Origin of the sequence: Pseudofrankia sp. EUN1h (genome assembly GCF_001854645.1) — a bacterium.
In the GTDB taxonomy this organism is placed as follows: domain Bacteria; phylum Actinomycetota; class Actinomycetes; order Frankiales; family Frankiaceae; genus Pseudofrankia; species Pseudofrankia saprophytica.
Window position 1 is genome coordinate 1 of sequence record NZ_MBLN01000041.1, and the last position, 57,671, is coordinate 57,671.

Genomic DNA, 57,671 nt, shown 5'->3' on the forward strand with positions numbered 1-57,671 from the left:
ACCGTCGGGGCGCTGCGCGCCGAGGTCGCCGGCCACGACGTGGAGATCCGCCCGTTCGACAAGGGCCGCTTCGAGATCAAGCACGACGGCATCTCCCTCGCCGAGATGGCCTCGAAGGCTACTGCCTGACGCTGTTTCATTCCGGCCGCCGACGGTCGTCCGCCTCGCGCGGACGGCCGTCGGCGGCGGCTTCCTGACCCCTGGAACGGGCTCCGGGTACACGAGGAAACCCGTGGTCGCGGGGCCCCTCGCCTGGGCTGACCTGCGAGAAGAAGGCGGTTGATCGGGTGAGCGGCACGGCGGAAAGCGCGCGGACCGACGGCGTGTACGCGGGCCCGCCCGCACCCGTCTGGGATGCGAGCTCCTTCTGGGAGCTGGTCCAGCGCCGGGCGGCGGCCACGCCCGACACCGAGCTGCTGCTCGACGATCTCGGCCGGAGCCTGACCGCCGCGCAGTTCCGGCGTGCCGTCGAGCGGGTCGCGGCCGCGCTCGCCGCGCGCGGCGTCGGCGTCGGCACCGTGGTGAGCTGGCAGCTGCCGACGACGCTGGAGTCGGCGGTGCTCATGGTCGCGCTCGCCCGCCTCGGCGCCACCCAGAACCCGATCATCCCGACGCTGCGCGAGCGCGAGGTCGCCTACGTCACCGCGAAGGCGGCTACCTCGCTGTTCGTCACGGTGCCGCGCTGGCGCGGCTTCGACCACGAGGCGATGATCTCCGCGATCAGCGCCGCGCGCGTCGACGCCGGTGAACCCGCCATCGACGTACTGCTCGTCGACCATCGCGCGATCGCGCTCGGCGAACCCGGTGCCGCGGCGGCGGGTTCGCCGAACGACCACCTTGCCCTGCCGAGTCTTGCCCTGCCGATGGCCGCCGAGTCCGAGCCGGTCCCACCCCCGGCGCCGCCGGCCGGGCCGCGGGAGGCCCGCTGGATCTACAGCACCTCGGGCACCACCGCGGACCCGAAGGGCGTGCTGCACACCGATGTCTCGGTGTCGGTCGCGGCCCGCGGCAGCGTCTCCGGCGTCGCGTCGACGCCCGCCGACCTCTATCCGATCGCGTTCCCGATCGCCCACATCGGCGGCGCCGTCATGCTCTCCGCGTCGCTGCTGTCCGGGATGCGGCTGCTGCTGCTCGACAGCTTCGACGCCGAGGCGTCCCCGCGGACGATGGCGGCGCTCGGCGCGACCTTCCTCGGCTCGGCCCTGCCGTTCCTGCGGGCGTACATCGCCGCCGCGGCCGCCGACCGGGCGAAGGACCCCGACGCGGTGCTGTTCCCGAAGCTGCGGGCGGCGTTCAGCGGCGGCGCGCCCAAGCCACCCGGCCTGCATGCCGAGGTCGCCGCCGAGCTCGGCGGCCGCGGCGTGCTCTCCAGCTGGGGCATGACCGAGTTCCCGCTGGCGACGCACGCCCGCCTCGACGACTCCGACGACGAGCTCACCGTCACCGAGGGCCGCCCAGCCCCGGGCGTCGAGCTGCGGGTGGTCGCGTTCGACGGCACCCCGTGCGCCCCCGGCGAGGAGGGCGAGCTGCTGGTCCGCGGCGCGCAGCTCTTCGCCGGCTACCTCGGCGTCCCCGCCGCCGAGACCGCCGACCTCTTCGACGCCGACGGCTTCTTCCGCACCGGCGACCTCGGCGTCGTCGGCCCGCGCGGCCATGTCCGCATCACCGGCCGCCGCAAGGACGTCATCATCCGCAACGCGGAGAACATCGCGGCGCCCGAGGTCGAGGGCATCCTCGTCACCCACCCGTCCGTCGCCGAGGTCGCCGTCATCGGCCTCCCCGACGAGCGCACCGGCGAGCGCTGCTGCGCCGTCATCCGCCTGGCCGAAGGCGCCGCGCCCGTCACCCTCGCCGACCTCGCCGCCCACGCCCTGGCCGCCGGCCTGGCGAAGTTCAAGCTCCCCGAGCAGCTCGAGATCGTCGACGACCTCCCCCGCACCGACATGGGCAAGATCGCCAAGAACGCCCTGCGGAAGCGCTACCTGCCCTGATCCGTGCGGTCGGTCGCCGTCGTCGGTGGGCGCCGCGTACGGCTCCCCGGAGGGTCAGTGGTCGAGCGCGCGGCCGCGAGCCTGCGCGGCCTGCGCGACTCGGTCCGCGAGCCTGGACGGCAGTCCGCTGTCCAGGACCTGGACGGACGGGGCGGTCGCGACGGTCGCGAACGCGTCGGGGGCTCGCTCGATGATGCGGCGGGCTCGGGCGATGATCTCGTCGGGGTCCAGACCGTTGGCTGTCGCGAATCGGCGCCAGTGACGACCGTAAATCGCCGCCACGCGGTACTCACCGCCTATCCTCATGGCCAGCCGGAGCTTTGGTAGGTAGACGTCGTCGTAGGCGAGCACGCTGGCGACGTCGTAGAGCGGCGCGAGGCGGGCCTGGGCGCCGGCGAGCAGGACGGAGTAGTTCTTCGCATGCGCGTCCGTTCCCCCGATGACCCAGTTGAACGCCAGCGCGTCGACGAACCGGTCCACGTGCTGGGCGGCCGAGGCCGCCGGCCGGACGTATCTGCGCAGAATATCGATGATCTGCTCGGGGCCGGGCCCGCCCTCGTTTTGGTACTTGATGGTCGGCGATACACCGGCCGCTTGGCACATGTCTTCTTGGTGGACGCGGATGACTCGTCCCGCGGGGTTCTGGACCCGGTCATAGCGGGATACGGCGATAACCCTTTCGGCGCCGAAGGACAGCACCTCCGTGTGTGCGACCGACATACCGAGCAATCTCGCGGCTGACAGGCAAAGGTGCTCGTTGAGGTCGTGGTCGTCCAGTCCGCTGATCGCGGGCTTGAGGATGTGCGTGGTCGGGGTCGCGCCAGCAGGATCGCCCCACCGCCCAGTGAAATCGTCATAGTGCAGCGCCGTCTTCGCCTGCGCGCCAGCGAGGCTGAACTGCCCCGTGCTATGCGCGTGCCACGCGGTCGGGTCCGCACGCAGAATGCGCAGCCGGTCGGCTATCTCGGCTTCGTCGAGCCACCGGACCGAACCCTTGCCGGCGAGTAGCGCGTCGACGCGTTCTGGAATCACGAACTGCGCTCCGCCAGCGCAGTCCTCGCCGACATGCCGCAGCAGCGCGAACGGGTTGCGTGGCGAGACCTGGTACTCCGCCGCCCACCGCTCCAGCACTCTTTCGTTGTCCGGAAGCAGGCCCCAGATAAAGGCCCGCACCGGACCGTCACCATGCTCGGGCTGGCCTACGGGCATGGACAGGGACAGGGGAGTCGCGTTCTGGTCGGCCGACCAGGCCTCGTCATAGGTGAAGCGGAACTTGCCGGTAGCGTCCATTGCCAACTCGCCGACACGCCGTCCCCCCAGCAACACGACGAGAAGGCGATCGTCAGGCATGGGCGTCACCATGAGGGCCGCCTGGATTCTCGTAGCGTCGGAGGACCTCGTCCAGGTCGATGTCGTCGGGGCCCAACACGATGGGCGCGGCCAGCAACATCTGACCCAGCGCGTCCATGACCCGGAAGACGAGCCCGATCTCGGCGGTGGGCTTGCCGGCCTCCATGTCCGAGAGCCACCGACGGCTTACCAGCGCCTCAGCGCACAGCTGGATCTGTGTCATGCCCCGTCGCCGGCGCTCCGCCCGCACGAACAGCCCGAGGCTCTGGGCATCCGTAAGCCGTATTCCGGCCTGGTCGTGTGCGCGCACGTGCACACTCTAGTCGATGTGCGCGTCCGTGCACATCGGCTCCTCTGCGCATGTACGTGCGCATCGACTCCACTGTGCATGGACGCGCACAGTCGCCCGGCCGGTGACCTACCGCCAGGGACCGCGGGGCCGCACTGTCATGTCGCTTTTCCGCGAGACCTGGCGCCGGGCGGCGAGCCCGCTGGACGGGTGGACATGGACGTTGAGCGGTGTATGCGAGCTTTGCGCGAGGGGTTTTGCGACTAGCCTCGCGGAGTCGCATTTCAGCTCTGTGTGGCCAGGTACGGGGCGCGGTCAAAGGATCGCGGCAGCCGTCTGTGACACCCMAGTCGGCCCTTTATCTCCCGAGATGCTGCGCAGTAAACTCCACCAGAATATCTTCGATGTAGTCGGTGCTGACGACCGTCGGGTGCAGAAAGGCGTCTCGGATGTGCCACACAAACCAACTCTCCTCCTGTTCGCTCATCGGTCGGCTACTCCGGAACGACCGGACAAGGGCTTGCGGTTCAGGAGCTATTAGAGAGAGGGGCGGTAGTGGGTTCCGGTTCCCGTACGCGTAGAACGGGTGAAAACCAAAACCTTCGCCAGATCGGGTCTMGGTGGTGTGCTCAAGCAGCATTCCGTGGCTGCTCAATATGATCGTTCGATAGATATCATTTATTGTCGGTAAGTCGGTGCTTACTCCATTCGTGACTGGGTAGAATTCTCTYGTCCCCGTCTTCGAGGTGTCGAGGACCCACCCCGAGAGAATCGCCTCGGTCCGCCGCCGACGTTTCGTCAGTACAATCGGAACGCCTGCATCGCCACCGGCCGTAGCTAGATGCGCCGTTTGTTCTGCGATGTTGCGAACCCTCTGCACCMTAGCTTGAATATATGCGTGAGGGTCCGATAGCTCGGGTGGCAGGCTCGCGATGAACCTGGCTTTCTCTTCCTTTAGTCGAGCGCGCGCCGGCCCCTCGGCGGCTTTCCGCAGGTGCTCGGCCCGAGCCGCCTCATCCTGACGTTCTCTTGCTGCGCGAACGCGCCGGTCAAACTCTTCGTCAAATTTTCCTGACATCGAATCGCCTCGACATTCTGCCCGTCGATTTTGGCGCCCCCTATTCGYGCTGCAGCTATCGTACAGATAGTGTCAACTGGCAGTGTCTGCATCTGGGGTGTAAGGCGCGGCGTGGCGTCTCATGATCGACACCATGGGCTGACGTCGGTCATTTCGGTGCCCGTCCTGTGGGTCTCAGACGTTCGCCCCGAAAGATCCGCGCGGACGTGTTGCCGTCGTCGTGAATCTGCCGAAATCACGACGCTGGCAGCACGTCGGCGGTGATCAAGGGCCGCACGTTGGTGAAGGCGGTACTGACTGGCGGCTGGGCACCCCAGCGCCACCCCACCGTCCTGGCCGCCCAATGCCGCGGACGCGCCCGCATCCGCAGCGAGCGCCAACAACGCGCTGGGACGACCACGATCACACGCCGCCTGACCTACCTCGGTACACGCTCGTGGTCAGCGCACCAGTGTGTTGTCCGCGGCAGTCGGTCCGGTAGTGCTGCCTCGCCACGAGCTTGATCAGCAGATGTGTACTGGAATCCGAGCTGACGGCCCGCCGGAACTCGGATGTGAGTACACACATGGCGATCTTCCCTGGTGAGGGCGGCCGGACGTTGCCGGACAGCGCACCAGGACGGCGTCGGGGGCATGTGCCCCCACGAGATCCTCACGCGGAGTGCCGGATGGCCACGGGTACGACCTGGGGCCATGTGATCACGATTCTTGCCAGCCAGCAGCCAGCAGCCAGCAGCCAGCAGCCAGCAGCCAGGCCGGCTGGGCCGGCTGGGCCGGCTGGTGTCAGATGTGGCCGCACCGTCATGTCGTATTTCCGCGAGACCTGGCGCCGGGTGGCGAGCAGGCTAGACGTGTGTACATGGACGTTGAGCGGTGTGTGCGGGCTGTTCAGGCGCGGGACGAGCGCTTCGACGGCTGGTTCTTCACCGCTGTGCTCACCACCGGGATCTACTGCCGCCCCAGCTGCCCGGCGACGCCGCCGAAGCCGGAGAACATGCGGTTCTTCCCGAGTGCCGCCGCGGCGCAGCAGGCGGGCTTCCGGGCCTGCAAACGCTGCCGGCCGGGCGCCGTGCCGGGCTCGCCACAGTGGAACGAGCGCGCGGACCTCGTCGCCCGCGCGATGCGGCTGATCGCGGACGGGCTCGTCGACCGCGAGGGCGTGCCGGGGCTCGCCCACCGGCTCGGCTACAGCGTCCGCCAGCTCGAACGGCAGCTGATGGCGGAGCTGGGCGCGGGGCCGCTCGCCCTGGCCCGTGCGCAGCGCGCGCAGACCGCGCGCCTGCTGATCGAGACCACGAAGCTGCCGATGGCCGACCTGGCGTACGCGGCTGGCTTCGCCAGCGTGCGCGCCTTCAACGAGACGGTTCAGGAGGTCTTCGCGCTCGCGCCCAGCGAGCTGCGGACGCGGGCGAAGGCCGTCGACGGGCCGGGAGCACCGGGCACCGGAACGGCCGGTACGAGAACGGCCGGCACCATCGTCGTGCGGCTCCCGTTCCGCCGCCCGCTGTGCCCGGACAACCTGTTCGGCCACCTCGCGGCCACGGCGGTGCCGGGGATCGAGGAGTGGCACGACGGCGCCTATCGCCGGACGCTGCGGCTGCCGCACGGACATGCCGTCGTGGCACTGCGCCCGGCGCCGGAGCACATCGAGTGCCGGCTGGCCCTGTCCGACCTGCGCGACCTGACGACGGCGATCAACCGGTGCCGGTGGCTGCTCGACCTGGACGCCGACCCGGTCGCGGTCGACGCCCAGCTCGGCGCCGACGAGGCATTGGCCCCGCTGGTCGCCAAGAGCCCCGGCCGGCGGGTCCCGCGCACCACCGACCCGGCGGAGTTCGCGATCCGCGCGGTGCTGGGCCAGCAGGTGTCGACGGCCGCCGCGCGAACGCTCGCCGCGCGGCTGGTGGCCGCACACGGCGAGCCCGTCGAGGACGCCGACGGCGGGCTGACCCACCTGTTCCCGACCACGTCGGCGCTGGCCGAGCTGGACCCGGAGACGCTGGCGATGCCCCGGTCCCGGCGGGCGGGCGTGGGCGCGCTGGTCACCGCCCTCGCGGCGGGGGACGTGGAGCTGGATGTCGGTGGCGACTGGGAGCGGGCGAGGGCGCAGCTCGCGGCGGTGCCGGGCGTCGGGCCCTGGACGGTCGAGATGGTCGCGATGCGCGCGCTCGGCGACCCGGACGCGTTCGCCGCCACGGATCTCGGTGTGCGGCGCGCGGCGGGCGATCTCGGCCTGCCGTCGACGCCCGCGGCGTTGACGAAGCGCTCGGCGCCCTGGCGGCCGTGGCGCGCCTACGCGGTCCAGTACCTCTGGGCGACCGGCGACCACCCCATCAACCGGCTTCCGGCCGACTGACCCCACTGACCGACCCATCCGACTGACCCGCCCGACTGACCGAAGGAAAGAAGATGCGTGCCCACCAGTCAGCACACGTGACCCACACGGTGGTCGACAGCCCGGTCGGGGACCTCACCCTGGTCGCCGTCGACGGCGTGCTCGCCGGCCTGTACATGGAGCAGCAGCGGCATCGTCCCGGGCCGGAGACGTTCGGGGATCGCGACCCGGCCGCGTTCGGCGACGTCGTCGCCCAGCTGCGGGCCTACTTCGACGGGGAGCTGACGGCCTTCGACCTGCCGCTGGCCCCGCGCGGGACCGAGTTCCAGCGCGCCGTGTGGGCCGGGCTGCGCGAGATCCCCTACGGGCGGACCATCTCGTATGGCGAGCTGGCCGACCGCGTCGGTCGGCCGGGTGCGGCGCGCGCCGTCGGCCTCGCGAACGGCCGCAACCCGATCGGCATCATCGTGCCGTGCCACCGCGTCGTCGGGTCCACCGGCGACCTGACCGGCTACGGCGGCGGCCTCGACCGCAAGCGGCACCTGCTGGCGTTCGAGGCGAGCCGTGTCCCGGCCGCGGCCGGGACGGACGTGCGCCGCACGTTGTGGTGAGCCCAGGGCTCGGGTCCGGGGCGGCCGAAAGGGCCGGCCCCGGACCCGGGTGACGCGAGCGCCGCCTATGGGGCCGGCGGCGGGGTGAGCAGGCCGGTCTCGCGGAGGTAGCTGACGACCTGTTCGGCGCTTGCCTCGGGGGTGACGGCGCCGGAGGCGTCGAGGTGGAGTTCGGGGTGGATGGGCGGTTCGTAGGGGGAGTCGATGCCGGTGAAGTTGGTGAGCTCGCCGCGGCGGGCCTTGGCGTAGAGGCCCTTGCGGTCGCGGGACTCGGCCACCTCGAGCGGTGTGTCGACGAAGACCTCGACGAACTCGCCGTCGTCGAGGAGCCCGCGGGCGAGTTGGCGTTCGGCGCGGAACGGCGAGATGAACGACGTGAGCACGATGAGTCCGGCGTCGGCCATGAGCCGGGCGACCTCGGCGATGCGGCGGATGTTCTCGACGCGGTCGGCCTCGGTGAAGCCGAGGTCCTTGTTCAGGCCGTGGCGGACGTTGTCGCCGTCGAGGAGGTAGGTGTGGTGGCCCTCGTCGTGGAGCTTCTTCTCGACGAGGTTCGCGATGGTGGACTTGCCGGCGCCGGACAGGCCGGTGAACCAGACGACCGCCGGACGCTGGCCCTTGGCCGCGGCCCGCGCCGCCTTGTTCACCTCCACGGCCTGCCAGTGGATGTTGTCGGACCGGCGCAGCGCGAAGTGCAGCAGGCCGGCGGCGACGGTGGCGTTGGTGAACCGGTCGATGAGGACGAAACCGCCCATGTCGCGGTTCACCGTGTAGGGGTCGAACGCGATCCGCCGGTCCAGGTTGAGGTTCGCGACGCCGATCTCGTTGAGCTCCAGCGTGCGGGCCGCGGTGTGTTCCAGCGTGTTGACGTTGATCTTGTATTTGGGCTGGGCGACGGTCGCGCCGACGGTGCGGGTGCCGAGCTTGAGCAGGTAGGACCGGCCTGGCAGCATCGGCTCGTCGCTCATCCACACCAGGTGGCACTCGAACTGGTCGGCGACGGCCGGCGGGTCGCTCGCGGCGGCGAGCACGTCGCCGCGGCTCACGTCCACCTCGTCGGTAAGGGTGATCGTGACCGACTGGCCGGCGATGGCCTCGGCCAGATCGCCGTCGGCGGTGACGATCCGGTCGACGGTGCTCTCGGTGCCCGCCGGGACGATGCGGACCCGGTCGCCCGGGCGGACCGTGCCACCGGTGACCTGGCCGGAGAAGCCGCGGAAGTCCAGGTCCGGCCGGTTGACCCACTGGACCGGCAGCCGGAACGGCCCGCCGGCCTGGCCGCCTGCGACCTCGACGGTCTCCAGGTGCCCGACCAGGGTCGGGCCGGTGTACCACGGGATGTTCGGGCTCGGCTCGGTGATGTTGTCGCCGCGCAGCGCCGACAGKGGTATGCAGGCGATGTCGGTCAGCCCGATCTTCTCCGCGAAGGCGCGGTAGTCGGCCTCGATGGCGTCGAAGACGTCCTTCGAGTAGTCGACGAGGTCGAGCTTGTTGACGGCGAGCACCACGTGGCGAATGCCGAGCAGGGAGACCAGGTAGCTGTGGCGGCGGGTCTGGGTGAGCACGCCCTTGCGGGCGTCGATCAGGATCACCGCGAGGTCGGCCGTGGACGCGCCGGTGACCATGTTGCGGGTGTACTGCTCGTGGCCCGGGGTGTCGGCGACGATGAACTTGCGGTGCTCGGTGGAGAAGAACCGGTAGGCGACGTCGATCGTGATGCCCTGCTCGCGCTCGGCCGCCAGGCCGTCGACGAGCAGCGCGAAGTCCAGTTCACCGCCCTGCGTGCCGACCTTCTTCGAGTCGGACTCCAGCGCCGCCAGGTGGTCGGAGAACACCAGCTTCGAGTCGTAGAGCAACCGGCCGATCAGCGTGCTCTTACCGTCGTCGACGCTGCCGCAGGTGATGAACCGCAGCATCGACTTGTTCTCGTGCTGGCGTAGGTACTCCTCGATGTCGGTGGCGACGAGGTCGCCCGCCGCGTGCGCCACTACCGCTCACCCGCCATCAGAAGTACCCCTCTTGCTTCTTCTTCTCCATGGACCCCGACGAGTCGTGGTCGATGACCCGGCCCTGGCGTTCCGAACTGGTCGTGAGCAGCATTTCCTGGATGATCTCGGTCAGCGTCGTCGCGGAGCTTTCCACCGCCCCGGTCAGCGGGTAGCAGCCCAGCGTGCGGAACCGGACTTCGCGCTGCTCGGGCACCTCGCCCGGCGCCAGCCGCATCCGCTCGTCATCGACCATGATCAACGTGCCGTCGCGCTCGACGACCGGCCGCGGCGCGGCGAAGTACAGCGGGACGATCGGGATGTTCTCGTGGTGGATGTAGAGCCAGATATCCAGCTCGGTCCAGTTCGACAGCGGGAACACCCGCACCGACTGGCCCGGCCCCTTGCGCGCGTTGTACAACCGCCACAACTCGGGGCGCTGTTGCTTGGGATCCCACCGATGCGCCGCGGAGCGGATCGAGAAAACCCGCTCCTTGGCCCGGGACTTCTCCTCATCCCGACGCGCCCCACCGAACGCGAGGTCGAAGCCGTATTTGTCCAGCGCCTGCTTGAGGCCCTCGGTCTTCCAGATGTCGGTGTGCGCCGCGGAGCCGTGGTCGAACGGGTTGATGCCCCGCGCCAGTGCCTCCGGGTTCTGGTGGACCAACAGGTCCAGGCCCAGGTCCGTGACCAGCGTGTCGCGGAACTCGTACATCGCCTTGAACTTCCACGTCGTGTCGACGTGCAACAACGGGAACGGCGGCTTCGACGGGTAGAACGCCTTMCTCGCCAGGTGCAGCATCACCGCGCTGTCCTTGCCCACCGAATACAGCATCACCGGCCGCTCGCTCTCCGAGACGGYCTCCCGGAAGATCTGGATGCTCTCCGCCTCGAGGCGCTGCAGGTGGCTTAGGCGAGTGGTGCTCGGGAGYGGGCCCCGGATACCACCGTCGGTCGGCGCGCTCATGCCCACYGGATCTGGTCGCGCACAGTAGACCGTTCGAGCATGCCGTAGGTCTCCTCTCCGTCCCACGAGTACCTGCACTCGCCCTGAAACAGCACCGGGAAGTTCGGCAGCTCCGGCCGGTGGACCGTGTCGTGGGTGGTGTTCACGGTCACACCCTCGATACGGGTGATCCCCAACTCCGACTCGAACACCACCGGGACCGGGTCGCCCGACGGTACCAGCCGCCGCAGCCACGGAGCCTCGACCACACGCGCCGGAATGAGCTTCCCCTCACCMAGATACAGGAACCCCTCGTTGAACACCTCGCGGCCATCCGGGTGCGGAGGGTAGGTGATGTACCCGAACCCCCGCCCGCTCGGGAACACCGCCGACTGCCACGTGTGGCCCCGGAACTCCTCCAGGTGGCGAACCCCCTGCCGCTTGATCCGCAACCCGGATCCGGTGAAGGTCTTCTCCTCACCCGGCACCTCGACGACACCCGTCGCGGTGAACAACTGCTCGATACGGGGCCCGTGGCCCATCATGTCGCCGTCGCTGGTGTTCTTCAGCTGCTCGGCCGCGTCGGCGCGCAGCGAGCCCTGCTCCCAGGGCGGCACGGCCATCGTGGTCTCGACCTCGACCCGCAGGTCGACCGTCGGGCCGTCCTGCCTGCCCTCCACCAACGCCTGTGACGTCGTCTCGATCGCCGGGCCGTCGTAGGTCATCCGCCACCGCCGGTATGGCTCGATCACCTCGAACGCCAGCCCGCCGGCCCCCAGGATCGCGGGCTGCCCGGCGGCGTTGAACGGCGAACGCGCCGCACCGGGGCTGCGCAGCCGATACACCCGGCCGTCGGCGAACACCACGTTGAGCGTGACGACGTGCGTGTCCCAGCTGGACGCGACGGCCTCGATCCCGAACCGGGGCAGCCCGATCTCGCCCTTGTCGTCCGTCACCCAGAAGCTCGCCGAGTCCCGCATCTCGGGATTCTCCGGCCGGGAGGGAAAGAAGAACTCCCGCTCGACGGGCAGGCCACCGCTGAGGTCTATCGCCATGGAGATCGTGTCCTTCCTAGCTCGTGCCGGCGTCGGTGGGCTGACCGTGGCTGGTCCAACGCCCCGCACGGGCGGTGTACTCCGCGAACAGCGGCCGGATGGTGTCGAGGTCGAGTCCGTAGTCGGCGGGGTCGGAGTGCTTGACGCGCACGCGGTCCTCGGAGTTCTCCTTCCACCAGCGGCGCATGTTCTCCTCGAACGCCGGTGTGACCGGCTGGCCGAGCCAGTCGTAGAGGCCGCGGATCTCGCCGATCGGGTCGCGCTGCATGGCCCTGAAGTCGATGTCGTGGAACCGGTGGGAGTTGCCGTCGTCGCGGAACGCCAGCGTCCGGTCCATTCCAGTCGCCAGGACCGTGGTGTTCAGCGTGCCGATGTAGTGCCTGTCGACGGTGTCGTTGAACCGCAGCGCGACGTTGGCGTAGACGTCGCAGACCGAGACCAGGACCTCGGTCGGGTCGCGGTGGGTCATCACGAACCTGGCCTCGGGGAAGGCTCTGTCGATGTCGACCAGGTGGGCGAGGTGGTTGGGGTTCTTCAGCCGCCACGGCTTCGCGGGCTGGCCCCACTGCAGGTACTTCAGTGCCCGACGCATGTACCGGAACGTCTCGGTGAGATCCGCGTCCAGCAGCCAGGCGGCGTAGGAGGGGACGTGGGCGAAGCACTCGAAGTAGTGCACCTTGAAGTCCAGGAGCATCAGCTCGTGGCATTCCTGCGGGCCGTCGGGGAAGGACGGGACGAGAGCCTTGTCGAGCTCGGTGCGCCGGGACTGGACCTCGATCTGGCGCAGCAGCCGCGGGTCGGGGGACTCCCGCACCGACGCCGGCGGCGGGACGAGCTCGGTGGCCTCCCAGCGGCGCAGGTACCGGATGTCCGGGTCCTCGGCGAGCAGGCCCGCCAGCGCGGTCGAGCCGGTCCGGGGAAGGCCGAGGGCGATGAGCGGCCCGATGATCGGCGCATCGTCGGTCTCGGGATGGTCCTTGTACCACTGCTCGATGTGCAGCCGGGTCCGGAGCGCCCCGAGCATCATGCCGCGCAGYGCGGCCTGGCCGGTCGCGTTGAGCTGGGCCTCGGTCTCCAGGGCCTGGGTGACCCGCTCCAGGCCCTCTCGGAAGGAGTCACCGCCGAAGTCGTCGAGACCGGTCGAGGTGCGTGCCTCGTCGATGAGGCCGTCGGCTAATCGCACGTGAGCGCTCCCTTCTCGCGGCCACTCCCACGCCCTACGGATACGTGGGCACGGTCGGCGCCCGCCTGGTGGGTGGCCGGTGCCGCGCGGGGGAGTGGGGACCGTGTATGGGTGAGAACGGTCGGCCGGCTGGCCCGGCCTATTTCGTGACAGTAGGGTGCCATGAATACCAGCGTCCCGGCAACACCCAATGAGGAGGCGGGCGGGCAGGTGGGTGACGACCGGCTCGACGGGCGACCGGAGACGACGCCCGACCCGGAGCCCCGCGACGTCGGCGACGTCGGCGACGACGCGGCGGCGGGCCGCGGCCGCCGCCGCTACGACAGCCCGCTGCGGCGCGAGCGCGCGGCGCGGACGCGAGATCGCATTCTCGCCGCCGGGTCCGAGCTGGTGCACGAGTTCACCACGTGGGACTGGAAGGGACTGACCTTCCGCGCCGTCGCCGAGCGCGCCGGCGTGGGGGAGCGCACCGTCTACCGGTACTTCGCCACCGAGCGGGAGCTGCACGACGCCGTCATGCGCCGCCTCGGCGAGGAGTCGGGGATCAGCTACGAGGGGCTCAGCCTCGACGGGATGGGCCCGATCAGCGCGCGGCTGTTCGCGACGCTGCCGTCGTACGCGGTCACGCGGTGGAGCGACGAGACGCCGTCTCAGCCGACACTGGTGGAGGCGGACGCGGTCCGCCGGGAGGCCGTCATCGGCGCGGTCGCGGGGCCGGCCGCGGACTGGGGCGACGAGGAACGGCGGATGGCCGCGGCCATGCTCGACGTGCTGTGGAGCGTGCCGTCCTACCAGCGGCTGCTGACGGCCTGGCAGTTCGACGGCGAGCAGGCCACCAGGGCGATCACCTGGGCGATCGGGGAGCTCGCCGACGCGATCCGTGAGGGTCGCCGCCCGCCGCCGCGTGAGCCACCCGCCACCGCCTGAGCGGACCGGACGGTCCTGCGACGCGCGGCGCGGTCGTGCGACGCGCGGCGCGGCCCTGCCCCGCCGCGCGTACGGCGGCGCGGCCCTGCAGCGTGCGGAACGGGCCTACAGTGTGCGGAACAGTCCGCCGTCGGCGAGGATCTGGGCGCCGTTGATGTAGCCGGACGCGTCGCTCGCCAGGAAGACGCAGACGCCGACCAGGTCCTCCGGGACGCCGATGCGTCCCATCGGGTTCATCTCGGCGGCGCGGCGCTGCGCCTCCTCACCCCATGCCTTGGAGATGTCGGTGTCGAACGCGCCCGGCAGCACCAGGTTCGCGCGCACCTTCGGGGCCCACTCGCCGGCCAGCCCCAGCGTGAGCGCGTTCAGCCCCGCCTTCGCCATGGCGTAGGGAATGTCGTGCGGGCCGGGCCGCAGCGAGCCGGCGGTGGTGACGTTGATGATCGATCCGCCGTCGCCGACCGCCATCCGCTCGCCGACGAGCGCGGACAACCGGAACGGCCCGCTGGCGTTGACGGCGTGTACCTTGTCGTAGAGCTCCCGGGTGACCGTGGAGAGCTTGTCGTACAGCGGCGACATGCCGGCGTTGTTGACCAGCACGTCGACCTTGCCGAACTCGGCGTAGACGGTCTCGACGAGCCGGTCGCAGTCGTCCCAACTACCGACGTGACAGGCGACGGGAAGCGCGCGCCGGCCGGTGGCCACCTCGATCTCCTTGGCCGCCTTCTCGCACGCCTCGAGCTTGCGGCTGGCGATGACGATGTCCGCGCCGGCGGTCGCCAGGCCCTCGGCCACCGCCCGGCCGATGCCACGGCTGCCGCCGGTGACGATCGCGACCCGGCCAGTCAGGTCGAACAGCTCCGCAGGAGTCCTCATCGGGCGCCCTCCGTCCGAATCGTTGTCGACGTCGAAGTCAATTCTTGTCTCGAGGATCGTGCGGACGCCATGCCAGGAGGCGGTGACGTGACGTGCCCTGGGCCACCCTCGGCTCCGGCTACGAAAATATAGTTGACTTGGTCCGCTGTCCACGGCGCGCCGGTCCAGTCCGGTATACCGATGGCGTGTGCGGCCAGGTTAGGCGAGGCTGGAGATAGGGCTGCCGGCCAGGGGCGGCGACCCGGCGAAGCCGGGCTGGGGCGAGCCGGTCTCCCTATACAGTTGACCCGGTCGCGGTGCGGCGCCCGGGCCGTCGACATCTCAGGAGGACGAGTGGCGGACGAGCTTGGCGCGGGCGGTCTGCGGTTCGAGCGGGACGGCGCCCTCGGGTGGCTGTACATCGACCGGCCGCACGCGCGCAACGCCTTCACCCCGGCCATGTACTTCGGCATCAAGAAGGCCGTGCACCTGGTCAACTCCGACCCGGACCTGGCCGCCCTCATCATCACGGGCACCGGTGACGTCTTCGCCCCCGGCGGTGACCTGGCCGGCCGCAGTGACCCGGGTGACGAGCAGCCCCCGAACATCGGCGCCCACATGCTGCCGTTCCTGACCATCCGCGACAGCACCGCGCCGGTGATCGCGGCCGTCAACGGCATCTGCCAGGCCGGCGGCCTGCTGATCGCGATGATGTCCGACATCTGCGTCGCCAGCGACCGTTCGACCTTCCGGGTGCCCGAGCTGCTGCGCGGGATCCCGGACGCGACCTACGCCGCCACCCTGCCGGCGCACGTCGGCATCGCCGTCGCCCGCGACCTGCTCCTGTCGGCCCGTAAGTTCGACGCGGCCGAGGCGCAGCGGATCGGCCTGATCTCCCGGGTCGTCCCGCACGAGCGGCTGCGCGAGGAGGCGGTCAACGCTGCCAGGCAGGTGCTGATGACGCCGCCGATGGCCCGCACGCAGGTCAAGCGGATGCTCAACGAGCGCTACGGCTTCATCGACTACCAGACGATGTTCTTCGCGCTGGAGAACTCGCCGGAGCCGCGCGAGGGCATGCGCGCCTTCATGGAGAAGCGCTCGCCGGAATGGGTCCCGAAGCAGTTCGCCCAGGACGGGCCGCTGTGAGCGAACCTGCCGCCGTTACCCAACCCGTCGCGGTTACCCAACCCGTAGCCGTGACCAAGCCTTTCGCCGTGAGCCAGCCCGTGGGCCCGCGCGACGCGCTCGCGAAGGCTTGGCCGGCGCGATGACACCGTCGGCGGCGGCGGTCACGGGACGTGTCCCCGCCGCCGGGACGTTGCGGCCGCCAGTCCGGCGTAGCCCGCAGAAGATCGCGCATGTGCTGGCGGCCGATCTGCGCCGCCAGATCCTGCGCGGCACGCTGGCCGCCGACGCGCGGCTGCCGCCCGAGGCCGAGCTCATGGCGGCCTTCGACGTCTCCCGCGACACGCTGCGCGAGGCGCTGCGGATCCTCGAGGCCCAGTCGCTGCTCGACGTCCGCCGAGGCCGCGGCGGCGGGGCCGTCGTGCGCCGCCCCGGCCTGACCTCCGCGGGAAGCTACGTCGCCCTCCTCCTGCAACTGCGCGGTACCACGCTGGAACAGCTGGAGGAGGCCCGCTCGGTGCTCGAGCCGCCCGCGGCGGGGCAGCTCGCCCTGCGCCCCGGCGACGACGCGCTCGACCACCTCGCCACGCTGCACGACAACGAGCGCGCCGCGGGCGACCTGCTCGCGTTCGTCACCGCGGTCTCGACCTTCGACCAGGCCGTCACCGACCTCTCCGGGAACCGCTCGATCGCGGTGATCGCCGGCATCCTGCGGGTGATTCACGCCGGTCAGGTGTACACCGCGCTGGACGCCGCGGACCCGCGGTCCGCCGAGCGGATCGGCCGGCGGATCGTCGCCGCGCACGGCGCGTTCCTCGCGGCCGCTCGCCAGCGGGAGGCGGCCGCGGCGAGCCAGGCCTGGAGCGGCTACCTGCTGTCCACCGGCCGGCTGTTGGTTCCCCGTGGCCGCGGCCGGGTGCCGATCGACGTCGTGCCGCTGTGGCGCGCCCACTCCGACGGCGCGTCCACTGGCGGCGCGTCCGCGGGAACGTCCACGGGCGGGACCTCCACCGGCGGGGCGTCCGCTGGCGGGACGTTCGCGGGTGCCGCGGCGCCGCCACAGCGGATGGCCGCCGTCGTCGCCAATGAGATCCGGGCCCGCATCGCCGAGGGCCGCCTCGCCGACGGCGACCGCCTGCCGTCGCTGGCGGGCCTCGCCGCCGAGTTCGGCGTCTCCCGGCCGACGCTGCGCGAGGCGCTGCGGATCCTGGAGATGGAGTCGCTACTGACACTGAGGGCCGGCGATCGCGCCGGCGCCCAGGTTCACCACCCGTCCACGCTGGTCGCCGCCCAGCTCGCGGGCACGGTGCTCGAAGCCCGCCAGGTCACCCTCGGCGACTACTTCCACGCCGTCCGCCTCATCGAGCCCGCGATGATGGAGCTCGCGGCCACCCGGATCGACGACGGGTCGCTCGCGGCGCTGCGGTCGCTCGTGGCGGAGATGGCGACCGCGGCCGATGACATCCCCCGCTTCTCCGACGCGTGGCGGCGCGCCACCGCCGTCGCCTTCGGCACGACGGGCAACCCCGCCCTCACCGTGGTCGCCGAGATCCTCCAGTGGGTGCGCCTGGGCACGAGGCCGGCGGTCAACGTACCGCCCGACGACTCGTGGGCCGCCGTCACCAGCCGCCTCGTCCCGCTGTTCGCCGAGCTGGTCGACGCCCTGGTCGCCCGCGACCCCGGCCGGGCCCGCGGGTGCTGGGCGGCCCTCCTCGACGTCAACGTCCCCTTCGCCGAGTCCCACGACTACGCCAACCGCCTCATGGTCGACGTCATTGATGAGCCCGTCGGCGTCGTCCGGCCGGTGACCCCTACGGAACCGTCTTCTCGCCCGCGCCCGCCGCGGCGGACTCGAGCTGGGTCAGGTGCCGCTCGATGAGCGCGAGGGTCTCCTCGTGGCCGGTGGTGACGCCGAGAATGTCCTCCGAGATGAGGATCCGGGCTATGCCGACGACGACGAGGGTGACCACCGCCGGCGGTACCGCCTCGACGTCGACGCCGGCGTCCGCGAGAAGGCCGGTGAGGGCCTTTATCTGGAGCGCGCGGAAGCGTTCCGCGTAGTCGGCGATCTCGGTGCGGATGGCCTTGCGGTGGTTCGCCAGCGCCTGGAACTCCGACAGCAGGACGGTGCCCACCGGCTCGCTGGAGAGCTCCCAGAGCGCTCGCAGCGGCTTTTCCGAGGCAAGCGCCTGCTCGTAGCGCCTCAGATTTAGTTCGGCGCCTTTCTGGAAGAGCGCGAGGAAAAGGTCGTCCATCGTGCGGAAGTAGTAATGCACGAGCGCGGGCTTGACGCCGGCCTTCGCCGCGACCCGCCGCGAGGTCGCCGCGGCGTAGCCTTCCTCGATCATGATCTGGGCGGTGACGTCGAGCAGCGCGGCTCTGGTCTTCGAGTCCGACGCGCCCATCCGGCGGGGGGTGGTCATGACGCGGCGTTCCGTGCCGCCGGCCGGGACCCTTCGGGCACCCGTGCCCCTACCAGCCCGGACGCCGCACCCCTTGACGTATGGGGCGACGGGAAGGTAGGCATGCGCCCAGCATAACGATTGGGCGAGCGCTCAGCACGAGACTCGCCCGAGGGCCCCGCGCCCGCCGCCACAGCACCGCTAGCACCAGGCACCGCTAGCACCCAGCACCACCAGCCCCGGCACCACCAGCATGCCGCGACGCGACGCGAGGAGCCAGATCGATGACCGACACGGCCACGGCCCCGTCACCGTCGACCCGCTACACGGGCAGCCGGGTGGCACGGGTCGAGGACAGCCGGCTGCTCACCGGGCATGGAACCTTCGTCGACGACATCCAACGGCCGGGAATGCTGCACGCCTGCTTTGTGCGCAGCCCGTTCGCCCGTGCCCTGATCAACGAGATCGACGTGTCCGCCGCGCTCGCGCTTCCCGGAGTACGCGCCGTTTTCACGGCCGCCGACCTGAACTCTGAGGTGCACGAGCAGTGGTACTCCTCCTACGGCCCGAATGTGCCGGACACCCCGCGTCCGCCGCTCGCCGTCGATGAGGTCCGGTTCGTCGGTGACCCGGTCGCGCTGGTCGTCGCGGAAAACCGCTACATAGCCGAGGACGCCGTCGAGCTGGTCGAGGTCGACTACGAGCCCTTGACCGCCGTGGCCGACTATCGCGTCGCCCAGAGCTCGGACAACCTCGTTCACCCGAAGTTCCCGAACAACGTCGCGGGTGGCCTGGCTGGCCCGCCGCCGTCGGTCGTCGAGGCCGCCTTCGCCTCGGCCGCGCATGTCGCCGACGAGACCTTCTACCAGCAGGCCTACGCCCCCGTCCCCATGGAGACCCGGGGCATGGTCGTCGAATGGGCCGCCGACGGCGGGGAGCTGACAGTCTGGGCGGCGACCCAGACTCCGCATGAGGTGCGCGCCTTCGGCGCCCGCTTACTGGGGCTCGAACCCGAGCGCGTCCGCGTCCTCATGCGCGACACCGGTGGCGGTTTCGGCCAGAAGGTCGTGCCGATGCGCGAGGACATGTGCATCCTGCTCGCCTCCCGCAAGGTCCCGGCCGCCCTCAAGTGGATCGAGGACCGGCGGGAGAACCTGATGGCCGCCGGCCAGGCCCGCCACGAGCACGGCCACGCCAGGATCGCCTTCGCCGCCGACGGCACGATCCTCGCCGCCGGCATCGAGCACACCCAGGACGTCGGCGCGTACCCGACGCCGTGGCCGGTCGGCGCGGCCGCCGCCGTGGGGCTGCTCTTCCCCGGCCCGTACAAGGTGCCGCTCGCGACCTGGTCGACGACGTCGGTCTTCTCGAACACCGCCGGGCGCCACGCCTACCGCGGGCCCTGGCAGTTCGAGTCGGTCGCCCGCGAGCTGCTGCTCGACATCGCCGCCCGCGACCTCGGCCTCGACCCGGTGGAGCTGCGCCGCCGCAACATGCTCAGCCGTGACGAGCTGCCCTACCCGAACCCGGCCGGCATGCCGCCGTACGACCACTCGTCGCCGCTGGAGACGTTCGAGCTCGCGCTGAAGATGCTCGACTACGACGCGTTCCGCGCCGAGCAGGCGGCTGCCCGCGCGGCCGGGCGCTACCTGGGGGTCGGCACCTGCACCTACATCGAGCCGACCGCCACCGGCCAGCCGTACTACGCCTGCGAGGGCGCGGTCATCCGCATCGACCCGTCGGGCCAGGTCACCGTCATCGTCAACGGCGRCTCGGCGGGCAACAGCCTGGAGACCACCGTCATCCAGCTGACCGCCGACGCCCTCGGCGTCAGCCTCCACAACGTCGACACCATCCAGGGCGACACGTCGGTGACGCCGTTCGGTTCCGGCACCGCCGGCAGCCGCAGCGGCTCGGCGACGGCCGGCGCGGTGGCCGAGACGGCGTCGGTCCTGCGGGCGAAGCTCGCCGAGCTCGCCTCCGCGCATCTCGGTGTCGCTCCGGAGGACATCGAGATCGGCGACGGTCAGGCGAGCGTTACCGGGACGTCGCTGTCGATGACCTACGCGCAGATCGCGGAGCTCGCCGGGCCGGGCGGGGTCGAGGCCAGCGCCGAGTACACCGCCAAGGCTCCGATGCTGTGGTCCAACGCGACCCACGTCTGCACCTGCGAGGTCGACGTCGTCACGGGCAAGGTGACCCTGCTGCGCTACATCGTCGGCGAGGACGTCGGGCCTATGATCAATCCGAACATCGTCGAGGGGCAGATCGCCGGCGGCACGGTCCAGGGCATCGGCGGCGCGCTGCTGGAGCACATGGTCTATGACGACGACGGCAACCCGCTGGCCAGCACGTTCGTCGACTACCTGCTGCCGACGACGACCGAGGTGCCGGACATCGAGTACGGCCACATGGAAACGCCGGCGCCCGGCCCGGGTGGCCACAAGGGCGCCGGCGAGGGCGGGGCGATCGGCGCTCCGCCGGCCGTCATCAACGCCGTCGCCGACGCGCTGTCGCCGTTCGGCGTGAAGATCACAGACCTGCCGGCGAGTCCGGCCGCGATTGTTGCGCTACTCACCGAGGCGGGGCACTGATGGAGCTGGTGAACGAATTCCGGGTCGCACTGCCAGTCGAGGCTGCCTGGGAGCTACTGACCGACCCGGAGCGGATCGCACCCTGTATGCCGGGCGCTCAACTGCTCTCGGTCGACGGCGAGGACTTCCACGGCGCCGTCAAGGTCAAGGTCGGCCCGATCGTCGCCCAGTACAAGGGAAAGGCCACCTTCCGGGAGAAGGACGCCGAGACCCACCGCGCCGTCATCAAGGCCGACGGCAAGGAGTCTCGCGGCCAGGGCAACGCGAGTGCCGTCGTCACCATGGGGCTCACCCCCGACGGCGACGGCACCGCCGTCCACCTCGTCACCGACCTGACCATCTCCGGCAAGGCCGCGCAGTTCGGCCGCGGCGTGCTGGCCGACGTCAGCGGGAAGCTGGTCACCCAGTTCGTCCGCAACCTGGAGGCCGACGTGGTCGCGGCCGGCACCGCCGGACCGGCCGACGTCAGTCCCGGTGAGCCAGCCAGCCCCACAGGCCCCGCCGCCTCGGCCGGCCCCGCGATCTCGGCCGGCCCCGCCGAAGCGTCGGGGCCGGCTGGGGCGGACGGCTCCACCGGCTCCGCTGGTCGGGCCACCCACTCCTTCCACTCCTTCGCCTCGCCGGCCGCCAGCGAGGCGACGCCCTCGGCCCAGCCCGTCGCGTCGGCATCCGCACCGGCACCCGCGGGGCTCGCCGCCACCCCGCCGCCGCCGCCGCCGTCGGCGGCGGCGGCGGCCGGTGCGGTCGCGACGGTGCCGGCACCCACGCCACCGCCCGCCGTACCCGCATCGACGCCACGGCCCGCCGCACCCGCGCCGGCGCGGACCGCCGAGGCCGAGCCGGTGAGCCTGCTCGGCGTCGTCGCCGGGCCGCTGGCCAAGCGGGCGCTGCCGGTGCTCGTCGGCGCGGCCGTCGTCGGGCTGGTCATCTGGCTGATCGTGCGCAACACCTGACCGTGCCGAAGGCCTGACCGTGCTCAAGGCCTGACCGAGCCCAAGGTCTGACMGTGCCGAACAGCCAACCGTGCCCAACCTCTGACGCTGTCGTCAGAGAAGCCCCGCCGAACCGTCCTGGACCACCCGTCCGCATTCCCCTTCTCGCGCCGGGCTCGGCATTTCCGAGCGCGCGGCCCTCCGGAGGACGACGACCGTGAGCACCGACACCGCCACCGCCACCGCCACCGACATCGCCTGGGACCCGTACAACCGCGCCTACGCCGACGACCCTTACCCGATCTTCCAGCGGCTGCGGGAGGACGTCCCGCTCTACTACAACGAGCAGTACGACTTCTACGCCGTCAGCAGCTTCGCCGACTGTGAGCGCGGCCTGCCCGACTGGAAGACGTTCTCGTCCGCCAAGGGCGGCATCCTGGAAATCATCAAGTCCGGGATCGAGCTACCGCCGGGCACCCTCATCTTCGAGGATCCGCCGGCCCACGACCTGCACCGCAAGCTGCTGTCCCGCGTCTTCACCCCCAAGCGGATCGGCGGGCTCGAGCCGAAGGTCCGCGACTTCTGCGTCCGCACCCTCGACCCGCTGGTCGGCGCGGGCCGGTTCGACATGGTCGAGGCCTTCGCCAAGGAGTTCCCGATGCGGGTCATCGGGATGCTGCTCGGCATTCCCGAGGCCGACCAGGCCGGCATCCGCGACGCCGGCAACGACGCGCTGCGCACCGAGGCCGGCGGCCAGATGGACCTCTCCGACGGCCCGCTCCTGTCCGGCGAGATCTTCGGCCCCTACATCGACTGGCGCCGCGAGAACCCGTCCGACGACCTGATGACCGAGCTGCTGACCAACGAGTTCACCGACGAGAACGGCGTCACCCGCACCCTGACCCGCGACGAGATCCTGACCTACGTCACCGTCGTCGCCGGCGCCGGCAACGAGACCACCGGCCGGCTGATCGGCTGGGCCACCTCGACGCYCGCGAAGTTCCCCGAGGCCCGCGCCGAGCTGGTGGCCGACCCGTCGCTGATCCCGGGCGCGATCGAGGAGCTGCTGCGGTTCGAGCCACCCGGCCACGCCATCGGCCGCTACGTCACCAGGGACGTCGAGTTCCACGGCCAGACGGTCCCCGCGGGCTCGGCGATGATGTTCATCATCGCGAGCGCGAACCGCGACCCGGCCCGTTACCCCGACCCGAACGCCTTCGACGTCCGCCGCCGCATCGGCCAGCAGCTGACCTTCGGTCTCGGCGGTCACTACTGCCTCGGCGCCGCGCTCGCCCGCCTGGAGGGCCGGGTCGCGCTGGAGGAGATCCTGAAGCGTTTCCCCAGCTGGGACGTCGACTGGGAGGCGGCGAAGATCGCGTCGACCTCGACCGTGCGCGGCTGGGAGTCCCTGCCGGTCGTGGTCGGCTGATGAAGCCCGCGCGGTTCGAATACCACCGTCCCAGCAGCGTCGACGAGGCGGCCGCGCTGCTCGCCGAGCTGGGCGACGAGGCCAAGATCCTCGCCGGCGGCCAGAGCCTGGTGCCGATGCTGTCGCTGCGCCTGGCCTACTTCGACCACCTGATCGACGTGTCCCGGCTGGCCGAGCTGCGCGGCATCRCGGTCGACGGCCCGAGCCTGTACGTGGGCGCCGGCACGACCGAGGCCGCCGTCGGGGCTGATCCGGGCGTTGCCCGCGCGGTGCCGCTGCTCGCCCGGGCGACGCCCCTGATCGGGCACTTCCAGATCCGCAACCGCGGCACCCTCGGCGGCTCGATCGCGCACGCAGACCCGGCGGCCGAGTACCCAGCCGTCGCGCTCGCGCTCGACGCCGAGCTGGAGGCCTTCTCGGCCTCCGCCGGCCGGCGGGTCATCCCCGCGGCCGAGTTCTTCACCGGCCTGTGGAGCACGGCGCTGGAGCCGGACGAGCTGCTCGTCGGAGTGCGCTTCCCGGTGTGGACGGGCCGGTGCGGCTTCGCGGTCGAGGAGTTCGCCCGCCGGGCCGGCGACTTCGCGATCGCCGGCGTGGTCGTCGGCCTCGAGCTGGACGGCGACGACCGGGTCGCGCGCGCCGCGATCGGGATGCTGGGCCTTGGCTCGACGCCGCTGCGCGCGCCGGTGGCGGAGGCGGCCGCCGTCGGCCAGCGGGTCGGCGAGCTGGACGCGGCCGAGCTCGGCCGGCTGGCCATGAGCGGCCTGGAGGACATCCCCGCCGACCTGCAGGGCTCGGCGGACTACCGCGTCCGGGTCGGCGCCGAGCTGGTCGCGCGGGCCTGGGCGACGGCGAGGGCGGAAGCGGCTGGCTCCGACCGGGCTGGCGTCACGGCGGCGAGTACGGGAGCGATCGATGGCTGAGTTGCCGGTCCGACTGACGGTGAACGGCGAGACGATCGAGAGGACCGCCGAGCCGCGGATGACGTTGGCTGACTTCCTGCGGGAACGCTGCGGCCTTACGGGCACGCATCTCGGCTGCGAACACGGCGCCTGCGGTGCCTGCACTCTGCTGGTCGAGGGCGCGGCCGTCCGCTCCTGCCTGATGTTCGCCGTCCAGGCCGACGGTCTCGACGTCACGACCGTCGAGGGCATCGCCGCTCCCGATGGCACCCTGTCCTCGGTCCAGGCAGCGATGCGCGACTGCCACGGCCTGCAGTGCGGCTTCTGCACCCCCGGCTTCGTCATGTCGATCACGGCGCTCCTGCGCGACAACCCGAAGCCGACCGACGAGGAGATCCGCGAGGGCCTGTCCGGCAACTTCTGCCGCTGCACCGGCTACCAGGGCATCCTCKCGGCGGTCCACCAGGCCGCCGAGAGGGCCTGACGGCGCTCGGCGGCCCCACCGAGGGGCACCGCCGCGCCGGGACCGCCATCCATGTCCAGATCGTGGTGGATGGGCGGGTCCATAGGCAGGCTGAGCTGACACAGTTCGCACCCGATGGTTCGGAGTGCGTCAGTTCAGCGTGCCTATAGACCTGCCCATCCGACACAGTCGGAGCGGCGCGGCGCCAGCCACCCGCGAGGACCGCGACGCGCGGCCAACCTGGGCGTGGATCCGGTCCATCGCGGGCCGCTATGGCCCGCTCAGCCGTGCGGGGACTGGCGCTCTCCGTGACCGGCGCCGTGACACGCCGGCCAGTGGCGCGGTCGCAGGCGCGGTGGCGTGCTGACCCGTTGACGTGGCCGGCCAGCGGCGTGGCCGGCCAGCGGCGTGGCCGGCCAGCGGCGTGGCCGGCCAGCGGCGTAGCCGCCGGTACATGGTGGCCATGGCCAGGAAGCGTCGGAATGCTCGTCGCCGCGCCGCCGGCGGCGTGAGGGCATTGGCGCATCCCGCGGGGGTCTACACTCACCGGATGAGAACGTCCTTCTCAACACCAGAGAGGACTGCTACCATGGCCTCCAGTCCGGGGTACGGAAAGGAACCGCGCGAACATGGCTCACTTCCCGAAGCCAGCTGAGGGCAGCTGGACCCAGCACTATCCCGACCTGAGCACGGCGGATGCCTCGTACGAGGACTCGATCTCGCCCGAGCACTATGAGCTCGAGCGCAAGGCGATCTTCGGCAAGACGTGGCTCAACGTCGGCCGGGTCGAGCAGCTTCCGAAGGTAGGCAGCTACTTCACCAAAGAGATCGACGCCGCTCGCTCSTCSGTGATCATTGTGCGGAACGCGGAAGGCATCCAGGCGTTTCACAACGTCTGTCGCCACCGCGGCAACAAGCTGGTCTGGCAGGACTTTCCGCGTGAGGAGACGTCCGGCACGGCGCGGCAGTTCATCTGCAAGTACCACGCCTGGCGGTACGACCTCGGCGGCGCCTGCACCTTCGTGCAGCAGGAGTCCGAGTTCTTCGACCTCGACAAGGCGAAGTACAGCCTCGCGGATGTGCGCTGCGAGGTCTGGCAGGGCTTCATCTTCATCAACTTCGACAAGGACGGCACCCAGTCCCTCGTCGAGTACCTCGGCCCGCTCGCGGCCGGCCTCGAGGGCTACCCCTGGGGCGAGATGACGTCGGTCTACAAGTACAAGTCCGACATCGGCGCCAACTGGAAGCTGTTCATCGACGCGTTCGCGGAGTTCTACCACGCGCCGGTGCTGCACAACCGCCAGGCGACCGCGGAGGAGTCCCGCAAGCTGCAGCAGTACGGCTACGAGGCCCTGTCCTACCAGATCGAGGGCCCGCACTCGATGGTCTCCAGCTGGGGCGGCATGTCCCCGCCGAAGGACCCGAAGATGGTCAAGCCGATCGAGCGGGAGCTGCGCACCGGCCTGTTCGGCCCGTGGGACAAGCCGTTCGACATCGAGCTGCCGCCGGCGCTCAACCCCGCCCGGCACAAGGCCTGGGGCGTCGACTCGTTCGTGTTCTTCCCGAACTTCATGATCCTCGTCTGGGAGCCGGGCTGGTACCTCACGTACCACTACTGGCCGACCGCGGTGAACCGTCACACCTTCGAGGCGGCGCTGTACTTCGCCCCGCCGAAGAACGCGACGGACCGGCTGCGCCAGGAGCTGGCGGCGGCGACGTTCAAGGAGTACGGCCTGCAGGACGCCAACACCCTCGAGGCGACGCAGAGCATGCTCGAGTCCCGGGCGGTCAGCGAGTTCCCGCTGAACGACCAGGAGGTCCTCCTGCGTCACCTGCACCAGACCGCCCGCGCTTTCTGCGCCGAGTACGTCAAGACCACCCCTGGCGCCAAGCCGTCCCCGGCGCTGGTCTGATCGCCCGGCTGACCGAGGCTGACTGAGAAGGAGCCACCCGTGGCCAAGCTGCCCGCGGACTTCGCGGATCTGGAGCCGTTCACCGACTGGTGCCTCGCCGCCGAGGACGACCGGTTCGCCAAGCGGTACGGCTCGAACATGGACGAGATGCAGACGTTCTACGACGYGGYCTTYCCKCGYATSCAGGAYGCGCTKRSCTACCTCGACAAGTTCGACCTGGACGACCTCCCCGAGGACGCCTACAACCTGCTTCTCCTGTACTACTCGCTGTGCACGATCTCGTTCCCGGTCGAGGCGTGGCGCCAGCCGCGCGTGCCGGACGCGGGCGCCGCGCACATCTCGAACGTCCTCGCCCCCGCGGTCTGACCGGTCCCCGGCGGATCAGAAGATCCCTTGGGCGGACGGATCCGGGCTCGCTGCCACCGGCTCCTCGTGGGCCGGCGCGGCCCTGGCCGGTGCCGGCGAAGCCATGTTGACCAGCCCCGTTGACATGGTGACGCCGGCACCGGCCGGTTCTGTTCCACCTCCTCCTGCCCCCCGATGACCATGGCTCCTATCAGCTCGGCTTCGGTCGACGCGGCGACCCGCTTCGCGAAAGACTGGGAACGTCGCCCACACCGGCAGGCGATCTTGATATAGGGGACTCACCTGACATGGCTCGAATCGATCCGCTCCCGCTGAAGCAGTGGCCCAAGGAGATGCGGCAGGTGCTGGCCGCGCTCGAGCCACCGGGCGCGCCCGCGAAGCTGTCCCCCGAGGGCCGTTCCAAGGCCCTGAACACGCTCGGGGTCTACGCGTACCACACGACGCTGGCGCAGGCGTTCTTCACCTTCAACGGCCACATCCTGTCGACGAGCACCCTGACGCCGCGCCAGCGCGAGCTGCTGGTGCTGCGGGTCGCCGCAGACCGCGGGGCGGGCTACGAGTGGCTGCAGCACACCTTCCTCGGGCGGGACGCTGGGCTGTCGGACGAGGAGATCCAGCGGATCGCGCTCGGCCCGGACGCCCCGCTGTGGGACCCGCTGGACGCGGCGCTGCTGCGCGCCGTCGACGAGCTGGTCGGCGTCGGCAAGATCGGCGACGGGACCTGGGCCGTCCTCGCGGACAAGCTCGAGGTCAAGCAGATCCTGGACGTGATCTTCACGGTCGGCGCGTACGAGTCGCTCGCCTACCTGCTGCGTTCCTTCGAGATCGACATCGACGACGACATGCTGGCGGCCGTCGCCCGCCGCCAGTCGACCGAGTCGACCACCGCATAGCCGGGTGCGGGCGCGTGCCCGCGCCGTGACCGGACGGGAGAGACCATGTCCGTCAGCGTCAGCCCGATCAGCCCCCAGGTAGGCGTCGAGATCACGGGCCGTACCGGGCCGGAGCTCGCCACTCCCGAGGTCGCCGCCGAACTGCGCAGGTACCTCGACGAGCACGGCGTCGTCGTCTACCGCGAGGCGCACATCGACGACGCCGACCTGGTGACGCTCTCCCGGATGYTCGGCGAGGTGGTCGTGGCCCCGATGGGTGGCGAGAAGGACCACCCGGAGGTCTCGGCGATCACCCTCGACCCGGCGCAGAGCACGCTCGCGGCCTACCGGGCGGGCACGTTCTTCTGGCACATCGACGGCGCGAACGACCTGGTCCCGCAGAAGGCCACGCTGCTGACCGCGCTCGAGGTCGCCACCGAGGGCGGCGACACCGAGTTCGCCAACCTCTATGCCGCCTACGAGGCGCTGTCGGACGAGGACAAGGCCCGGTTCGCCGAGCTACGGGTGGTGCACAGCTTCGCGGCGACGCAGCGGCTGGCCAACCCGGACGCGTCGCCGAAGGCGCGTGCCGCCTGGGACAAGGTGCGCTCCGGGGAACACCCGCTGGTGTGGACCCGGCGAAGCGGCCGCAAGTCGCTGCTGGTCGGCGCCACCGCCGACCACGTCGTCGGCCTGGCCGAGGACGAAAGCCGCGCCCTGCTCGACCGGCTGCTCGACTGGGCGACCCAGCCCGACTTCTCGCTGCGCCACCACTGGCACCGCGGCGACCTGGTGATCTGGGACAACACGGGAATCCTGCACCGTGCCCAGCCCTACACGGCCGCCTCCCGCCGCCTGATGCACCGCACCACCCTCGTCGGCGAGGAAGCCGTGGCCTAGGCGCTGGGCGCTTGCCTGGAGCCCGGCGCGGCAGCCACCGACGCAGCCGCCATCGACTGATCGACTGAAGGGAAACCACGCGCAGATGACCGCGGCACCGAGCGACAGCCTGGGCGGCAAGGTCGCCATCGTCACCGGCGGCGGATCGGGCATCGGGCGCGGCTGCGCGCTGCGCCTAGCCGCCGACGGCGCGAAGGTCGGCGTCTTCGACCTGGACCCGGGCAACGCCAAGGCGGTTGCCGACGAGATCGCCGCCGCGGGCGGTGAGGCGCACCCGGTCACCGTCGACGTCACCAGCCGCGAGCAGATCGACGCCGGCGTCGCGGAGATCAAGTCGCTGTACGGCCCCGCCACGATCCTGGTGACGTCGGCCGGCCGCGAGGGCTTCCGCCGGTTCCTCGACATCACCGCCGAGCAGTGGCAGGCCCTGATCGACGTCAACCTGACCGGGACGTTCCATTCCTGCCAGGCCGTCGTCCCCGACATGATCGCGGCGCACTGGGGCCGGATCGTGACGATCTCGTCATCGAGCGCCCAGGGCGGCCAGCAGCTCATGACGCACTACTCGGCGTCCAAGGGCGGCGTCATCACCTTCACCAAGTCGCTGGCCCTGGAACTCGGCGAGTTCGGCATCACCGTGAACACGATCCCGCCCGGCTTCATCATCACCCCGATGACCGAGCGCAACGCCGCCAAGGGCCGCCTCGGTCCGGAAGGCCTAGACGGGGTCATCGCCCGCACCCCGGTGCGCCGCGGCGGCCAGTCCGAGGACATCGCCGCCGCCTGCGCCTTCCTCTGCCGCGACGAGGCCAGCTACGTCACCGGCCAGATCATCGGCGTCAACGGCGGCCGCAACACCACCTCCGCCGTCTTCTAACGCCCCGCCAGCGGATGTTCGCCGTCGCTGTTACCAGTCGCTGATCCCAGTCGCTGGCTCCAGCGGAATCAAGATCAGTCAGACGGTGCACGTCGCCGACGACGTGCACCGTCTGACCGACTCTTCGAAAGATCGTTCCGAACGGTGAACATCGTCGGACATGGCACTGGTCCGGCGCGCCGCCCGGCGCGCCGCCCGGGGCACCGTCAGCCTGGCTCGACGGCGGGAGCGTCCAGGCGGGTCGGCGGAGTGCGGCTGGCAAGCATCGCGAGAGCGGAGGCTATGACCACCAGGACCGTGTAGCCGAAGGTGATGTGCACGAGGCTCACGTGACCGGCAAGCCGGCTGGTGATCAGGCCGGGAACGGCCGCTCCGCAGTACGAGATCAGAAAGATGGTCGCCAGGACACCCGCACGGTCGTCCGCATCGGTCCTGGCCAGCACGCCGCGCATACCGCCCGCGGAGGCGATGCCCTGCCCGATGCCCGCGGCGAAGCTCGCCACCAGGAAGGGCACGATCGTCCCGCTGCGCACGGCGAGCGCGACGACGAGGGCACAGGTCGCGAACAGCCCGAGCCCGAGGCAGACCGAAGGTGCCGGCCGCAGCCGGCCCGTCAACACCCCGCCGATCGGGGAGAGCACCGACAGCGACGCGAAGACCAATGCCACGACCAAGGTGTTCTCGGTGCCGAGCCGGTCCGCGGTCAGGCTGGGCGCGAACGCCTGGAAGAAGCCTCCCAGCGACCAGGTCGCGACCGCGACCGTGCCGGCGACGAACAGCGGCCTTCCGGCACCGGCTGGCACGCGGACCTGTGGCCGCAGCGTTCGCAGCGCCACCGAGGGGTCGCGTCGTTCGACGCTCTCCGGACAGGCCAGCAGCAGCGCGACGCCCACGGCGAGGGCGCAGACCACGATGCTGTAGGTCAGCACCCGGGGCGCCGGCCCGTATTCGACGATCGCGCCCGACAGCAGGGCCCCGAGGGGGACCGCCAACGGCGGAACGATGCTGGTGATCAGCGCCGCCAGCCAGCGAGGCGCCTCGGGCGCGGTGTCGATGACGTAGGAGCCAAGCGCGCTCGACGCGACCCCACAGGCGATCCCCTGCAGCGCCCGGCCGACGACCAGCACCGGCAGCGCCGCGGCGTGCATGAGCACCAGTCCGCCGGCGATCGAGCTCAGCAGGGCGGCAACGCCGACCGGGAGACGGCCGAGATGGTTGGACAGCCGACCGAGCAGCAGGAGCGAGAGCGCCGTCATCGTGAAGTAGACGACGGTCGTGAGCGCCAAGCCCGAGTTCGTGATGCCGTCCTCGAGCCGATAGGTGCTGTACAGCGGGATCGGCGTACCCGACGCGAGGAACGTCAGGATCAACGTCGCCGAGCCCACGACGAACGCGACCCTGCGAGAAAGGCGACGTCGTCCATACAAGGGTTCGGCAGGCATGGAACCCATCTGAACAGCCCAAACACCCCACAGGCCCCGCCCACCGCCCGACCTAACACCCGTAGGGAATGCCGACGGCCGCGTACTACCGGGCCAGACCGGCTTCCCGGGCGCGGACGATCGCCTGTGCCCGGTCGGCGACCTGCAGCTTGCTGAACACGTTGGACACGTTGTTGCGCACCGTCTTCGGCGACAGGAACAGCCGCTCGGCGATCTGCCCGTTGGACAGCCCGGCCGCGACCAGTCGCAGTACTTCCCGCTCCCGGGCTGTCAGCTGCCCGAAAGGCTCCGATGCTGCCTGGGCCGCGGTGGCCAGCGTGGTGAAGTAGGCGGTGACCCGGGCCGCCAGCGCCGGCCCGAAGATGACCTCCCCGCTCGCGACCGCGGCGATGGCACGGAGGATCTCGTGCTGGTTGGCGCCCTTGAGAAGGTATCCACGGGCGCCGGCCAACATCGCCGCGAAGACGCTCTCGTCGCCGTCGTGCATCGTCAGGGCGAGCACGCCGGTTCCCGGCAGCGCGGTGAGAATCTGGCGGGTGGCCTCGATGCCGTCCAGCTCGGGCATCTGCAGGTCCATGACGACCACGTCGGGTCGCAGTTCGTGGGCGAGCGCGACCGCCTCCTTGCCGTCGGCCGCCACGGCGACCACGTCGACCTTGCCTGTGGAGTCGAGCAGCATGCGCAGGCCGTCGCGGTAGACGGGGTGATCGTCGGCGAGAAGCACTCGCACCGCGGCGCCTCCGCCCCCATCCTCGCCCCCGGCCCCGGCCCCGGCCCCGGGCTCGGGCTTCGGCTGGGTACTCATGCCGCCATCACATCATCGGCGGCGCAGGGCAGTACCGCGCGGACCAGCGTCCCGCCGTCAACGCCGTCGGCGACCGTGCAGCTGCCGCCCAGCTCCTCGGCGCGTTCGCGCATCGCGACGAGCCCGACGCCGACCAGACCATCGGCCCCGACGCCCCGGCCGTCGTCAGTGATCTCTACGGTCAGGCCTGGCCGCAGCGCCGACAGGTGGATCGCGCATCGGTGGGCCCGCGCGTGCCGGGCCACGTTGGCGAGGGCCTCGCCCACGATCCGGTAGGCCGAGACCTCGACGGCGGCGGGTAGTTCCGACAGGTCGCCGTCCACCGTGACGGTGACGGCGAACGCGCCGGCGAACCGGGCGGCCTGCTGGCGCACCGCGCCTTCGAGGCCCAGCTGGTCGAGCGCCGGCGGCCGTAGGCCGTGCACGAGCCGGCGCACGTCGGCGAGCACCGCGTCGAGCTCGTCGCTGACCTGGCCGAGGATGGCGTCGGCCCTGGCGGGGTCGTGGGTGCCGATGTCGTGGGTGCCGATGTTGCGGGCGGCCTGGATCTTCAGCGACGCGCCGGCCAGCGCCGGGCCGAGCCCGTCATGCAGGTCGCGGCGCAGCCTGCGGCGCTCTTCGGCCACCCCGGTGACGAGGTGTTCCCGGCTGCGCTGCAGCTCCTCGGTGAGCGCCGTCGCCCGCGCGGCGGCCGCCGCCTGCCGCACCATGTCGGCGAGCAGCCGCTGATCGTTTTCTGACAGCCTGGTCGCGCGCCGGACGACCAGCGCGAGCCGGCCGATCGACGCCCCGCGGTACGTGAAGGGCAGCACGATGACGTCGGAACGCGCGTCGCCGTGCTCGGCGACGACGGTGTGCCCGTCGGCGCGGTCCAGCTCGACTCGCACGTACGGGGAGCGGAACGCCATCGACACCGCCCGCGCCACGGCGAGCAGCTGCTCGTCGGGGCCGCTGGTCTCCTCGAGGCGCCGCGCGAGCGCCGACACCACGTCGTACGGGTCACCACGCCCGCGCAGTAGCCGGGTGACGAGGCGCTGGATCCRCAGGCGCATCGGGCCGTAGAGAACCGCGACCACGCCGGCCGCGGCGGCCGATGCCACCGGCTGGTCGACGAACGCGCGAGCGCCTACGAAGACCGCGACGTCCAGCGCGATGACCGTCGCCGCGACCGCGCCGTACAGCAGGGTCCAGCCGAGTACGGCGTCGACGTCGTACAGGCGGGAGCGGGTGATCGCGACGGTGACGGCCGCCGCGACGACCATCACCGACAACGCGAAGACGCCGTCGTTGACCCAGCCCTCGGTCACGAGCGCGACGAGCAGCAGGAGGAGACTGAGCCCGCCGCCGAGCAGCAGCCAGCGCAGTTGCGCACGCCGCTGCGGATCGCAGTGGCGGAACCGCCAGCCGAACGCCGCGAGCGGGACCAGCAGGCTGAGCCCGAGGCACCCGCCGACCACCGGCTGGGCGAAATCCCAGTAGCGCGCAGGCAGCGCGGGTGTGGTCGGGTCGAGGTCGATGCCGGCGAGGCCCGGAGCACGCGGCTCGCCGCCAGACATGACCTCCCATGGCACGGTGAGGAGCACCAGCACGGTGAGGCAGGTGCTGACCATGGACAGCGCGGCTGGCAGGCGCCATCGCTTCGACGGTAGCCGGCCGTCGGGGAAGAACAGCAGGATCAGCGGCACGACCAGGTTCGTCATCGGCCCGAACCGGGCGCCGACGTACACCGCGGGCGCGGTGAACGGCAGTCCGCCGGAGTGCCGCAGGACGGAGAGCCCCGCGTACGCGGCGGTGAACCCGTCGACGCAGGCGACCAGCCCGCCGACGGCGAGGATCCAGGTCATCGGGTGGCGGGGCAGTCGCGCGGCGAGTAACGCGGCGGCGATGGCGAGCGCGAGCCCCGGCAGCGTCGCGCCCCACGCGGCGAACGCGAGCGGACCGGGGCGGTGCGCGTCGGGTTCCAGCGCCTCACACCAGAAGCCGCCGACGGTCGCGAGCGCGCACACGGCGGACAGGGCGAACACCGCGGCGGCCAGCCGGCGGTCGTGAGTGTGTGGCACCCGCACAGCGTGCCAACCGCGCCGTCCCGCTGTCCCGGGACCGGTGTCCCGCACCCGGCCGGGACAGCGGGCGGGACCGATCTGGACGGTGCTCCCTGGCATCCCGGGACGGCGGGCCGCGACCGTCGACCCCATGAGCATTCACCTCGAACCAAGCCACCTCCAGCCGGCGCCGGCGCCGGCGCCGTCCGCGCCGTCCGCGCCGTCCTCGCCCCTCCCGCCGCCCACCGGGCGCACCAGACCCGCCGGGATCGCGCTGGCCGCCGGGGCCGTCGCGTGGGCGGTGGGCACCGTGATCGCCGGTGACCAGATGGACAAGACCATCAACACCTGGGAGAACCTCGGCGGCCTGATGTTCCAGCTCGGCCTGGTGAGCCTGATGCTGGTGCTGCTGTCGACCGGCGCGACCGGCACCCGCCGGGGCCGCGCGTTCCCGGTCGTCGAGCTGGTGCTGCTCGTGCCCGCGATCGTGTGGACCCTGGGAGCGTTCACATACCGCCACCCGGCCAACGAGCCGACCTGGCTCCAGGTCGTGGACGTGTGCTGGCCACTGTCGATGCTCGGCATGATCTTCGTTGGCGCCGCGGTCGCGAAGGCGGACCGGTGGACCGGCTCCCTGCGTTGGCATCTGCTCGTCGCGAGCCTCTGGCTGATCGTCATGATCCCGATCAAGAACATCGCCGGCATCGTTCCGTACACGTTTGCCAGCGCTGGTTGGCTGGTCGCGACGTACGGCACCCTGGGCCTCCGCCTGGCCCGGCGCCCCCACGCCTGAGCTGGACTCGCATCGACGGTCGCTGTCTGTGCCGCGGGGCCAGGCGGGCAGGAGGGTGAAGCGGACGGGTTCGGACAGGACCGTGGTGGCGGCGGGGAGGTCCGACATGCGGCTGGCAAGGGTGGCTTCGGCCAGACGGGGCGGGAGGGCGGTGCTGAACTTCAGGCCAGCCAGCGCCTCCTCGGTGACGAGGGGGAGGCAGAGACGGGCGGCAGCGTCGGTGGTGGCCGCTCGCCACATGTCGGGGGTGAGGTCCGTGCGTAGCCGCAGGTAGGCGGCGGTGGGGGCCTGGTTGGGGTCCGCGAGGTCGCTGAGGGTGGCGGCGGGGTGCGGTTGGCGCGTTCGCCGGCCCAGGTCCACCAGCGGACGTCGGTAAGGTCCTCAGTGCGGACGATCATTGTTCCGGCGGGGTGGACGACGTCGAGATGGGTCTCACGGACTGCCGCGAGGTGCTCGGTCGCGCGACGGGTCAGTGAGACCGGGGGGTCAGCGCCGAGTAGTACCTCGCGCATCGCCCTGGTCAGCGGAAACGAGCAGGCGCCGACGGTGGACGTGAGCCAGCGGGCGCGGCCGCCGCTGTCGGCGGGTTCGACGAAGCAGCGGCGGCGTTTCCAGTCGATGTGGGTGACGCGCCAGCTGCGGCCGGCGAGCAGCAGCAGGCGCGGGCCCTCGACCGGGTCGGTGAGCAGGACCGGGTCGGCGGTCAGCTCGGAGAAGTGCCGATGGCCGAACTTCCGCTCGGCTTCCGGGCCGACGAAGAGCATGCCGCCGTCGGAGTCGAGGTAGCCCATCCGGACGAGGTGGCGCACGATCGGCTCGGCGGATCGGTCGAACGGGGCGAGGCCGTTCCATTCCTCGGCCCAGAGCCGGTCGCCGACGCGGTTCTCCTGCAGGCAGTAGGCGAGCACCTGCTGGGCGACGATGTGGCGCGGCTCCGGCGGGGGGGGGGGGGGGGGGGGGGGGGGGGGGGGGGGGGGGGGGGGGGGGGGGGGGGGGGGGGGGGGGGGGGAACCGGCTCGACCCAGCCGCGGCCCCAGAGCAGCAGCAGGCCGGCGGCCTGCATGAGCGCGGGCTCGGACAGCGCGAGGAACAGGCAGTTGCGGACGGTGTCGGCGCGCCGCCCGGTGCGGCCGGGACGCTGCAGGAACGAGGCGACGGTCGCCGGGGCGTTGATCTGGACGACACGGTCGAGGTCGCCGACGTCGATGCCGAGTTCCAGCGTGCTCGTCGAGACGATGACGCAGTCGCGCGCCTGGGCGAAGGCATCCTCGGACCGGCGCCGCTCGTCGACCGACAACGACGCATGCGAGAGGAACGTCGTCACGCCGAGGGAGCGCAGCGCCTGGCCGAGCTCCTCGACGGTCTTCTTCGAATCGCAGAAGACCAGCCGCTTCTCGCCCTGGTGCAGCAAGGCGAGCACCTTCGCCGCGTTCGCGACCGACCCGACGTAGTCCAGCTCGATCTCGCCCGGCGGCGACGCGGGTGGCGGAGCCAGCGAATAGATCATGGGGTGGGCGCTGTCGACCACGGCCGCCCCCGCGTCCTGCGCGGACAGACCGGCGGTGACGCCCTTGACCGCGGGCCCAGTCGGCTGCCTAAACTATTGTCTGCGGCATCCGGAAGTCCAGCGATGGGTCGCTGACGTCGTGACGGGTAAGGTGATCGACATTCTCGCTGTCGACGCTATGAAGACGCTTCCTGTTGTTATTCCACCACTGCGAACCCAACGTGAGATCGTTGCCGCTTTCGCCGCTTTCGACGAATAGATCGCTACACACCGGGAAATTGTTCGAGTCACCACTGCTCTGCGCGACACCGTGGCTCCTGCCCTACTCAACGGAACATTCCCGGCGATGATGTCCACCTGGCCGACAAAATTCCCAACTAGGCTGACGCCGACGAGCGCAGCGGGTAAAGGGCCATGCGGTGAGCTTGTGYTGGCACTTCGTCAGCACCGTGGCTTATGCCCGGCAGTCTTCGGACATAGCGTGGTCAAGGGCTCTGCGGGATTGTGGCGCAGGTGCGCCTCGACCACGAGCGGTCAACGGACCGTTTTGTTCCCCAGACCGGGTGGGTCGCCCGCAGCTTGCCCGCGAGCTAGTCGAGAAGGGTAGCCTCGGCGTCCGGGTACTCGGAAACCCGCGGCGTCCAAGGACCAGTCGTCGAGCTTCCGAAGTTTCTGACCGTACCTCCGGGCGCGTAGAGCAGGTGTATCAGCCGCGGACCCGGTGTTCGATATCGCCACGGTTAGGGGCATGTCCAGTGCGCCAAACGGCGTGAGCGGCGTGCAGCTTAGCGGTGAGTTTGTCCAGCAGGGCGGCCTCGGCGGCGGGTGTCTCCGAGCCGGCGGCGATGAGTTTGGTGTAGCGGACGGTGTCGACGATGGCGGACTTCACGCGTTCGTGGGCGAGGTAGGTGGCGAGGTCTCGGGTCCACTCGACGGCTGCCTCCGGGGGGAGGGCGTTTCGCCAGGCCGCTCTGGCGAGCTCTTCCTCGTCAGGCTGGTAGGCCATCTTGTGGAGGTGGACGGCCAGGTCGTAGACCGGGTCGCCCCAGAGAGCCAGCTCCCAGTCGAGGAAGTACGTCGCCCCACCCTTCACGATCAGGTTCTTGCGGTGGATGTCGGTATGGAGCAGGCGGAACGGCCTGGGGGAGAGGGTTTTCCAGCGGTCGAGGATGGGTTCGAGGGGGTCGGCCGGGAAGCGGAGAGCTTTGAAGAGGTCGCCGAACTCGTCGGAGAAGGCGGCGTGCACGTTTGCGGTGATGGTGGAGAGGCGCTGGGCGAACGCGGTGGTGTCGCCGTCGGTGGGCCAGCCGGCGGGGAGCGGTGGGAGCTGGTCGAGCGGGACCTGGCCGAGCTGGGCGAACAGGGCGCCGACGTCGGGGATGACATGTTCGGGCACGCGCTTGCCACGGGGTGCGATCACGTCGAGGACGTCGCCATCGACCCATTCGACGATCTGGTAGGCGGGGTCGATGCTGGCGTGGAGAAGTCGTGGCGCCCGAGGGATGGCCGGGTGGAGGGCGCTCACGACCGCGGCCTCTGGCCAGATCGTGAGGTCCATGGTGTCGGCCCCCGGGATCGGGATGCGCACCACGACGCGCCCGGTCGGTGTCTCGATGCGGACGTTGTGGTTGTAGAAGCCGGCGCTCCGGTCGGTGCAGGCCAACGCCAGCCGATACAGCTCGTCCGGCTCGTTCGTGGCCGCGCGTGGCGCGACCGGCATCGTCTCGTCGACGGCTGCGGCAGTCGCTGGGACATTCTCGGCCGTGGAACCAGTCGAGCTCGATGTCGGCGGATCGGAACTCGTCATCAGGCGGCCCCGCCGAAGCCGAGCAGGTCGCGGGTGAGCACGTCGATGCGACCTTTCATGGCGTCGAGAGAGTCGAATGGCTGGATGGCGCTTTCGGCGCGCTGGCAGGCGTCCGTCACGTACTCGTCCTCGATTCCAAGCTCTCGCAGCGCGGCTCCGGCGCACAACACCAGCGTCGGATACACCTCCGCGGCCTCCAGCTCGCTCACCGCCCAGCGCGCCGACTCCCGGGCGAGGCCGACCTCGCCGCGTCGTGCCTCCAACGCCCCTCGGTACAACCTTGCCCGAGCAAGCCCCGATCGATAGCTTGCCCGGGTCAACGCCTCGACCGCCGCGTCGAACGCCGCCTCGGCCCGATCGAGGTTGCCAAGCCGCAGCTCGGCAACGGCGATCGCCGTGTGGCACTTACCCAACTCGTGCTGCGCGCCGATCTCGGTCTGGACCTCGATGGCCGCCCGTGCCTCGGGGATCGCGGCCGGCGCGTCGACGAACGCGAGCAACTCGGCCCGGTTGGTCCTGATGTTCGCGTTCCCGAGGTAGGACCGGGCCGCCTGGTAGTAGGCCGCCGCCTCGTCGAGAAGACGGTCCGATGCCGGGAAGTCGAAGGCGAACCGATACGCCAGGTGACGCAGCCGGGCCACGTCACCGCGACACTCCGGATGCCGTCGCTCGGCGATCGCATCCAGYGCGGTCGCGAACCGTTCCGCCTCGACGAACCGCCCCTGGCACATGTGCAGGTCAGCAGCCCACAGGCCGGCGCCCATCCGAGCGGTGTCGTCCTGGCCGGCCCACACTCGGTTGTAGATCGTCAGAGCGGCCGTCGTCTGGCCCGCGATGCGGCGTGCCTGGCCGGCGGCGACGGCGAGCCGTGCCCCGACAGACTGGCTGACATCCCAGTTCTCGTCCGGGGTCAGCTCCAGTGCCTGGGTGGCCTCGCCGCGGCGAAGCAGCGTCTCGACGTCCATCACCCGCGCGGTCTCGGTCAGATCCGACGTTGCTCGGACTGGGTTCTCCCGCAGAAACTCGCGCAGGTCGGTCAGCACGCCACCAGCGGCGCCGTCAGCCCCGCCGCGCACCGCCACCTCGACCAGGTCGAGCAGCTCGACTCCGGTGATCTCCCCGACGTGCAGCGCATGGAAAACCAGTTCCCGGAACGCGACCGGGTCCGCCAGCATTCGCCCGCCCAGGCTCCGGGACCTCTCCTGATCGGTGATGCCACCTTCTGCGGGGTCCTCGAAGGCACGCTGCTCCCAGGCATCGCGCAGCAGCCGGTGGAGTTCCAGGCGAGCCGGCGCGGACAGTCGGTCGCGCAGGGCGCCCGCCATGAGCTGGTGGAACCGGAGCTGGTCGCCGGCCGGGTAGACGAACGAGTAGGACGAGATCGACTCCCAGGCCGTCACATGTCCGGGAAGCCGCAGCGCCGCCGTCAACGTCTGGAAAATCTCCTGATCGAAGATCCTTGCGACGCCGAGGACCTCCAGCGTCCGCACCTCGTCGGCCGCTACATGCTGCAGGAAGCGTTGCAGGATCTCCCGTTGCGTCRCCGTCCGGGCCCGCATCGGACCCGTACCCTCGGCGTTTGTGCTGCCGTCGCCCGTGTCGATAGCGAGGTGCAGGTAGAACGGCAGCCCCGCACTCGCTCTCGCGAGCCGCCTCCGTTCACCCTCCTCGGCCACCCCAGAGGCGCCGAGCAACGTCAGTCGCGCCTCCATCGGCAGCTCGTCGACCGGGCAGGCTCGGACCAGTCCATGCCAGTCGGCGTCGTAGGCATCCCAGCGCAGCGGCTCTCGGCCGGCGATGACGACCAGGCCGCAGTCGAGCTGGGCGACCAGATCGCGTAGCCAGACATCTGCGAGCTGCGTCCGTCCCGAGCGAGTCGGAGCGGGCACCAGCGCCTCGTAGGTGTCGATCGTCAGCACATAGGGGCGGCTGGCAGACGCGTCGCGCAGGTCCTCGGCGAACAGGAAGGTGACGGCGTCGGCGACCTCGGCGTTCGGCAGGTCGTCGAGCGACGACAAGGTCTCGTCGTGACTGATCCGATGGCGACGACGCGCATCCGAGGTCACCCGCTCCGCGGCCTTCAAGAGTCCGAGCGCGGTGCCGAACACGGGTATACCGGCGACCGAATCGATGATCTCGGTGAGCACGCCGCTCTCCTCGACGAACGGCAGCGTCTCCCGGCTGATCCGCAGGTGCGGGTGAATGCGCTGCCACAGCACCGCGTAGGCGATGTCGAACCGATCGAACCGCACCCCCTGTTTGCCGAACTCGGCGCGCAGAACGGCGAGGGCGTCCTCCTGCTGCCGCATCGCCGGCACCTGGAGATCGAACGCCGCGGTCCGCCAGCCCTCCGGGGCCTGGACCCGCAGCTCCCGAAGCAACCGCGACTTCCCGATCCCGCCGACGCCGGTCATGTTCAGCACCCGGGGCGTGGACTCGCCAGCGGCCATCGCCGCCCGGACCCGTTCGATCTCGTTCGTGAACGCGTCCAGCAACGGTTCCCGGTCCACAAACTCCCGTTGCAACGCCGCCACCCGGCGAAACCGCGGCGCGATCGCCATCCACGACCTCCGGTGAAGCAGCCATCAATGTGTAGCTACCAATCGTCACCGTAACTCGACGATCGCCCTGCGCATCCAACCACGCCCATCCCGCCTCGGCTGACTGAACCACGCAATCCGACACCTTCCCGTCGACAAGCTGACGGACCCGTCAGTGGTGTAGCCATCAGGTATCTGGCGTGGAACTGATGAGCACGCCCTGTCGGCGCGTGCCGGCCCCGGCTGGTTGTTGACTCCTTCGACGCCTTTCGGCCGGAGCCACCGAGGGTTTGCTGAGGCCTGCGCGTAGCCCCCGCCGCACCTGTTGCAGCTGACGGCCCTGAACCGACGGACGCCTCATCGGCAGCGTTCCGCCAACGGGTCGTGACAAGACTCATCGGATGACGTTCGAGCTGAGCGTTGCTCCTACGTGCAGGTATCGCATTGGCCGCTCAGCGGGAGCTGCGTGTGGCAGGTGGGGCAGAGCGCAGGCGCCGGGGCTTGCTGGCGGATCTGTCGTTCGCGCCGGGCTGCGAGCTGCGGCGTGAGGGCGGGTCGGCCGCCATCCGGTGGCAGCGCGGCGCCAAAATGCAGGTGGCAGGCGAGGCGTTCCTCGGCGGCATGCTCGTCGAGGTCGTCGGGTCGGTAGCCGCGGTTGGTCTCGACCGCGCCGCCGTAGCCGTCGCCCACCGTGCCGTCCTGATGGACGCACAGCGCGGACAGCAGGGGTTCATGTCTGGACTGGCACTCGTCGGCAACGCGGCCGAGCACGCCTCCGATCCAGTGCATCATCAGCATCCTGGTCCGGATGCCCGACGACCGTTGGACCTCTTCGGCCAGTTCCGCGTAGGTGATCACGGCGTGATATCGGCGAGCCACCGAGATGAGCACCTCCCGCCCGGCGTCCGCCCATGCCGCGCGCGCGGCGTCGAAATCGACGCTCGCCCCGTCGCCCTCGCGGTAGGTACCGCTCACCATGCGCCCTGCACTTTCTCGTCCACCGTTGGTCGGTTCCGGCCCAGGTGACGGCCCGTCGTCTGTCTTGTCGTCGTGTAGCGGCCGGGAGGCACGGCGCTCTCGCAGGCGTTCGCGCAGAGGTGTCGCCGGCCGGCCATCCAGGTTGAGCGGCGGGTCGAGCACGGCCAGAACGGTGGCTTCCAACTGGCCGAGTTCGTCGACGTCGGCGACGGGAACGGTGATGACGCGTAGGTGCTGTTCGATCCAGGTGTCGAGCTGGGGGTCGTCATCGTCGGTCAGGTTGAGCGCGCCGCCCAGGGCCGCGGCCAGAGAGCGCCGGAAGGTGGAGAACCGGGCTCGTCCACCCAGGTGCATTCCGGAGATCCTGGTCCACAGTGTGCTGGTGGACCTGCGCCCACTGGGCCAGCGCCGAGCACCTGCCTGGCCGGCGTAGATCAGACCGGCGGCGACGCGCTCACCGAGGCCGGCAGTCAGATCGCGCGCGCCCGGACCGTCGACCCACCAGGTGTAGAGCCCTGGCTTGTCCAGCGCCTGCCGGTCACTGGCGAGGAACTCGGTGGGGGTGCGTGACCTCCGCTGCTCTGTGAGCTCGGCCGTCAGCGCGGCGACCTCGGTGCGTGGCAGCCGGTCATCGGCGGCTTCGAGATGTTCGTCGGGTGGCGGGGTGATTCCATACCAGGCCAGTTGTTCGCCAAGGCGAAGGTGACCCAGCGGGGCCGAGAGCCGTGCGCCCAGTTCCTCGAGCGGGCTACGGAGCGGATCGAGATAGACGGCGCCCGCATGGACCTCGATCATCAGGCCGCGCAGGTCTCCCAGCAGGGAGGCGAGCTGCATGCCGACAAACTGGCCCCAGGCTCGACGATAGCCAGCCGGTTGGTCCGGTAGGTAGACATCGTAGGGGCCGATCACGTCGTCAGGCGCGAGCAGGCCATACTTCGCGCTGAGCACGTACCAGGGCAGCCCGCTGCCCTCCGCATAGGCACGCCTACCGGCGAACAGCGGGCTCACGAACAGATCCGCCGCCCGGTCCGCCCGGGCTTGCTTGGTCTTCACACAGCCAATCAGCACCAGATCGGCGGCTATCCTGCCGGACGGCGACGGCGACGGCGACGGCGGCTCGGCAGAGTCAGGTGACAGTTCTGGCACCAGATCGCCCGTGGCCTTCGCATAGAGGCCATGGTCCGTCCGGCGCAACAGCGGCGCGCGACGGCTGAACTGACTCGTCGCACGGTTCGGCGCGTTCTCGACGGCGCCCTGGATGTGCACTCCGAGCGTGCGCTCGTTCACCTCGGGATGGTGCTCGCGGAACCAACGGACGATGTCACCGCGCCTGATCGGTTCATCAAGGTCACGAATGCAGGTCTCCAGCAGTGACCACACCGTCATGCGTGGATTCTCCACCTCGGGCCATATCTGGTTCTCCGTGGCCCGTTGGAAGTCGTGTCCAACCGCTGGCGGCCGCCGCCGACCGCGCGTCACGCCACGCCACCGTCCTGGGCAGGGACCATACGACGGTTACGGGCGCTGCCCGGCGCGCGATCCGCGTGCGCTGGAGGTGAGCGAAGACAGGGTCATTTCAGGATGCCACGGGCGACGAAGGGTGGCGATCAAGTGCCGACAGAGTGGCATCCAACGCCGCCCGCGCCGCGTCGACGGGCGGTCCGGGATGCCGGTAACCGATCACCTCCGGCGTGAGCGGGCCGTCGTAACCGACTGACCTCAGGGCCCCGAAGAAAGCCTGAAAATCGATCACCCCGCGGCCCGGCAGAAGCCGTTGGTCATCACGGACGTCCGCCGGACGAAGGCTCGCGGCGTCCGCGACCTCGACGCACAGTATGTCGCCGCCGGCCGCCAGTATTTCCGCCGTTCCGGCGCCGGCGTGATACCAGTGCCAGGAGTCGAGCAGCAGCCCGACGTTCTCGCCACAGGAACGAGCGAAGGACAGCGTGTCCTCCATTCTCCACAGAAACTCGTGAGGACGGGCACGCCGCAGGTGCAGAGGGCTGTGGAACTCGAGCGCCAACCTGATACCCGCCTCCTCCAGCACGCGGGCGCAGAGGACGAGCCGCCCGCGGATGATGGGCAGCGCCAGATGCATGGGCAGATCGGAGGACGGCGGGACCGATCGGCACATGACACGGACACCGATCCGCGCGGCGAACCCCGCCAGCGCGGGAAGCGCGGCGAGATCTTCGGCGAAGGTCCGGTCGTCGGCCCTGAACTCGACGGGGAAACGGGCGCCACCCGCCGCCATTCCCGCTTCCGCGAGCAGGTCGCGGGTTCTGGGCGCGCCGTCGCGGTAGGCATCCCGCAACGGGACCTCGACCGCCGTGAATCCTGCCTCCCCGGCCAGGTTGACCATCTCCGGCCAGGCGACCGGCTGACCTCCGGAAAGAGACGGGTGAAAAGAAATCAACACATCGTTTCCTGTTGTCCTGGCTGTTCGCGGATCATACCCGTAGAGGCTCGACGCCTGTCGATGATGTCCTCACGTGAAGACAGGTCCGAAGAACCTCACGGAGGCTGTGTACCTCTGGAAGCAGTCCGCGGTCGCTGGGGGCTTCTACTGGCTGGACGGGCCGAACAGCACCGGGACCGCTGTCAGCCGCCACACCGAACCGTCGCGGGCGGAACGCTCGGCGAAGACGACCCAGCCTCGTTCGGAGGGCCTCGGGCTGAAGGAGACGCTACCCTCAAAGGGCCGCGAGACGTCGCCGCCACCCGTCACGAACCCCTCGCCGAGGCGTTTGACCGCCGCCTCGGGACCGCCCAGGACCTGCACGGCCACCGTGCCCTCGAAGGCCAGCGCGCGGCCACGGACCCGCAGCGGCGAGACGACCGTCGCGGCTCGAGCCGGCTCGTCGACCACGATCGTCGCCGTGGCCGCGCCCGTCACCGACCACGAGGCGGTGCCTCGGCGCAGCGACACCGTCGTCACCGCGGCCTTCACCGGAGCGCCGTTCTCACTCCGTGGGTAAACGTCCACCTCGGCGTTGTCCGCGCCCACCACGCGGAACGCAGTGCCGGCCGGGTCGGTCATGCCCGCGACATCGGCCAGGAACTGGCGGGCGGCGTAAACGCCCGCGACCGCGTTCGTGCCCTCGACCCGCGGCGTCACCAACTGCAGCCACGAGTAGAAAGCCACAGCGTCGTTGTCGAACGAGTAGATGGTCGAGCGGACAGTCGAGAACTGGCGGAGCGTGGCATTCAGTTCGGCCAGCAGAGCGGCCGAACCGTAGCTGGAACTCGCATTGGGAATGATCTGGCGGAGGTCGGCGAAGTCCGCGTAGGCGACCCCGTTCTCGACGGTCAGCCGGTGCAGCGTCCCGGCCGTCCGCGCGGAGAAGAACGAGGTGTACCCGGCGGCGCGTTCCGCCTCGGTCGGCCCGGCCAGCAGCTGGCCGAGGGCCGCCGTCGCCGGCATGGCGGTGCGGGGGACGGTCCTGGTCACTGCCTCGACTTGGTCGGCGTCGGCCGAACCGCGGTGGAAATAGACCCGGACGGTCGTCGTCGTCGCGGTGGTGGAGGTCGGCGTCGGTTCGCCGCCGAGTGTGCTCGACGGCCCCGGCGTGACGCTGGTGGTGGCATGGTCGGTCGGCGACGAGGTTCCGCCGCCGTCCCTGACCGCGAACAGCCAGACGGCCCCGGTCACCAGCGCGGCGGCCAGCACGACCGCGAGGGAAACCACGGCCCAGCGTCTTCTCGTGAGAACGAACATCGCCGCCTCCAGGTGGAACCGCTGCCGGCATCACCCTCATGTCACCGTTCTTATGTCACCGCTTTCCGGAATCCGCGACAACGGGCAAGAAGGGGCTCGTTCACCGGAAACTCGGCACACCCTGTCGCGACCTTCGACCCGGAGTGGATCCGGCCGTCTCCGCACCAGCGCTCCCGAAGCGTTCGACGTGTCCGAGGCGGAACTCGCCCGCGAGGTCGTCGCAGCCGAGCGCGAACGACCGTTCGCCGAGCCGGTCTCCGAATCGGCGGCTGACGAGGCCGCAAGGGCCGCAAGCTGAACCGACCGGATTGGCCGCGGGGCGCCGTCGATATCTCCGTCCCGAAGGCCGCTATCGGCGGACGGTGAGTGTTTCGATGCTGAACCGAAGAAGTGCGGATTCGAACTCGGTTGGGTTGTCGATGCCGGGCTGGTAGGGGGCCATGCGGTCGTGGATGCCGTCGAACCAGGAACGTAGGAGGACGGCGCCGTCCTGGTCGAGGCGGCCGATGCTGATCGCGTGGTTGAGGAGGACTTCGAGCTCGGCGCGGAGGAGATCGGGTTTGGGACGGTCGTGGGATTGAGCGGGACCGCGATCCCTCAGGCGGCGGCACGGGACAAAGCGCGCTATTGCTGGGTGATGGTGATGGTGAGGATCTGAGGCTTGCTGGCGGGCGCGCCGTCGGCGGCGCCGCCTTCGACACCGGGCTGGGTGATCCTGTCGAGGACGTCCAGGCCCTGGGTTATCTGGCCGAAGACGGTGTAGCCGCCGGCCAGGGCCTGGGCGCCTGCCTGGGATGGGTCGGCGTAGTTGATGAAGAACTGGCTGCCATTGGTGCCCGCTCCGGCGTTGGCCATGGCGATCACGCCGCGGCCGTAGGTGACGCCAGTGGTGTTCTCGTTCTTGTACGTGAACCCGGGCGAACCGGTGCCCGTGGCGGTCGGGTCACCGCACTGAAGGACGTAGATCCCGGCGTCGGGGCCGTGGGTCTCGCGGTGGCAGGTGGTGTCGTCGAAGTACTTCTGCTGAGCCAGGAAGAGGAGCGCATGCACGGTGCACGGTGCCTTTTCCGGGTCCAGCGCGAAGACCATCACGCCATAGTTGGTGCTGATCGTCATGGTCGCCGGCTTGGTGCTGACCGTCGCGGCGGACGGCGGCAGCGCCCCACCACGGCTGATCTGGGAACCGGAGGCAGAGGTCTCTCTGGTGTAGACGCAGTCGCCAACAGAGCTGGTTGACGCGTTGTCGGTCGAACCCGTGGGAGCCGAACCCGTGGGAACGGTGCCGGCGGGAGCGCCTGCAGAGGGGCTCTGGCTCTGCTCGGCGGTTTCGACCGCGTTGTGTACCTCCCGAGTCACCTGGGTGACGACTATGACCATGACCGTGATCACGGAGGCCAGGACGACCACCGCCGCGCCCACGATCGCGGCGATGACGCCACGCCGGCGCCGGCGTCGGCCCGGGCCACCGGCCGGGGGCCACGGCGGCGCCCCAGGCGGTCCGACTCCCGGCCGCGGCGGGCCGTACCCCGGCGGCGGATAACCCGGCTGGGCGTAGCCCGGAGGCGGATAGCCGGGCTGGGTATGGTCCGGCGGTGAATATCCCGGCGGTGAATATCCCGGCGGTGGATATCCCGGCGGTGGGTAACCCGCCTGGGATTGGCCGTCAGGAATGGGGCCGGGCGTGGGTGCCGGCTGCCCGGGTGCCGGCTGCCCGGGTCCTGGCTGCCCGGGTCCTGGCTGTGCGGGTCCCGGCTCGGAACTTGTGGGCTCTCCCGACCAGTGCGCCATGGAATCCCGCCCCCGCACGTCCGTTGCCCCAGAACCCGCCGGTCATGCTACCGCCGGTCCGCGTGGCGTCCGTCGCTCCCAGGCTGGATCTGACGCTGACTGATCGCGATTCGAGCGAGCGGCGACGAATGCTGCGAGGCTGGTCGCGATCTCTGCGACTGCCCTCGGCTGTACGTACCAACCGCGGCCGTGGGCCTGACTCACGACGGGAACGGCCCCGCGTGAGCCGAGCCGTCGCGGTCCGCCGAAGGAGGGCGCGATGACCGACACGAACGCGCATGTCCCGGTCCCATTGACCCCGGCCCCATCGACCCCGTCGCTGGCGGATCCGGATCCGGACACGATTCGGCTGGGCTATGCCCAGCACGGCTCGGATAAGGCGGCCCGCGCCGCCGACCTGGCGCGTCGCTACCCGGTCCATGCGGCCGCGACCCGGTTATATGGAGAGGCGTTCCACCGGGACCCTCATGCCGTCTACCGGCAGCTGCGAGCCAAGCACGGCCCGGTCGCCCCGGTGCTGCTGGATGACGACGTCCCGGCCTGGCTGGTGATCGGTTACCGGGAACTGCACTACGTCGCGGGCCAGTCTGACCTTTTCGGCAAGGACTCCCGGACCTGGAATGCCTGGGACCTGGCGCCGCCGCACTGGCCGCTGCGCCCCCCGTCGCCTGGACCGACACAGTGCTCTCGACGGACGGTGCCGAGCACGAGCGGCATTCCGCCGCGGTCGACGAGGCGCTGGGTGCTGTCGACCTGTTCGAGCTGACGCGGCGTTGTGAGCGGATCGCCGACGGCTTGATCGACGCCTTTGCGGGTGACGGTAAGGCCGAGCTGATAGGCCAGTACGCCGCGCGGATCCCGATGGCGGTGGGGGCGGCCCTGCTGGCGCTTTCGCCGGCGGATACAGCGGCATTCCTGGCCGACGTGACCGCCATGCTCATGCAGCCAGGCGAGGCGCGCGCGGCGGAGACGCGGCTGCGCGCCATGGTGCGCCCGTACACGACCGCGCGCCGGGCGAACCCGGGAGTGGACACGCTGTCCGGGCTCGCGGCCCATCCGACCGCGCTCACCGACGACGAGGTGTTCGAGGATCTGATCATGCTGCTCCTGATGAGCCAGGCCAAGACGACCGCCTGGATCGGGAACACGTTGCGGCTGATGCTCACCGATCCTCGGCTCGCGGTGCCGGTCGCCGGTGGGCGGCGCTCCGTCGCGCACGCCCTGGCCGAGGTGCTCTGGGAGGACCCGCCGTTCTCCAACGCGTTCGGCCGCTGGGCGACCCGTCCCGTCCACCTGGGCGGACAGCACATCCGGCGCGGCGATCTGCTGGTGCTGTCCGTCGCGGCGGCGAACGCCGATCCGCAGGTCCGCCCGGACCAGACGGTCAGACCCGGTGACAGTCAGGCGCACCTTGCGTTCGGCAGCGGGCCGCACCGCTGCCCCTACCCGTCCCAGGACGTGGCCGAGACCGTCGCGCGTACCGCGGTCACGGTGCTGCTCGACCGGATCCCCGACCTCACCCTCGCCGTGYCGGCCGACGCACTGGTCTGGCAGCCCACCGTGGTCGTACGCAGCCTGACAGCCCTACCCGTCGCCTTCACGCCTGCCTGACGGCTTGACGGCTGCCTGACGGCTTGACGGCTGCCTGACGGACGTGGCCCTGGAACCTGACGGACATGGCTCTGGAAGTCAGGCGCCGGGCCGCCGGGGCGTCGTATCGTCGCAACCTGATCTAGCAACAGCCGGTGGGAGTAGGTGGACCGTGAAGATCGAGGCCGGGCAGGTCGCGGTGGTGACCGGGGGCGCGAGCGGGATCGGGTACGCGCTCGCGGAGGCGTTCGCCACCCGTGGGCTTTCCGTCGTGCTCGCCGACGTGCGTCCCGAACCGCTGGACCGCGCCGCCGCGACCCTGGCCGACACCCACGCGAAGGCGCTCGCCGCGGCCGGTGCCGGCGTCGCCACGGTCGTCACCGACGTACGCGACCCCGACGCCGTCGAGGCGCTCGCCGCCGCCACCCTCGAACGGTTCGGCCGGGTCGACGTCGTCTGCAACAACGCCGGCGTGGTCGGCAAGCAGGCGCCGATGTGGGAGCAGGCGCCGCAGACGTGGCGATGGCTCATCGACGTCCTGCTGCTCGGCGTCGCCAACGGGGTGCGGTCCTTCGCCCCGACCCTGATCGCCCAGGGCCGCGGCCACTTCCTCAACACCGCGTCCGCCGCCGGGCTGATGCGGGTGCCCAGCCTCGGCCCGTACAGCGCGGTCAAGCACTCCGTCGTCGGCCTCACCGAGACCCTCGACGCGGAGCTGCGCGCGGCGGCGCCCGAGGTCGGCGCGAGCGCCCTCTGCCCCGGCCTCGTGGACACCCCGCTCGTCGCGACGTCGGCGGCGATCCGTCCCGACGGAGCCGAGACCTCCGAACCGGTCACCCCGGTCACCCCGAGCGCCACGGGCTCCCGGCAGCCCATCCCGGGCGAGGTGCTCACCGCCGCGCAGGTCGCCGAGATCGCGATCGCCGGCATCGAGGCCAATCGGGTGCGGATCCTCACCCACGCCGACAGCTTCCGGCCGGCACGTGCCCGGCTCGCCGCTGTGCTCGCCGACGTGGACCAGGCGGCCGCCTCCCATGCCGCCGGTTGAGACGCCGGCAGGCGCGGCAAAGCCGAGACTGGAGATCGAGTACTGCACGCGGTGCCGGTGGCTGCCGCGGGCGGCCTGGCTCGCGCAGGAGCTGCTCTCGACGTTCGAGACCGACCTTGGCGCCGTGGCGCTCGTTCCCGGCACCGGCGGAGTGTTCGTCGTCCGGGTTGACGGCACCGTGGTCTGGGACCGGCGTGAGCAGGGTTTCCCCGAGCCGACCGCCGTGAAGCGCGCCGTTCGAGACCTTGTCGCGCCAGGACGCAGCTTGGGCCACTCAGACGCCTAAGGCCTTCTGCCTGGGCTAATGCCGACGGTAACGGCTGTTTGATCTTTGTTCCGTCAGCGGGTACTGTCCCATCCGACAGTGCTGGACCCATCAGTCCTTAGCGGGCAGAGGGAGGCGGAAATGACCCACGCCTTGTCGGTGGCCGAGTCGGTCGTGGACGATTCGGAGGTGGGCGCGGATCTGTACCCGCGCAGAGTCGGAGTTGTGCCGAGGGGGCAGCGCATGGCTGACGCCATCATCGGCGTCCCGGTCGAGGTGCGGGACGTGCTCGCTCGGGCCGCGGAGGCCGAGGGCATGTCGCTGCGCACCTATCTCACCAGGCTCGCCAACTCTCTCCTTACGCCGGACGAGCGCGCCGCCCGGTCGAGCGAGGCCCGCGCCATCCTCAAGGCGTGGAACGGTTATGACCCGACCGACGAGGAACTGACCGAGCACCAGGCGGACCTCGACCGGCGCATCGCGCAGGCGCAGGCGAGCCGGTGATGGAGCAGCACCATGTCGTCTTTGACGACTCGGCGATGCTTGCTGCTGGGCGCGGCAACATCGTCGCGTCCACGTTGATTCATAACGCGCACAACCTCCCGGGCTGGCACCTCTACGCTCCGACCTGCGCGCTGGTGGAGGCGGACAGGGTCCGGCGCGGCGTTGCAGAGCACATCGCGTCTCTACGCGACATCGTCGTCCTCGATCTGACCCTGTCGGCCGCGCTCGCCGTCGCGCGCGACACCAGCTGGGCAACGGCGCACACCCGCCACGCCGCCGGGCCGAGCCCCGAGCGACCCGTGGGGGCAAAGATCGCCACAGCTGATCCGGCCCGGTGGAAGGATCAGCCGTTCGAGGTCATCGACCTGACGGCAGCCTGACGCCGTCCTGGTGAGAAAACCGCGCAACCCACCGACCGCTGGTGACGGCGCCTCAGCGCTGGGGCCAACGCGACCACATTGCCGATCTTGATCCAGCCCGACCACCGCCATAGGCCAGGGTCCGGAACTACGTGGGGAGCAGGGTTCCTGCCGGATCGGCGAAGCCGATCTGGGAGGTTGGGCTCAGTGCCCGACAGGCGCTGCCCGGTTGCGGGCGCGGAGCGTCCGGCAACGGGAGCGCCTCAGGCGTCGTCGTCGGCGACCCAGTTGACGAAGCGGTGAAGGGGGTACATGCCGTCGTGCGGGTTGCCCATGGTGCCGGTCATCGCGCTGCCGAGCCGGACTACCCGCTGGACGCCGGCGGTGGCGAGTAGGTCGCGGATCTCGGCCTTGCGCTCGGGTGGGTAGACGCCGACGGTCTGCGTCGCGACGTTCGCGAAGTGGGTCGCCTCCGTGAGTGAGGCGACCGGGATGACGTTGACGGTCTTGTTCGTCGGGTGGAAGTCGACGGGTTCGGGGGAGCGGACGACGAGGCCGGAGCCGTCGTAGTCGCCCCAGACGCGGTAGTCGGGTTCGAGGTAGCGCATGCCCTCGGCGGCTTCGCGGATGTCGCTGGGGGTGGCGGGGCCGACGGCGCTGGCGAATTCGCGGTCGACGTTCAGCCGGTCGCGTAGCACCGCGCAGAACCGGTCGAGGCGTTCCAGCTCCTCGTCGTCGTCGGCGTCGCATTCGACGGCGATGTGCCGGGCGGCGAGGCAGGCGTCCTGGTTGAACACCGTCGCGTCGGTGGCGGCGAGTTCGGCGACCTCCCGCATGGTCTCGTCGGAGGCGAGTGCTTCGCGGCCGAGGATCGCCATGGAGACCTTTGGGTCGAAGGCGACGAGGTGGAAGCCCGGACCGGTGTACTTGATGATGTTGTTGATCGCGGCGCCGCCGCCCCAGCCGATGATTTTGTCGAAGTACTGGGCGCGGTAGAGGATGTTTTCGATCTTGGCGTCGCCGCCGCGCCAGTAGACGGCTGACATCGAGCGCAGGACCGGGTGCTCCGGGTCTATGTCGGCCATGGTGCGTAGTACTGCGACGGCGGTGAACGGGTCGGCCGAGGGCAGTTTGAACACGTTGATGGCCTTGACCAGTGCCGCGTCGGCGATCGACGTCATCGCGCCGGACGGGGAGTTGCCGGCGAGCATGTGCACGAGCCGCGGCGGGAACGCGCGGATCCGCGTCGTCCGGCCGTTGAAGTCGGTGTGCTCCACCCAACCGTCAAGGACCCGCGGGTCGCGGAACGTCTTCTCGAGCCGGAATTCCATCGACTGGCGGGTGAGGAACTGGCCGGGCCGGCGGAAGGTGCTCTCGATCATCCGCCGGGGCATCTGGCTGACCTGCGCCGTGAGCTCCAGCGACTCCTGCAGATAGGGGTTGCGCTCCAGGTCCAGATGCTGGGCGACCTCGACGAGGTAGTCGATGATGTCGGTCACCGGCACGTCGAACGCCGGCCCCTGCTGGGTGCGCGGTGTGATCAGCTCGTTGAAGTTGATCCGTGGCGTCACGAACGGCACGCCGAAGTCGCGCGACAGGTATTCGACGTCCTCGCCCCAGACGACCTTGCCGCGGATGACGTGCGGAACCTTCAGCTTCTTCGGCCTCACCGACTCGGACGGCGCGAGACCGGGCGAGGCGGTCGGGGCAGCCGGGGCGGCCGGGGCGGCCGAGGAGGCCGAGGGGGAGACGGCGGCGGCACCGGCGGTGGATTCGGTGATGGTCATGTGCCGCTCCCTCAGTTGTCGATGAAGCCGCGGACGTAGGCGTCCATGGTGCCGGCGCAGGTGATCTTGTCGCCGTCCGGAAGGTCCTTGTAGCGGGTGATGTCCTCGGCCACGGTCGGCCCTTCGCGGCCGCAGGAGCAGACGCCGAAGTCGGCGATGATCTGGTCTCCGCTGATCGTGGCGCCCCAGCGGCCGTCGACGGAGAAGTCGAAGAAGGCGGCCCGGCCCTCGACCTGGCCGTCGGACAGCGGCGCGAGCGTCTCGCCGAACTTGTCGAGCACGAACAGGACCAGCCCCGGCGGCACGTGGTAACGGCCGGACAGGCACTTCACGCTGCGCAGGTTGACCTCCTGCATCGCGTAGTAGTGCAGGAAGCGGCTCGGCTGGATGTTGAGCAGCTCGAAGATGCGTTCGCGATAGTCCGGCGGCAGGGTCATGCCCTTCAGCCCGCCGGCGACCTGAAGGCCGTTGGCGCCGGTGATGTCACCAGGCGCCACGCCCTTCTCGCGCAGTATCTCGCTGAGCCGGTAGAGCATCGGGAACATCGAGTTGAAGAAGATGTTCTCGTCCCTGTGCGCGATCACCTGCTCGGCCAGGAACTGGAGCCGGTCCTCGACGTCGGCCTGCCTGGCCGCGCCTTCGGCCTCGAACGCGGCGACCTCGTCCGGTGAGGCGGTGCCATCCGCGATCGCCCGCCGCATCGCGCCGAGACGGGCCATGTACTTGTGATGGTCGGTGACCGGCTTCGACTCCGGCAGCGGCAGCGCGTCGTGGCGGCGGTAGTTGCTCAGGAAGACGTCGCGGATGTACATCGCCGAGCTGATGCCCGTGTCCGGCCCGACCGGTACGACGTGCCACTCCCTTGCCGGCGGCATGCCGAGCCAGCTCAGGCTGTCGAGCAGGTTCTGACCGGAGGCCTCCCGGTCGGCCATCGTCTTGTTGAGGAACGACGCCTTGCCCGACGTGCCGGACGAACTCGACACCAGATGGCCGTGCTCCTCCAACCGCGCGATCCAGCCATCCAGATCCTCGACACCCGCCACGTCCACATCCGCCACCCGGTAGGTCGACACCGAGTCCAACCAGCGGTTCAGCTGCTTCCACCGTCCCCTGGAGACGATCGTCTCCGGGTAGCTCTTGTAGGTCGTGTGCGGGAACARCAGCCCGACCATGTCCTGCGCGGACCGGATCTCCTCGACGCCCTCGGCCTTGGCGCGCCGCGCGAGCACTGGGACCTGCGCTCGGCGCTCCTGGAAACGGGCATCCAGCGCCGCCACGGTGGCCTCGCCGAGCGCGGCCGCCTGGCTGGTAGCCGGTTTGCTGGTCGTCCTGGTCGTCCTGGTCGTCACGGACATGACGCCCCTCTTCTGAGGTCGGTGCGGCTCCTGGCGGGGTTACTACACCGAGAAGTCTAGTTTTAACCAGACTCGCGAGTCTAGTTATTGCCGGGATCCGCGCCCAGGTCTGCCAGACTGGAGGTCATGACGTCCCCACCGGACGCGCGCCCGACGGCCACGCCGCGCCGTGGCGGCCGGCCGACCCGCGAACAGGCGGCGCGGCTCGACCGGGACGTCCGCGAGCACGCGCTGCGGCTGTTCCTGGAGAACGGCTACGAGGGCACCTCGATGGACGCCATCGCCCAGGCCGCCGGCACCACGAAGGCCTCGCTCTACGCCCGGTTCCCCAGCAAGGACACCGTGTTCACCTCGGTCTTCCACTGGGCCATGGGCCGACCCGACTGGCCGCTCCCAGAACCCGAGCCGCCCGACCTCGACGACCTCGAAGGCGCACTCACCGCCATCGGCCAGGCCGCGCTACACCGCGCCCTCGACCCGTCAATGATCAAGGTCAGCCGGATCGCGATCGCCCAGGCCGACCGGTTCCCCGAGCTCGCCCACCGGATCCAGCTCGGCGCCVCCGGCGGCTCACCCCGTCAGCGCCTGGTCGCCGATCTGCTGCGCCGCCACGCCGCCGCCGGAGCGATCACGCTCACCGACGATCCCGAGACGCTGGCCGACCTATACGTCGGCATGGTCTCCAGCGCGCCCGCCCGGCTCGCCTCGTTCGGCGTCCTGCCCGACCCGGTCGAGGCGGACCACCGCGTCGAGGCCGCCGTCCGCCTCTTCCTGCGCGCGCTGCGGGCCTGAAAGAGCGGATTCCCTACGCGACCGAGAGAATCGCTACCCGACCGAGAGAATCGTCCGGTTGGACGGCTCGGTGGGGACCGTCAGGCCGAGGACGACGGCGAGCTCCGGGGCGGCGGCGTCGCGCAGCGGCGCCAGCGCGGCGAACTGGGCGCGGACCGTCGGGCCGCGGGTGGCGCCGCCGGCCAGCACCAGGGCGTTGATCTTCTCCCAGCTCAGGTCGTTGCGAGCCAGCATGGCCGAGCAGCTCTCGATGGCCGGGGCCATGACGGGCTCGACCAGGTCCCGTAACTGCGCGGGCGTGAGGCTGAGCTCCAACAGGAGGTCCGGCAGGAAGACGTCCGCCGCCCGGCCTTCGGACAGCTCCTCGCGGAGCATCCGAGCGGCGTCGCGCAGGTAGAGGGCGCGGCGCCGTTCCGCCTCGCCGTCGGCGTCCTCGATCTGGTAGCGGTCGCGCAGCCGCGCGACGATCGCCGTGTCGAGGGCGCGGCCGCCCGCCGCGTCGTCGCCCACCTGGTCGAGCACGTTGGCCACACCCCGGTCGGCCGAGACGAGGGCGGCGTCGAACGTTCCGCCGCCGATGTCGATGACGACCCAGGTGCCGTCCTCGGGTCGCGGCCCGAGTGCGGACCGGGCGGCGGCGGCCGCCTCGTCGACGATCGTGACGGTTTCGGGGGCGAAGCCGGCGTTCTCCCCGACCTCGAGCAGCGCGGCGCGCTGGTCAGCCGAGAAGCAGACCGGCGCGGACAGCACGAGCCGGTCGAATCCGCGTCCGGCCTGGCGGCGGGCCAGCCGGGCGGCGTGCAGCACTGGCTGGGCGGCGGCCTCGACCGGAGCGAACGGATGCCCACCGACCAGCCTCGGCTCGTCCTGGCCGAGCTCCCGCTTGACGTCGCTCCAGTACCAGTCGGGGCGGCCGATGCGGCGCGACCGCGCCGCGTCCCCGACGAGCCAGCGCCCGTCGGAGGAACGGGCGACGGCCGTCGGGAACCAGGCCAGCTGCGTCGCCGGCACCCGGACGACGACCGGGGCGCCGCCGTCGGAAGTCGTGTAGGCGGCCCGGGTCCAGGTCGTGCCCAGATCCACGGCCAACAGCCATTCGCGCGCCATTCCGGTCCGTCCTCTCGCCGGTTCGTCCCCATCGAGGAACGGCATCGAGTCCTGGACAACCCCATCGGTAGCCCCGCGCATACCTTGTTTGTCCCGGCCGCCGTGGGCCCTGGCCCGGGTTACGGGGCGGCGTCGTCATGATTACCACAGACGTCGGGAAAGGCGAACGCCCACCGTGACCGAACCGCCCAGAAGAGGCGGTCGACCCACTCGGACACCTGCCACGGCCCCGCGGCTCTCCGGTCAGGCGGTGGCCCGCGTCCGTAGCTCGAACTTGACGACCTTGCCGGTGGCGTTCATGGGGAGGGCGTCGACGACCTCGACCCGGCGGGGGACCTTGTAGTTCGCCATCCGGGCGCGGCTCCAGGCGATGACCTCCGCCGGGTCGACGGCCGCGCCGGCGCGCGGGACGACGAACGCCACCCCGACCTCGCCGAGCCGGTCGTCGGGGACGCCGACGACGGCGACCTGGGCGAGGTCGCCGCGTTCCAGCAAAGCGGCCTCGATCTCGGCGGGGTAGGCGTTGAAGCCGCCGACGATGAACATGTCCTTCTTGCGGTCGGTGATCGTGACGTTGCCGGCCTCGTCCTGGATCCCGATGTCGCCGGAATGCAGCCAGCCGTCGGCGTCGATGGCCTCCGCCGTCGCCTCCGGGTTGTCGAAGTAGCCCTTCATGACGTTGTAGCCGCGGATGACGATCTCGCCGGGGGAGCCCGGTGGCAGCGGGGTGCCGGCGTCGTCGACGACGCGGACCTCGACGCCGGGGATCGCCCGGCCGGAGGTGCGCGCGACGATCTCCGGGTCGTCGTCGTGGCGGCACATCGTCGCCGTCCCGGTCGTCTCGGTCAGGCCGTAGCCGGTGACGACCGTGCGCAGGCCGAGCTCCGAGCGCAGCCGGCGGACCAGCTCGACCGGCACCACCGCGGCGCCGGTGACGGCGAGCCGCCAGCTCGACAGGTCGTAGCCGGTCAGGTCGCTGTTCAGGATCGTCTGGTAGATCGCCGGCGGGCCGGGCAACATCGTCACCCGCTCCTCGGTGACCTTCTTCATCACGGACGGCACGTCGAAGACCGGGTGCGGCAGCAGTGTGGCGCCCGCCAGGAGACAGGCGAGCATCCCGGACTTCAGCCCGGCGGTGTGGAAGAACGGGTAGACGAGCAGGTAACGGTCGCCACGGCGCAGGCCGACGACGTCCGACCAGGCCGTGTAGACGCGGGTCGACGCGCCGTGGGTGAGCATCGCGCCCTTGGGCGCGCCGGTGGTGCCGGAGGTGAAGACGATGTCGCAGACGTCGTCGCCGTCGAGCGCCGCCGTGCGAGCGGTGACGGTGGCGGCGAGCGCGCCGTCCGGGTCGAGCTCGGCGCGGGCGAGGAACTCGTCCCACCCCGTCGCGCCGGGGCGGGCAGGCGCCGCGAGCAGCACGATCTCGTCGAGCGCGTCGAGATCGTCGCGGTGCTTGGCGAGCATCGCGAGGTAGTCGGTGTCGAGGAAGCCGTCGACGAGGAACGCCAGCCGCGCGCCCGAGGTGCGCAGCACCCGCGCCGCCTCCTGGCCCTTGAAGCGCGAGTTGATCGGTACCAGGACCGCGCCCGCGCGGTAGACGCCAAGGGCGACCCGCACCCAGGCCGCGCCGTTCGGCGCCCAGACCGAGACCCGGTCACCGGYCCGCACTCCGCTGGCGACGAGCGCCCGGGCCACGGCGGCCGTTTGGGCGTCGAGGTCGGCGAAGCTCAGGCGCTCCTCGCCGTCGACGACGGCCTCGGCGGTGGGCCAGCTGGCCGCCGCCCTGGCGAGCGCGGCGGGGATCGTCGCGGGCACCCGCTCCGTGGCCTCCGAGGCCTCCGGGTCCGCCGTCGTGCCAACCGCCTCGTCCATCTGCCGCCCCTTCGCCGTCGAGAAGGCACCCGTCATGAGCGCATCGGCTGCGCCGAGCTCGTAGATTATATAAGGTATGCAATATCGATTGGCGGATCGACATCTGTCGTCGATATTTGACCAATCGCTTGCTTGGGAAGCGAACCGATGGCGTACTGATCGGTGGTGCGCCGTGCGACGGCGGCTGCGC

At 70.6% G+C, this 57,671-nt stretch carries 45 protein-coding genes and 2 pseudogenes; 25 read left to right on the forward strand and 22 right to left on the reverse strand.

Annotated elements, in window-relative coordinates; all coding sequences use genetic code 11:
• Window positions 1-287: 287 nt before the first annotated feature.
• Entirely contained in the window at window positions 288-1,991 is a 1,704-nt protein-coding gene (locus tag BCD49_RS08675) for an AMP-binding protein (protein WP_007508435.1), read from the forward strand.
• Between the two features lie 54 nt (window positions 1,992-2,045).
• Here BCD49_RS08675 and BCD49_RS08680 read toward each other — a convergent pair whose 3' ends face one another.
• Both BCD49_RS08680 and BCD49_RS08685 read right to left on the reverse strand, forming a co-directional pair.
• Complete coding sequence (locus BCD49_RS08680) at window positions 2,046-3,341, reverse strand: type II toxin-antitoxin system HipA family toxin (protein WP_035925444.1); 1,296 nt, start codon at window positions 3,339-3,341, stop codon at window positions 2,046-2,048.
• A complete protein-coding gene (locus tag BCD49_RS08685) occupies window positions 3,334-3,651 on the reverse strand; it encodes a helix-turn-helix domain-containing protein (protein ID WP_007508432.1) in 318 nt (105 codons plus the stop codon). Before BCD49_RS08685 ends, BCD49_RS08680 begins: the two co-directional genes overlap by 8 nt.
• 1,365 nt (window positions 3,652-5,016) lie before the next feature.
• Between BCD49_RS08685 and BCD49_RS46345 the strand changes: the two are divergent.
• The 3 genes and pseudogenes from BCD49_RS46345 to BCD49_RS08695 all read left to right on the forward strand — a co-directional run.
• Window positions 5,017-5,125 (forward strand): annotated as a pseudogene (locus BCD49_RS46345) (integrase); the annotation flags it as partial.
• 435 nt (window positions 5,126-5,560) lie between these two features.
• The gene (locus tag BCD49_RS08690; RefSeq protein ID WP_007508428.1) at window positions 5,561-7,063 is read left to right on the forward strand and encodes an AlkA N-terminal domain-containing protein; all 1,503 of its coding nucleotides are present in this window, start codon (window positions 5,561-5,563) and stop codon (window positions 7,061-7,063) included.
• Between the two features lie 53 nt (window positions 7,064-7,116).
• A complete protein-coding gene (locus tag BCD49_RS08695; RefSeq protein WP_071041368.1) occupies window positions 7,117-7,653 on the forward strand; it encodes a methylated-DNA--[protein]-cysteine S-methyltransferase in 537 nt (178 codons plus the stop codon).
• A gap of 65 nt (window positions 7,654-7,718) precedes the next feature.
• Here BCD49_RS08695 and cysN read toward each other — a convergent pair whose 3' ends face one another.
• Genes cysN through BCD49_RS08715 form a run of 4 tightly spaced genes read right to left on the reverse strand, consistent with a single transcriptional unit; the run spans window position 7,719 to window position 12,822 of the window.
• Entirely contained in the window at window positions 7,719-9,641 is a 1,923-nt protein-coding gene (gene cysN / locus BCD49_RS08700) for a sulfate adenylyltransferase subunit CysN (RefSeq protein ID WP_007508424.1), read from the reverse strand.
• A 16-nt stretch (window positions 9,642-9,657) separates the two neighbouring features.
• A complete protein-coding gene (cysD, locus tag BCD49_RS08705) occupies window positions 9,658-10,605 on the reverse strand; it encodes a sulfate adenylyltransferase subunit CysD (RefSeq protein ID WP_071041389.1) in 948 nt (315 codons plus the stop codon).
• A complete protein-coding gene (locus BCD49_RS08710) occupies window positions 10,602-11,639 on the reverse strand; it encodes a hypothetical protein (protein WP_071041369.1) in 1,038 nt (345 codons plus the stop codon). The genes cysD and BCD49_RS08710 overlap by 4 nt, the downstream gene beginning before the upstream one ends.
• 16 nt (window positions 11,640-11,655) lie before the next feature.
• Entirely contained in the window at window positions 11,656-12,822 is a 1,167-nt protein-coding gene (locus tag BCD49_RS08715; protein ID WP_007508418.1) for a sulfotransferase family protein, read from the reverse strand.
• A 162-nt stretch (window positions 12,823-12,984) separates the two neighbouring features.
• Here BCD49_RS08715 and BCD49_RS08720 point away from each other — a divergent pair, with 162 nt between their 5' ends.
• The gene (locus BCD49_RS08720; protein WP_007508415.1) at window positions 12,985-13,749 is read left to right on the forward strand and encodes a TetR/AcrR family transcriptional regulator; all 765 of its coding nucleotides are present in this window, start codon (window positions 12,985-12,987) and stop codon (window positions 13,747-13,749) included.
• A 105-nt stretch (window positions 13,750-13,854) separates the two neighbouring features.
• Here the strand turns inward: BCD49_RS08720 and BCD49_RS08725 are convergent, their stop codons facing one another.
• Complete coding sequence (locus BCD49_RS08725) at window positions 13,855-14,625, reverse strand: SDR family NAD(P)-dependent oxidoreductase (RefSeq protein WP_007508414.1); 771 nt, start codon at window positions 14,623-14,625, stop codon at window positions 13,855-13,857.
• A 333-nt stretch (window positions 14,626-14,958) separates the two neighbouring features.
• Here BCD49_RS08725 and BCD49_RS08730 point away from each other — a divergent pair, with 333 nt between their 5' ends.
• The gene (locus tag BCD49_RS08730) at window positions 14,959-15,750 is read left to right on the forward strand and encodes an enoyl-CoA hydratase/isomerase family protein (RefSeq protein WP_007508412.1); all 792 of its coding nucleotides are present in this window, start codon (window positions 14,959-14,961) and stop codon (window positions 15,748-15,750) included.
• 121 nt (window positions 15,751-15,871) lie between these two features.
• Window positions 15,872-17,608, forward strand: coding sequence for a FadR/GntR family transcriptional regulator (locus BCD49_RS08735; protein ID WP_007508410.1), 1,737 nt, complete (start codon window positions 15,872-15,874; stop codon window positions 17,606-17,608).
• Here BCD49_RS08735 and BCD49_RS08740 read toward each other — a convergent pair.
• Window positions 17,541-18,152: a TetR/AcrR family transcriptional regulator gene (locus BCD49_RS08740; RefSeq protein ID WP_007508408.1), complete on the reverse strand. Its 612-nt coding sequence runs from the start codon at window positions 18,150-18,152 to the stop codon at window positions 17,541-17,543. The genes BCD49_RS08735 and BCD49_RS08740 overlap by 68 nt on opposite strands.
• A gap of 263 nt (window positions 18,153-18,415) precedes the next feature.
• On the opposite strand from BCD49_RS08740, the gene BCD49_RS08745 reads away from it, so the two are divergent.
• The 10 genes from BCD49_RS08745 (at window position 18,416) to BCD49_RS08790 (ending at window position 29,379) form a co-directional block, all read left to right on the forward strand.
• Entirely contained in the window at window positions 18,416-20,725 is a 2,310-nt protein-coding gene (locus tag BCD49_RS08745; protein ID WP_071041370.1) for a xanthine dehydrogenase family protein molybdopterin-binding subunit, read from the forward strand.
• Window positions 20,725-21,678 (forward strand): SRPBCC family protein, encoded by a 954-nt coding sequence (locus BCD49_RS08750; protein WP_071041371.1) that lies wholly within the window; start codon window positions 20,725-20,727, stop codon window positions 21,676-21,678. The genes BCD49_RS08745 and BCD49_RS08750 overlap by 1 nt, the downstream gene beginning before the upstream one ends.
• A gap of 196 nt (window positions 21,679-21,874) precedes the next feature.
• The gene (locus tag BCD49_RS08755) at window positions 21,875-23,086 is read left to right on the forward strand and encodes a cytochrome P450 (protein WP_071041372.1); all 1,212 of its coding nucleotides are present in this window, start codon (window positions 21,875-21,877) and stop codon (window positions 23,084-23,086) included.
• On the forward strand, window positions 23,086-24,009 hold the full coding sequence (locus BCD49_RS08760; protein ID WP_071041373.1) for an FAD binding domain-containing protein: 924 nt from the start codon (window positions 23,086-23,088) through the stop codon (window positions 24,007-24,009). Before BCD49_RS08755 ends, BCD49_RS08760 begins: the two co-directional genes overlap by 1 nt.
• Complete coding sequence (locus tag BCD49_RS08765) at window positions 24,002-24,472, forward strand: (2Fe-2S)-binding protein (protein WP_071041374.1); 471 nt, start codon at window positions 24,002-24,004, stop codon at window positions 24,470-24,472. The genes BCD49_RS08760 and BCD49_RS08765 overlap by 8 nt, the downstream gene beginning before the upstream one ends.
• 608 nt (window positions 24,473-25,080) lie before the next feature.
• The gene (locus tag BCD49_RS08770; protein ID WP_007508395.1) at window positions 25,081-26,364 is read left to right on the forward strand and encodes an aromatic ring-hydroxylating oxygenase subunit alpha; all 1,284 of its coding nucleotides are present in this window, start codon (window positions 25,081-25,083) and stop codon (window positions 26,362-26,364) included.
• A gap of 39 nt (window positions 26,365-26,403) precedes the next feature.
• Window positions 26,404-26,730 (forward strand): hypothetical protein, encoded by a 327-nt coding sequence (locus tag BCD49_RS08775; RefSeq protein WP_083401359.1) that lies wholly within the window; start codon window positions 26,404-26,406, stop codon window positions 26,728-26,730.
• 287 nt (window positions 26,731-27,017) lie between these two features.
• The gene (locus BCD49_RS08780) at window positions 27,018-27,623 is read left to right on the forward strand and encodes a carboxymuconolactone decarboxylase family protein (RefSeq protein WP_007508391.1); all 606 of its coding nucleotides are present in this window, start codon (window positions 27,018-27,020) and stop codon (window positions 27,621-27,623) included.
• Window positions 27,624-27,668: 45 nt separating this feature from the next.
• Complete coding sequence (locus BCD49_RS08785) at window positions 27,669-28,502, forward strand: TauD/TfdA dioxygenase family protein (RefSeq protein ID WP_071041376.1); 834 nt, start codon at window positions 27,669-27,671, stop codon at window positions 28,500-28,502.
• An 85-nt stretch (window positions 28,503-28,587) separates the two neighbouring features.
• Complete coding sequence (locus tag BCD49_RS08790) at window positions 28,588-29,379, forward strand: SDR family NAD(P)-dependent oxidoreductase (protein ID WP_007508387.1); 792 nt, start codon at window positions 28,588-28,590, stop codon at window positions 29,377-29,379.
• Window positions 29,380-29,585: 206 nt separating this feature from the next.
• On the opposite strand, the gene BCD49_RS08795 is transcribed toward BCD49_RS08790, so the two are convergent.
• The 3 genes from BCD49_RS08795 to BCD49_RS08805 form a co-directional block, all read right to left on the reverse strand.
• Window positions 29,586-30,821, reverse strand: a complete 1,236-nt coding sequence (locus BCD49_RS08795; RefSeq protein ID WP_083401360.1) for an MFS transporter — start codon at window positions 30,819-30,821, stop codon at window positions 29,586-29,588.
• 85 nt (window positions 30,822-30,906) lie between these two features.
• Window positions 30,907-31,626 carry a response regulator transcription factor gene (locus tag BCD49_RS08800; RefSeq protein WP_007508384.1) on the reverse strand — a complete coding sequence of 240 codons (720 nt, stop codon included), beginning with the start codon at window positions 31,624-31,626 and terminating at the stop codon, window positions 30,907-30,909.
• Entirely contained in the window at window positions 31,623-33,686 is a 2,064-nt protein-coding gene (locus BCD49_RS08805) for a sensor histidine kinase (RefSeq protein ID WP_241832295.1), read from the reverse strand. The genes BCD49_RS08800 and BCD49_RS08805 overlap by 4 nt, the downstream gene beginning before the upstream one ends.
• Before the next feature lie 88 nt (window positions 33,687-33,774).
• Here BCD49_RS08805 and BCD49_RS42085 point away from each other — a divergent pair, with 88 nt between their 5' ends.
• The gene (locus tag BCD49_RS42085; RefSeq protein WP_007508379.1) at window positions 33,775-34,461 is read left to right on the forward strand and encodes a hypothetical protein; all 687 of its coding nucleotides are present in this window, start codon (window positions 33,775-33,777) and stop codon (window positions 34,459-34,461) included.
• A gap of 48 nt (window positions 34,462-34,509) precedes the next feature.
• Here the strand turns inward: BCD49_RS42085 and BCD49_RS46350 are convergent.
• The 7 genes and pseudogenes from BCD49_RS46350 to BCD49_RS08840 form a co-directional block, all read right to left on the reverse strand.
• Window positions 34,510-35,947 (reverse strand): annotated as a pseudogene (locus BCD49_RS46350) (helicase-related protein); the annotation flags it as partial.
• A 727-nt stretch (window positions 35,948-36,674) separates the two neighbouring features.
• Window positions 36,675-37,688 carry a phosphotransferase family protein gene (locus tag BCD49_RS08815; protein WP_027141122.1) on the reverse strand — a complete coding sequence of 338 codons (1,014 nt, stop codon included), beginning with the start codon at window positions 37,686-37,688 and terminating at the stop codon, window positions 36,675-36,677.
• A gap of 86 nt (window positions 37,689-37,774) precedes the next feature.
• Window positions 37,775-40,336: a tetratricopeptide repeat protein gene (locus BCD49_RS08820; RefSeq protein ID WP_071041378.1), complete on the reverse strand. Its 2,562-nt coding sequence runs from the start codon at window positions 40,334-40,336 to the stop codon at window positions 37,775-37,777.
• Window positions 40,337-40,741: 405 nt separating this feature from the next.
• Window positions 40,742-42,673 (reverse strand): DUF6884 domain-containing protein, encoded by a 1,932-nt coding sequence (locus BCD49_RS42100; RefSeq protein WP_157845282.1) that lies wholly within the window; start codon window positions 42,671-42,673, stop codon window positions 40,742-40,744.
• A gap of 196 nt (window positions 42,674-42,869) precedes the next feature.
• Window positions 42,870-43,712 carry a sugar phosphate isomerase/epimerase family protein gene (locus tag BCD49_RS08830; protein ID WP_007508369.1) on the reverse strand — a complete coding sequence of 281 codons (843 nt, stop codon included), beginning with the start codon at window positions 43,710-43,712 and terminating at the stop codon, window positions 42,870-42,872.
• A gap of 144 nt (window positions 43,713-43,856) precedes the next feature.
• Window positions 43,857-45,011: a Gmad2 immunoglobulin-like domain-containing protein gene (locus BCD49_RS08835; protein WP_007508367.1), complete on the reverse strand. Its 1,155-nt coding sequence runs from the start codon at window positions 45,009-45,011 to the stop codon at window positions 43,857-43,859.
• Between the two features lie 624 nt (window positions 45,012-45,635).
• Window positions 45,636-46,430 carry a peptidylprolyl isomerase gene (locus BCD49_RS08840; protein WP_007508365.1) on the reverse strand — a complete coding sequence of 265 codons (795 nt, stop codon included), beginning with the start codon at window positions 46,428-46,430 and terminating at the stop codon, window positions 45,636-45,638.
• A gap of 628 nt (window positions 46,431-47,058) precedes the next feature.
• On the opposite strand from BCD49_RS08840, the gene BCD49_RS44950 reads away from it, so the two are divergent.
• The 6 genes from BCD49_RS44950 to BCD49_RS08865 all read left to right on the forward strand — a co-directional run bounded on the left by BCD49_RS44950 (window position 47,059) and on the right by BCD49_RS08865 (window position 50,586).
• Entirely contained in the window at window positions 47,059-47,565 is a 507-nt protein-coding gene (locus tag BCD49_RS44950; RefSeq protein WP_007508364.1) for a hypothetical protein, read from the forward strand.
• Window positions 47,481-48,410: a cytochrome P450 gene (locus tag BCD49_RS08845; RefSeq protein ID WP_241832296.1), complete on the forward strand. Its 930-nt coding sequence runs from the start codon at window positions 47,481-47,483 to the stop codon at window positions 48,408-48,410. Before BCD49_RS44950 ends, BCD49_RS08845 begins: the two co-directional genes overlap by 85 nt.
• Window positions 48,411-48,561: 151 nt before the next feature.
• The gene (locus BCD49_RS08850; protein ID WP_007508360.1) at window positions 48,562-49,437 is read left to right on the forward strand and encodes an SDR family NAD(P)-dependent oxidoreductase; all 876 of its coding nucleotides are present in this window, start codon (window positions 48,562-48,564) and stop codon (window positions 49,435-49,437) included.
• Window positions 49,424-49,723, forward strand: coding sequence for a SelT/SelW/SelH family protein (locus tag BCD49_RS08855; protein WP_007508356.1), 300 nt, complete (start codon window positions 49,424-49,426; stop codon window positions 49,721-49,723). The genes BCD49_RS08850 and BCD49_RS08855 overlap by 14 nt, the downstream gene beginning before the upstream one ends.
• Before the next feature lie 222 nt (window positions 49,724-49,945).
• Entirely contained in the window at window positions 49,946-50,206 is a 261-nt protein-coding gene (locus tag BCD49_RS08860; RefSeq protein WP_027141120.1) for a hypothetical protein, read from the forward strand.
• Window positions 50,206-50,586, forward strand: a complete 381-nt coding sequence (locus tag BCD49_RS08865) for a hypothetical protein (protein WP_007508352.1) — start codon at window positions 50,206-50,208, stop codon at window positions 50,584-50,586. The genes BCD49_RS08860 and BCD49_RS08865 overlap by 1 nt, the downstream gene beginning before the upstream one ends.
• A 242-nt stretch (window positions 50,587-50,828) precedes the next feature.
• Here BCD49_RS08865 and BCD49_RS08870 read toward each other — a convergent pair whose 3' ends face one another.
• Window positions 50,829-52,352: an acyl-CoA reductase gene (locus BCD49_RS08870; RefSeq protein WP_007508351.1), complete on the reverse strand. Its 1,524-nt coding sequence runs from the start codon at window positions 52,350-52,352 to the stop codon at window positions 50,829-50,831.
• Window positions 52,353-52,363: 11 nt separating this feature from the next.
• The gene (locus tag BCD49_RS08875) at window positions 52,364-53,707 is read right to left on the reverse strand and encodes a hypothetical protein (RefSeq protein WP_007508346.1); all 1,344 of its coding nucleotides are present in this window, start codon (window positions 53,705-53,707) and stop codon (window positions 52,364-52,366) included.
• Between the two features lie 126 nt (window positions 53,708-53,833).
• Here BCD49_RS08875 and BCD49_RS08880 point away from each other — a divergent pair, with 126 nt between their 5' ends.
• Complete coding sequence (locus tag BCD49_RS08880; RefSeq protein WP_071041379.1) at window positions 53,834-54,499, forward strand: TetR/AcrR family transcriptional regulator; 666 nt, start codon at window positions 53,834-53,836, stop codon at window positions 54,497-54,499.
• Window positions 54,500-54,532: 33 nt separating this feature from the next.
• On the opposite strand, the gene BCD49_RS08885 is transcribed toward BCD49_RS08880, so the two are convergent.
• Both BCD49_RS08885 and BCD49_RS08890 read right to left on the reverse strand, forming a co-directional pair.
• Window positions 54,533-55,606, reverse strand: coding sequence for an Hsp70 family protein (locus BCD49_RS08885; RefSeq protein WP_007508341.1), 1,074 nt, complete (start codon window positions 55,604-55,606; stop codon window positions 54,533-54,535).
• A gap of 243 nt (window positions 55,607-55,849) precedes the next feature.
• A complete protein-coding gene (locus BCD49_RS08890) occupies window positions 55,850-57,481 on the reverse strand; it encodes a FadD3 family acyl-CoA ligase (protein WP_071041380.1) in 1,632 nt (543 codons plus the stop codon).
• Window positions 57,482-57,671 lie beyond the last annotated feature (190 nt).

Excerpts from the sequence above, each read along its gene's own strand:
- BCD49_RS08680 (WP_035925444.1), bottom strand. The coding sequence starts at position 3,341 with ATGCCTGACGATCGCCTTCTCGTCGTGTTGCTGGGGGGACGGCGTGTC.
- BCD49_RS08695 (WP_071041368.1), top strand. The coding sequence starts at position 7,117 with ATGCGTGCCCACCAGTCAGCACACGTGACCCACACGGTGGTCGACAGC.
- BCD49_RS08720 (WP_007508415.1), top strand. The coding sequence starts at position 12,985 with ATGAATACCAGCGTCCCGGCAACACCCAATGAGGAGGCGGGCGGGCAG.
- BCD49_RS08725 (WP_007508414.1), bottom strand. The coding sequence starts at position 14,625 with ATGAGGACTCCTGCGGAGCTGTTCGACCTGACTGGCCGGGTCGCGATC.
- BCD49_RS08735 (WP_007508410.1), top strand. The coding sequence starts at position 15,872 with ATGACACCGTCGGCGGCGGCGGTCACGGGACGTGTCCCCGCCGCCGGG.
- BCD49_RS08740 (WP_007508408.1), bottom strand. The coding sequence starts at position 18,152 with ATGACCACCCCCCGCCGGATGGGCGCGTCGGACTCGAAGACCAGAGCC.
- BCD49_RS08750 (WP_071041371.1), top strand. The coding sequence starts at position 20,725 with ATGGAGCTGGTGAACGAATTCCGGGTCGCACTGCCAGTCGAGGCTGCC.
- BCD49_RS08780 (WP_007508391.1), top strand. The coding sequence starts at position 27,018 with ATGGCTCGAATCGATCCGCTCCCGCTGAAGCAGTGGCCCAAGGAGATG.
- BCD49_RS08790 (WP_007508387.1), top strand. The coding sequence starts at position 28,588 with ATGACCGCGGCACCGAGCGACAGCCTGGGCGGCAAGGTCGCCATCGTC.
- BCD49_RS08795 (WP_083401360.1), bottom strand. The coding sequence starts at position 30,821 with ATGCCTGCCGAACCCTTGTATGGACGACGTCGCCTTTCTCGCAGGGTC.
- BCD49_RS08800 (WP_007508384.1), bottom strand. The coding sequence starts at position 31,626 with ATGAGTACCCAGCCGAAGCCCGAGCCCGGGGCCGGGGCCGGGGCCGGG.
- BCD49_RS08815 (WP_027141122.1), bottom strand. The coding sequence starts at position 37,688 with ATGCCGGTCGCGCCACGCGCGGCCACGAACGAGCCGGACGAGCTGTAT.
- BCD49_RS08835 (WP_007508367.1), bottom strand. The coding sequence starts at position 45,011 with ATGTTCGTTCTCACGAGAAGACGCTGGGCCGTGGTTTCCCTCGCGGTC.
- BCD49_RS44950 (WP_007508364.1), top strand. The coding sequence starts at position 47,059 with ATGACCGACACGAACGCGCATGTCCCGGTCCCATTGACCCCGGCCCCA.
- BCD49_RS08855 (WP_007508356.1), top strand. The coding sequence starts at position 49,424 with ATGCCGCCGGTTGAGACGCCGGCAGGCGCGGCAAAGCCGAGACTGGAG.
- BCD49_RS08860 (WP_027141120.1), top strand. The coding sequence starts at position 49,946 with ATGGCTGACGCCATCATCGGCGTCCCGGTCGAGGTGCGGGACGTGCTC.
- BCD49_RS08865 (WP_007508352.1), top strand. The coding sequence starts at position 50,206 with ATGGAGCAGCACCATGTCGTCTTTGACGACTCGGCGATGCTTGCTGCT.
- BCD49_RS08870 (WP_007508351.1), bottom strand. The coding sequence starts at position 52,352 with ATGACCATCACCGAATCCACCGCCGGTGCCGCCGCCGTCTCCCCCTCG.
- BCD49_RS08885 (WP_007508341.1), bottom strand. The coding sequence starts at position 55,606 with ATGGCGCGCGAATGGCTGTTGGCCGTGGATCTGGGCACGACCTGGACC.